The sequence below is a fragment of the Agromyces sp. NPDC029043 genome, assembly GCF_055564615.1.
In genome coordinates this window covers 226,660-279,895 of sequence record NZ_JBVHVX010000001.1, presented here as the reverse complement: position 1 = coordinate 279,895, position 53,236 = coordinate 226,660, and the positions used below count along the sequence as shown (strand labels likewise).

General features: G+C 72.5%; 56 protein-coding genes (1 of these 56 cut by a window edge). 26 read left to right on the top strand and 30 right to left on the bottom strand.

Going from position 1 to position 53,236, the window contains the following annotated elements; all coding sequences use genetic code 11:
* Positions 1 to 80: 80 nt before the first annotated feature.
* Positions 81 to 617 (top strand): YbhB/YbcL family Raf kinase inhibitor-like protein, encoded by a 537-nt coding sequence (locus tag ACZ4TW_RS01315; protein WP_465539399.1) that lies wholly within the window; start codon positions 81 to 83, stop codon positions 615 to 617.
* A 7-nt stretch (positions 618 to 624) separates the two neighbouring features.
* Here ACZ4TW_RS01315 and ACZ4TW_RS01310 read toward each other — a convergent pair whose 3' ends face one another.
* The 3 genes from ACZ4TW_RS01310 to ACZ4TW_RS01300 are packed head-to-tail and all read right to left on the bottom strand — an operon-like array spanning position 625 to position 1,910.
* Positions 625 to 852 (bottom strand): PLD nuclease N-terminal domain-containing protein, encoded by a 228-nt coding sequence (locus ACZ4TW_RS01310; RefSeq protein ID WP_465539397.1) that lies wholly within the window; start codon positions 850 to 852, stop codon positions 625 to 627.
* A gap of 15 nt (positions 853 to 867) precedes the next feature.
* On the bottom strand, positions 868 to 1,506 hold the full coding sequence (locus ACZ4TW_RS01305) for a LysE family translocator (RefSeq protein WP_465539395.1): 639 nt from the start codon (positions 1,504 to 1,506) through the stop codon (positions 868 to 870).
* A 20-nt stretch (positions 1,507 to 1,526) separates the two neighbouring features.
* Positions 1,527 to 1,910 (bottom strand): VOC family protein, encoded by a 384-nt coding sequence (locus tag ACZ4TW_RS01300; RefSeq protein ID WP_465539393.1) that lies wholly within the window; start codon positions 1,908 to 1,910, stop codon positions 1,527 to 1,529.
* A 56-nt stretch (positions 1,911 to 1,966) separates the two neighbouring features.
* Between ACZ4TW_RS01300 and ACZ4TW_RS01295 the strand changes: the two genes are divergently transcribed.
* On the top strand, positions 1,967 to 3,091 hold the full coding sequence (locus ACZ4TW_RS01295) for an enoyl-CoA hydratase/isomerase family protein (RefSeq protein WP_465539391.1): 1,125 nt from the start codon (positions 1,967 to 1,969) through the stop codon (positions 3,089 to 3,091).
* Here the strand turns inward: ACZ4TW_RS01295 and sufU are convergent.
* Together sufU and ACZ4TW_RS01285 are read right to left on the bottom strand one after the other, a co-directional pair.
* The gene (gene sufU / locus ACZ4TW_RS01290; RefSeq protein ID WP_465539389.1) at positions 3,075 to 3,515 is read right to left on the bottom strand and encodes a Fe-S cluster assembly sulfur transfer protein SufU; all 441 of its coding nucleotides are present in this window, start codon (positions 3,513 to 3,515) and stop codon (positions 3,075 to 3,077) included. The genes ACZ4TW_RS01295 and sufU overlap by 17 nt on opposite strands.
* Positions 3,515 to 4,819 carry an aminotransferase class V-fold PLP-dependent enzyme gene (locus tag ACZ4TW_RS01285; protein WP_465539387.1) on the bottom strand — a complete coding sequence of 435 codons (1,305 nt, stop codon included), beginning with the start codon at positions 4,817 to 4,819 and terminating at the stop codon, positions 3,515 to 3,517. The genes sufU and ACZ4TW_RS01285 overlap by 1 nt, the downstream gene beginning before the upstream one ends.
* A gap of 95 nt (positions 4,820 to 4,914) precedes the next feature.
* On the opposite strand from ACZ4TW_RS01285, the gene ACZ4TW_RS01280 reads away from it, so the two are divergent.
* The gene (locus ACZ4TW_RS01280) at positions 4,915 to 6,453 is read left to right on the top strand and encodes an MmgE/PrpD family protein (RefSeq protein ID WP_465539386.1); all 1,539 of its coding nucleotides are present in this window, start codon (positions 4,915 to 4,917) and stop codon (positions 6,451 to 6,453) included.
* 107 nt (positions 6,454 to 6,560) lie between these two features.
* On the opposite strand, the gene ACZ4TW_RS01275 is transcribed toward ACZ4TW_RS01280, so the two are convergent.
* Positions 6,561 to 7,466, bottom strand: coding sequence for a hypothetical protein (locus ACZ4TW_RS01275; protein ID WP_465539384.1), 906 nt, complete (start codon positions 7,464 to 7,466; stop codon positions 6,561 to 6,563).
* A 277-nt stretch (positions 7,467 to 7,743) separates the two neighbouring features.
* Here ACZ4TW_RS01275 and ACZ4TW_RS01270 point away from each other — a divergent pair, with 277 nt between their 5' ends.
* The 3 genes from ACZ4TW_RS01270 to ACZ4TW_RS01260 all read left to right on the top strand — a co-directional run bounded on the left by ACZ4TW_RS01270 (position 7,744) and on the right by ACZ4TW_RS01260 (position 10,068).
* The gene (locus ACZ4TW_RS01270; protein WP_465539382.1) at positions 7,744 to 8,943 is read left to right on the top strand and encodes a bifunctional 2-methylcitrate synthase/citrate synthase; all 1,200 of its coding nucleotides are present in this window, start codon (positions 7,744 to 7,746) and stop codon (positions 8,941 to 8,943) included.
* A 119-nt stretch (positions 8,944 to 9,062) separates the two neighbouring features.
* On the top strand, positions 9,063 to 9,629 hold the full coding sequence (locus ACZ4TW_RS01265; protein ID WP_465539380.1) for an acyl-CoA thioesterase: 567 nt from the start codon (positions 9,063 to 9,065) through the stop codon (positions 9,627 to 9,629).
* A 94-nt stretch (positions 9,630 to 9,723) separates the two neighbouring features.
* Positions 9,724 to 10,068: a hypothetical protein gene (locus tag ACZ4TW_RS01260; RefSeq protein WP_465539378.1), complete on the top strand. Its 345-nt coding sequence runs from the start codon at positions 9,724 to 9,726 to the stop codon at positions 10,066 to 10,068.
* Between the two features lie 12 nt (positions 10,069 to 10,080).
* On the opposite strand, the gene ACZ4TW_RS01255 is transcribed toward ACZ4TW_RS01260, so the two are convergent.
* On the bottom strand, positions 10,081 to 10,524 hold the full coding sequence (locus tag ACZ4TW_RS01255) for a MarR family transcriptional regulator (RefSeq protein ID WP_465539376.1): 444 nt from the start codon (positions 10,522 to 10,524) through the stop codon (positions 10,081 to 10,083).
* A gap of 182 nt (positions 10,525 to 10,706) precedes the next feature.
* Here ACZ4TW_RS01255 and ACZ4TW_RS01250 point away from each other — a divergent pair, with 182 nt between their 5' ends.
* Positions 10,707 to 11,063: a DUF7882 family protein gene (locus tag ACZ4TW_RS01250; RefSeq protein ID WP_465539374.1), complete on the top strand. Its 357-nt coding sequence runs from the start codon at positions 10,707 to 10,709 to the stop codon at positions 11,061 to 11,063.
* Here ACZ4TW_RS01250 and ACZ4TW_RS01245 read toward each other — a convergent pair.
* Both ACZ4TW_RS01245 and ACZ4TW_RS01240 read right to left on the bottom strand, forming a co-directional pair.
* A complete protein-coding gene (locus tag ACZ4TW_RS01245) occupies positions 11,060 to 12,169 on the bottom strand; it encodes an AI-2E family transporter (RefSeq protein WP_465539372.1) in 1,110 nt (369 codons plus the stop codon). The genes ACZ4TW_RS01250 and ACZ4TW_RS01245 overlap by 4 nt on opposite strands.
* Before the next feature lie 59 nt (positions 12,170 to 12,228).
* Positions 12,229 to 12,747, bottom strand: a complete 519-nt coding sequence (locus ACZ4TW_RS01240) for an SRPBCC domain-containing protein (RefSeq protein WP_465539370.1) — start codon at positions 12,745 to 12,747, stop codon at positions 12,229 to 12,231.
* A 69-nt stretch (positions 12,748 to 12,816) separates the two neighbouring features.
* On the opposite strand from ACZ4TW_RS01240, the gene ACZ4TW_RS01235 reads away from it, so the two are divergent.
* Positions 12,817 to 13,215: a hypothetical protein gene (locus ACZ4TW_RS01235; protein ID WP_465539368.1), complete on the top strand. Its 399-nt coding sequence runs from the start codon at positions 12,817 to 12,819 to the stop codon at positions 13,213 to 13,215.
* 17 nt (positions 13,216 to 13,232) lie between these two features.
* Complete coding sequence (locus ACZ4TW_RS01230; protein ID WP_465539366.1) at positions 13,233 to 13,601, top strand: TfoX/Sxy family protein; 369 nt, start codon at positions 13,233 to 13,235, stop codon at positions 13,599 to 13,601.
* 22 nt (positions 13,602 to 13,623) lie between these two features.
* On the opposite strand, the gene ACZ4TW_RS01225 is transcribed toward ACZ4TW_RS01230, so the two are convergent.
* The 3 genes from ACZ4TW_RS01225 to ACZ4TW_RS01215 all read right to left on the bottom strand — a co-directional run bounded on the left by ACZ4TW_RS01225 (position 13,624) and on the right by ACZ4TW_RS01215 (position 17,350).
* Positions 13,624 to 15,369: a phytoene desaturase family protein gene (locus ACZ4TW_RS01225; protein ID WP_465539364.1), complete on the bottom strand. Its 1,746-nt coding sequence runs from the start codon at positions 15,367 to 15,369 to the stop codon at positions 13,624 to 13,626.
* A gap of 69 nt (positions 15,370 to 15,438) precedes the next feature.
* On the bottom strand, positions 15,439 to 16,236 hold the full coding sequence (locus tag ACZ4TW_RS01220; RefSeq protein ID WP_465540238.1) for an ABC transporter permease: 798 nt from the start codon (positions 16,234 to 16,236) through the stop codon (positions 15,439 to 15,441).
* 133 nt (positions 16,237 to 16,369) lie between these two features.
* Positions 16,370 to 17,350, bottom strand: a complete 981-nt coding sequence (locus ACZ4TW_RS01215) for an ATP-binding cassette domain-containing protein (protein WP_465539362.1) — start codon at positions 17,348 to 17,350, stop codon at positions 16,370 to 16,372.
* 60 nt (positions 17,351 to 17,410) lie between these two features.
* On the opposite strand from ACZ4TW_RS01215, the gene ACZ4TW_RS01210 reads away from it, so the two are divergent.
* Together ACZ4TW_RS01210 and ACZ4TW_RS01205 are read left to right on the top strand one after the other, a co-directional pair.
* Entirely contained in the window at positions 17,411 to 18,424 is a 1,014-nt protein-coding gene (locus ACZ4TW_RS01210) for a helix-turn-helix transcriptional regulator (RefSeq protein WP_465539361.1), read from the top strand.
* Positions 18,425 to 18,660: 236 nt separating this feature from the next.
* Positions 18,661 to 19,080, top strand: coding sequence for a VOC family protein (locus tag ACZ4TW_RS01205; protein WP_465539359.1), 420 nt, complete (start codon positions 18,661 to 18,663; stop codon positions 19,078 to 19,080).
* A 25-nt stretch (positions 19,081 to 19,105) separates the two neighbouring features.
* Here ACZ4TW_RS01205 and ACZ4TW_RS01200 read toward each other — a convergent pair whose 3' ends face one another.
* Complete coding sequence (locus ACZ4TW_RS01200; protein WP_465539358.1) at positions 19,106 to 19,492, bottom strand: META domain-containing protein; 387 nt, start codon at positions 19,490 to 19,492, stop codon at positions 19,106 to 19,108.
* A gap of 31 nt (positions 19,493 to 19,523) precedes the next feature.
* The gene (locus tag ACZ4TW_RS01195; RefSeq protein WP_465539356.1) at positions 19,524 to 20,516 is read right to left on the bottom strand and encodes a LysR family transcriptional regulator; all 993 of its coding nucleotides are present in this window, start codon (positions 20,514 to 20,516) and stop codon (positions 19,524 to 19,526) included.
* 155 nt (positions 20,517 to 20,671) lie between these two features.
* Here ACZ4TW_RS01195 and ACZ4TW_RS01190 point away from each other — a divergent pair, with 155 nt between their 5' ends.
* Positions 20,672 to 24,292: a proline dehydrogenase family protein gene (locus tag ACZ4TW_RS01190; protein WP_465539354.1), complete on the top strand. Its 3,621-nt coding sequence runs from the start codon at positions 20,672 to 20,674 to the stop codon at positions 24,290 to 24,292.
* A 100-nt stretch (positions 24,293 to 24,392) separates the two neighbouring features.
* Positions 24,393 to 25,337 (top strand): 1-phosphofructokinase family hexose kinase, encoded by a 945-nt coding sequence (locus ACZ4TW_RS01185; RefSeq protein WP_465539352.1) that lies wholly within the window; start codon positions 24,393 to 24,395, stop codon positions 25,335 to 25,337.
* A 49-nt stretch (positions 25,338 to 25,386) separates the two neighbouring features.
* On the opposite strand, the gene ACZ4TW_RS01180 is transcribed toward ACZ4TW_RS01185, so the two are convergent.
* Positions 25,387 to 25,866, bottom strand: coding sequence for an ATP-dependent zinc protease family protein (locus tag ACZ4TW_RS01180; RefSeq protein WP_465539348.1), 480 nt, complete (start codon positions 25,864 to 25,866; stop codon positions 25,387 to 25,389).
* 27 nt (positions 25,867 to 25,893) lie between these two features.
* On the opposite strand from ACZ4TW_RS01180, the gene rimK reads away from it, so the two are divergent.
* On the top strand, positions 25,894 to 27,105 hold the full coding sequence (rimK, locus tag ACZ4TW_RS01175) for a 30S ribosomal protein S6--L-glutamate ligase (RefSeq protein WP_465539347.1): 1,212 nt from the start codon (positions 25,894 to 25,896) through the stop codon (positions 27,103 to 27,105).
* Between the two features lie 21 nt (positions 27,106 to 27,126).
* Here rimK and ACZ4TW_RS01170 read toward each other — a convergent pair whose 3' ends face one another.
* The 3 genes from ACZ4TW_RS01170 to ACZ4TW_RS01160 form a co-directional block, all read right to left on the bottom strand.
* A complete protein-coding gene (locus ACZ4TW_RS01170) occupies positions 27,127 to 27,489 on the bottom strand; it encodes a GntR family transcriptional regulator (protein ID WP_465539345.1) in 363 nt (120 codons plus the stop codon).
* Positions 27,490 to 27,504: 15 nt separating this feature from the next.
* Positions 27,505 to 27,942, bottom strand: coding sequence for an Lrp/AsnC family transcriptional regulator (locus ACZ4TW_RS01165; RefSeq protein WP_465539343.1), 438 nt, complete (start codon positions 27,940 to 27,942; stop codon positions 27,505 to 27,507).
* Positions 27,943 to 28,138: 196 nt separating this feature from the next.
* The gene (locus ACZ4TW_RS01160; RefSeq protein WP_465539341.1) at positions 28,139 to 28,756 is read right to left on the bottom strand and encodes a TetR/AcrR family transcriptional regulator C-terminal domain-containing protein; all 618 of its coding nucleotides are present in this window, start codon (positions 28,754 to 28,756) and stop codon (positions 28,139 to 28,141) included.
* A gap of 132 nt (positions 28,757 to 28,888) precedes the next feature.
* Here ACZ4TW_RS01160 and ACZ4TW_RS01155 point away from each other — a divergent pair, with 132 nt between their 5' ends.
* The 3 genes from ACZ4TW_RS01155 to ACZ4TW_RS01145 all read left to right on the top strand — a co-directional run bounded on the left by ACZ4TW_RS01155 (position 28,889) and on the right by ACZ4TW_RS01145 (position 33,010).
* A complete protein-coding gene (locus tag ACZ4TW_RS01155; RefSeq protein WP_465539339.1) occupies positions 28,889 to 30,607 on the top strand; it encodes an amidohydrolase in 1,719 nt (572 codons plus the stop codon).
* 15 nt (positions 30,608 to 30,622) lie between these two features.
* A complete protein-coding gene (locus ACZ4TW_RS01150; protein WP_465539337.1) occupies positions 30,623 to 32,074 on the top strand; it encodes an APC family permease in 1,452 nt (483 codons plus the stop codon).
* 102 nt (positions 32,075 to 32,176) lie between these two features.
* The gene (locus tag ACZ4TW_RS01145) at positions 32,177 to 33,010 is read left to right on the top strand and encodes an LLM class F420-dependent oxidoreductase (RefSeq protein ID WP_465539335.1); all 834 of its coding nucleotides are present in this window, start codon (positions 32,177 to 32,179) and stop codon (positions 33,008 to 33,010) included.
* Between the two features lie 28 nt (positions 33,011 to 33,038).
* On the opposite strand, the gene ACZ4TW_RS01140 is transcribed toward ACZ4TW_RS01145, so the two are convergent.
* Entirely contained in the window at positions 33,039 to 33,806 is a 768-nt protein-coding gene (locus tag ACZ4TW_RS01140) for a hypothetical protein (protein WP_465539333.1), read from the bottom strand.
* A 423-nt stretch (positions 33,807 to 34,229) separates the two neighbouring features.
* Between ACZ4TW_RS01140 and ddaH the strand changes: the two genes are divergently transcribed.
* Positions 34,230 to 35,075 carry a dimethylargininase gene (gene ddaH / locus ACZ4TW_RS01135; protein WP_465540237.1) on the top strand — a complete coding sequence of 282 codons (846 nt, stop codon included), beginning with the start codon at positions 34,230 to 34,232 and terminating at the stop codon, positions 35,073 to 35,075.
* Between the two features lie 66 nt (positions 35,076 to 35,141).
* Here ddaH and ACZ4TW_RS01130 read toward each other — a convergent pair whose 3' ends face one another.
* Positions 35,142 to 35,972 carry an alpha/beta fold hydrolase gene (locus tag ACZ4TW_RS01130; protein WP_465539331.1) on the bottom strand — a complete coding sequence of 277 codons (831 nt, stop codon included), beginning with the start codon at positions 35,970 to 35,972 and terminating at the stop codon, positions 35,142 to 35,144.
* A gap of 172 nt (positions 35,973 to 36,144) precedes the next feature.
* On the opposite strand from ACZ4TW_RS01130, the gene ACZ4TW_RS01125 reads away from it, so the two are divergent.
* Positions 36,145 to 36,933, top strand: coding sequence for a polyprenol monophosphomannose synthase (locus ACZ4TW_RS01125; protein ID WP_465539329.1), 789 nt, complete (start codon positions 36,145 to 36,147; stop codon positions 36,931 to 36,933).
* Here ACZ4TW_RS01125 and ACZ4TW_RS01120 read toward each other — a convergent pair.
* The gene (locus ACZ4TW_RS01120) at positions 36,885 to 38,159 is read right to left on the bottom strand and encodes an ROK family transcriptional regulator (protein ID WP_465539327.1); all 1,275 of its coding nucleotides are present in this window, start codon (positions 38,157 to 38,159) and stop codon (positions 36,885 to 36,887) included. The two genes, ACZ4TW_RS01125 and ACZ4TW_RS01120, sit on opposite strands and share 49 nt — an antisense overlap.
* A gap of 140 nt (positions 38,160 to 38,299) precedes the next feature.
* Here ACZ4TW_RS01120 and ACZ4TW_RS01115 point away from each other — a divergent pair, with 140 nt between their 5' ends.
* The gene (locus ACZ4TW_RS01115) at positions 38,300 to 38,758 is read left to right on the top strand and encodes an MSMEG_6728 family protein (RefSeq protein WP_465539326.1); all 459 of its coding nucleotides are present in this window, start codon (positions 38,300 to 38,302) and stop codon (positions 38,756 to 38,758) included.
* A 16-nt stretch (positions 38,759 to 38,774) separates the two neighbouring features.
* On the opposite strand, the gene ACZ4TW_RS01110 is transcribed toward ACZ4TW_RS01115, so the two are convergent.
* From ACZ4TW_RS01110 to ACZ4TW_RS01100, 3 genes are all read right to left on the bottom strand, one after another.
* On the bottom strand, positions 38,775 to 39,560 hold the full coding sequence (locus ACZ4TW_RS01110; RefSeq protein WP_465539324.1) for an SDR family NAD(P)-dependent oxidoreductase: 786 nt from the start codon (positions 39,558 to 39,560) through the stop codon (positions 38,775 to 38,777).
* Between the two features lie 255 nt (positions 39,561 to 39,815).
* Positions 39,816 to 41,390 (bottom strand): carboxylesterase/lipase family protein, encoded by a 1,575-nt coding sequence (locus tag ACZ4TW_RS01105; RefSeq protein ID WP_465539323.1) that lies wholly within the window; start codon positions 41,388 to 41,390, stop codon positions 39,816 to 39,818.
* Positions 41,387 to 42,004 carry a TetR/AcrR family transcriptional regulator gene (locus ACZ4TW_RS01100; protein ID WP_465539321.1) on the bottom strand — a complete coding sequence of 206 codons (618 nt, stop codon included), beginning with the start codon at positions 42,002 to 42,004 and terminating at the stop codon, positions 41,387 to 41,389. The genes ACZ4TW_RS01105 and ACZ4TW_RS01100 overlap by 4 nt, the downstream gene beginning before the upstream one ends.
* 114 nt (positions 42,005 to 42,118) lie before the next feature.
* Between ACZ4TW_RS01100 and ACZ4TW_RS01095 the strand changes: the two genes are divergently transcribed.
* The 4 genes from ACZ4TW_RS01095 to ACZ4TW_RS01080 all read left to right on the top strand — a co-directional run bounded on the left by ACZ4TW_RS01095 (position 42,119) and on the right by ACZ4TW_RS01080 (position 45,635).
* On the top strand, positions 42,119 to 44,461 hold the full coding sequence (locus ACZ4TW_RS01095) for a glycoside hydrolase family 3 C-terminal domain-containing protein (RefSeq protein ID WP_465539319.1): 2,343 nt from the start codon (positions 42,119 to 42,121) through the stop codon (positions 44,459 to 44,461).
* A gap of 126 nt (positions 44,462 to 44,587) precedes the next feature.
* Complete coding sequence (locus ACZ4TW_RS01090) at positions 44,588 to 44,794, top strand: hypervirulence associated TUDOR domain-containing protein (protein WP_465539318.1); 207 nt, start codon at positions 44,588 to 44,590, stop codon at positions 44,792 to 44,794.
* Between the two features lie 12 nt (positions 44,795 to 44,806).
* Positions 44,807 to 45,286 carry a hypothetical protein gene (locus ACZ4TW_RS01085; RefSeq protein ID WP_465539316.1) on the top strand — a complete coding sequence of 160 codons (480 nt, stop codon included), beginning with the start codon at positions 44,807 to 44,809 and terminating at the stop codon, positions 45,284 to 45,286.
* Between the two features lies 1 nt (position 45,287).
* On the top strand, positions 45,288 to 45,635 hold the full coding sequence (locus tag ACZ4TW_RS01080) for a hypothetical protein (RefSeq protein ID WP_465539315.1): 348 nt from the start codon (positions 45,288 to 45,290) through the stop codon (positions 45,633 to 45,635).
* An 18-nt stretch (positions 45,636 to 45,653) separates the two neighbouring features.
* On the opposite strand, the gene ACZ4TW_RS01075 is transcribed toward ACZ4TW_RS01080, so the two are convergent.
* Complete coding sequence (locus tag ACZ4TW_RS01075) at positions 45,654 to 46,940, bottom strand: alpha-hydroxy acid oxidase (protein ID WP_465539313.1); 1,287 nt, start codon at positions 46,938 to 46,940, stop codon at positions 45,654 to 45,656.
* A gap of 14 nt (positions 46,941 to 46,954) precedes the next feature.
* A complete protein-coding gene (locus ACZ4TW_RS01070; RefSeq protein WP_465539311.1) occupies positions 46,955 to 47,716 on the bottom strand; it encodes a FadR/GntR family transcriptional regulator in 762 nt (253 codons plus the stop codon).
* A gap of 175 nt (positions 47,717 to 47,891) precedes the next feature.
* On the opposite strand from ACZ4TW_RS01070, the gene ACZ4TW_RS01065 reads away from it, so the two are divergent.
* A complete protein-coding gene (locus tag ACZ4TW_RS01065) occupies positions 47,892 to 48,164 on the top strand; it encodes a hypothetical protein (protein WP_465539310.1) in 273 nt (90 codons plus the stop codon).
* 67 nt (positions 48,165 to 48,231) lie between these two features.
* Complete coding sequence (locus tag ACZ4TW_RS01060) at positions 48,232 to 48,756, top strand: DUF1707 SHOCT-like domain-containing protein (protein WP_465539308.1); 525 nt, start codon at positions 48,232 to 48,234, stop codon at positions 48,754 to 48,756.
* A gap of 5 nt (positions 48,757 to 48,761) precedes the next feature.
* On the opposite strand, the gene ACZ4TW_RS01055 is transcribed toward ACZ4TW_RS01060, so the two are convergent.
* From ACZ4TW_RS01055 to ACZ4TW_RS01040, 4 genes are all read right to left on the bottom strand, one after another.
* Complete coding sequence (locus ACZ4TW_RS01055) at positions 48,762 to 49,109, bottom strand: CU044_2847 family protein (RefSeq protein ID WP_465539306.1); 348 nt, start codon at positions 49,107 to 49,109, stop codon at positions 48,762 to 48,764.
* Positions 49,110 to 49,122: 13 nt separating this feature from the next.
* Positions 49,123 to 50,901: a CHAT domain-containing protein gene (locus ACZ4TW_RS01050; RefSeq protein ID WP_465539304.1), complete on the bottom strand. Its 1,779-nt coding sequence runs from the start codon at positions 50,899 to 50,901 to the stop codon at positions 49,123 to 49,125.
* Positions 50,902 to 51,029: 128 nt separating this feature from the next.
* Positions 51,030 to 52,064 carry an NAD(P)-dependent alcohol dehydrogenase gene (locus ACZ4TW_RS01045; RefSeq protein WP_465539302.1) on the bottom strand — a complete coding sequence of 345 codons (1,035 nt, stop codon included), beginning with the start codon at positions 52,062 to 52,064 and terminating at the stop codon, positions 51,030 to 51,032.
* A 102-nt stretch (positions 52,065 to 52,166) separates the two neighbouring features.
* Positions 52,167 to 53,236 carry the 3' portion of an NYN domain-containing protein gene (locus tag ACZ4TW_RS01040; RefSeq protein WP_465539300.1) on the bottom strand. The gene runs 16 nt beyond the window's last position, so the window shows 1,070 of its 1,086 coding nt (coding positions 17–1,086); its start codon lies beyond the right edge, outside the window — the gene reads right to left on this strand; it ends in the stop codon at positions 52,167 to 52,169.

Here is a 53,236-nt window from a genome sequence, read left to right as displayed (position 1 = left end):
CTGGAGCGGCGCGAGCCCACGACGTACCCTGACCGCGACGGCGACGACCCTGATGCGCGACCCGATGAGGAGGATCGACGATGCTCGACGTGGACCCCTACGCTGCGTTGCAGAAGCTCCGGCCGGTGGGTTCGTTCACCGTGACGAGCGCGGACTTCGCGGATGGCGGTCCGCTCGCCCGCCCGCAGTGGAGCGCCGCGGCGGGCGGCGTGGACCGCTCGCCCCAGCTCTCCTGGTCGGGGTTCCCCGACCGCACGCGCAGCTTCGCGGTGACGTGCCTCGACCCCGACGCGCCATCCGGTTCGGGATGGTGGCACTGGGCGGTCGCGAACCTGCCGCTGTCGACGACGAGCCTCGAGGCCGGCGCCGGCGCGCCCGGCGGACCGCCGCTTCCCGCCGGCGCGGTCGTCCTGCGCAACGAGGACGGCGATCGCGGTTTCGGCGGCGCCGCACCGCCTCGCGGCACCGGAGCGCACCGGTACGTGTTCGTCGTGCACGCCCTCGACGTGCCGAGCCTCGACCTCGATCCCGCGTCCGCGCCGGCGATCCTCGGCTCCCGCTGCTTCTTCCACGGGCTCGCGCGCGGCATCATCACCGGCATCGCCAACCGCGACTGATCGGCGGTCAGGGGGCGTCGACGCGGCGGCCGAAGAGGAAGTACGAGATCGGCCCGACGAAGTTCACGGCGATCACCACCGCCCAGATCGCCTTGCGGCCGTTCACCTCGTCGGCGGGGCGTTTCGCGAGGTCCCTCCACGCCGCCGCGGCGAGCGCGAACTGGATGAGGGCGGAGACGATCCCCCCGACCTTGCGCCCCGTGCTGAGGTCGCTCCACTGCTTCGACGTGGCCATTCGTTCCTCCGATCCCTAGTGCTTGTTCCCCGAGAGCGCGAGCACGCCGCCGAGGCCGATCATCATGACGCCGCCCGTCGCGGCGAGGTGCGAGGCCCGGCGCGGCGAGCGGCCGAACCAGTCGCGCGCCCACCCCGCCGCGAGCGCCCAGACCGAGTCGCAGGCGAGCGCGAGCACCACGAACGCGGTGCCGAGGGTCGCCATCTGCAGGGGGATGGCGCCGGCGCCGAAGTCGACGAACTGCGGCAGCACGGCGACGAAGAACGCGATCGTCTTGGGGTTGGTGACGCCGACGACGAACCCCTCGCCGAGGAGCCGCCACGGGGAGCGCGGCGCGACCTCGCCGGTGACGGCGGCCGCGGCATCCGCTCGATGACGGATCGCCTGCACGCCCAGGTAGACGAGGTAGAGCGCCCCGGCGATCTTGATGCCCGTGAACAGCAGCACGGACTGCGCGACGACCGTGCCGACGCCGAGCGCGACCGCGGCCACGAGGGGGAGCATCCCGGCCGCGTTGCCGACCACGCTGAGCAGCCCGCCGACTCGCCCGAGCGCGAGGGACCGGCCGATGACGAACAGCACGCTCGGCCCCGGGATCACGATCAGCACCACCGAGGCGAGCACGAACGCCCAGAGGTTCGATGCGGGGATCATCCGTGGATCGTACCTCCGCCCTACTCCTCCTCGGGCTGCGGTGCGATCGGCTGCCCGAGCCGCACGCGCGTGCCGAACGGGTCGGAGACCAGCGAGACGCGCTCGCCCCACGGCGTGTCATCCGGCGGCTCGATCACCAGGTACCCCGCCGACTCGAGCGACGACGTGGTCGCATCGACGTCGTCGACGTAGAACCACAGGAGCATCCCCGCGCCCTCGCCGGCCGTGCCGTTCTCGGCGAGCCCGAGGCCGACCTGCGACGCGCCCGCCTGCAGCGTGACGAACAGCGGATCGCCCTCGGCGGGGTAGCGGTACACCACGGCCGTGCCCAGCGCGTCGTGGTAGAAGCGCATCGCGGCGTCCATGTCGGGTACCTCGACGATGGGGAACGCGGATTCGATCATGGTCCCTCCCTCGGCCGACGCTACGCCGCACCGACCGATGCCGCTACCGTTGCAGCGTGAGCGAGCACATCTCCGCGAGCGTCGAGGATGCCGTCGGGCGCATCACGCTCGAGCGTCCGCAGGCGCTGAACGCCCTGAGCCACGAGATGATCCGCACGCTCGCGGCGGTGTTCGAGGCGTGGCGCCACGACCCCGAGGTGTCGATGGTCGTGATGGATGGTGCGGGTGAACGCGGGTTCTGCGCGGGCGGCGACGTGCGCGAGCTCTACGGGTACACGACCGCGGGGCACGTCGCCGAGGCGCTGCGCTTCTTCCGCGACGAGTACCGCCTCAACTCGGCGATCGCGCACTATCCGAAGCCGGTCGTAGCGATCATGGACGGCATCACCATGGGCGGCGGCATCGGCCTGGCCGGGCACGCCTCGATCCGCATCGTCACCGAGCGCTCGCGCGTCGCGATGCCCGAGACGCGCATCGGTTTCACGCCCGACGTCGGCGGCACCTGGCTGCTCGGGCGCGCGCCCGGCGAACTGGGCACGCACCTCGCGCTGAACTCCCGCACGATGGACGCCGCCGACGCCATGCACGCCGGCTTCGCCGACGCCTTCGTGCCGTCCGAGCGCATCCCGCACCTGCTGCAGGCCCTCGCCGAGCGTGCCGACCCGGGCACGCCGTGGGAGATCGTGATGCTCTTCGACGAGACGCCGGGGCCGTCGGCGCTCGCCGCGGCCCGCCCGTGGGTCGACGCCTGCTACTCGGCGCCGACCGTGTCGGGCGTCATCGAACGCCTGCGCGCGTTCGCCGAGGGCCGGGCCGAGGGGCGGGCGGATGGCTCGGAGCGAGCCGATGCCGCCGCCGCGGCCTACGCGGCGGCCGCCGCCGACGAGCTCGAGACGCTGTCGCCCACCGCGCTCGCCGTCACGCTCGAGGCCGTGCGCAGGGCGCGCACGCTGCCCAGCCTCGAGGATGCACTCGAGCAGGAGTTCCGCGCGGTGTCGTGGTTCATCGGCCAGCACGACCTCCACGAGGGCATCCGGGCGCAGGTCATCGACAAGGACCGCAACCCGACGTGGGATCCGCCGACGCTCGACGGCATCCCGTCGACCCTGCCCGCGCGGGTGCTGAGCGAGCAGCTGCACGACCCGGTCTGGCCCGACCGCACCGCTACCGCGCGGTCTTGACCGCCGCCTCGAGTGCGACCCACGACAGCATCGCGCACTTGATTCGCATGACGTACTTCGCGACGCCCTGGAAGGCGATGGCGTCGCCGAGCACGTCCTCGTCGGGCTCGCCCTCGCCCTTCGAGCGGAGCATCGTGCGGAACGCGTCGGCCGTCGCGAGCGCCTCGTCGATCGAGTGCCCCTGCACGAGGTCGGTGAGCACCGACGCCGACGCCATCGAGATGCTGCATCCGTCGCCCTGCCAGGCGACCTCGTCGATCCGCTCGTGCGCCGCATCGAGCTTCACGCGCACGGTGATCTCGTCGCCGCACGTCGGGTTGTACTCGTGGTGCTCGCCGTCGGCGCCCTCGAGCGGGTGGTCGCCGTGCCGCTCCTTCGAGTGGTCGAGGATGATCTGCTGGTAGAGGCCCTCGAGTCCCGCCATCACGACGCCTCCCTCGCGAGCCCGAAGAACCCGCGGACCTCGCCGAGCGCCGCGACGAACCGATCGGCCTCCTCGGCGGTCGTGTAGACGTGCGCGCTCGCGCGCGTGGTCGCGGTGACGCCGAGCGCGCGGTGCAGCGGCTGCGCGCAGTGGTGGCCGACGCGCACGACGATGCCGGCCTCGTCGAGGAACTGACCCACGTCGTGCGCGTGCACGCCGTCGACCGAGACGCTCACGAGGCCCGCGCGACGCTCGCCGGGCTGCGGGCCGACGATCCGGACGCCGGGGATGGCCGCCACGCCCTCGACGACGCGCTCGGCGAACGACGCCTCGTGGGCGGCGACCGCGTCCATCCCGATGCCCTCGAGGTACCGGACGGCGGCGGCGAGCCCGATCGCCTGCGACACCGCCTGCGTGCCCGCCTCGAAACGGTGCGGCGCCGGGAGGAAGTGCGCCTCCTCGAGCGTGACCTTCGTGATGGTCGAGCCGCCGGTGCGCGCCGGCGGCAGTGCGTCGAGCAGCTCCTCGCGGCCGTAGAGCACGCCGATGCCGTTCGGGCCGAGCATCTTGTGCCCCGAGAACGCCGCGAAGTCGACGCCGTACTCGGCGAGGTCGACCGGACGGTGCGGCACCGACTGGCACGCGTCGAGCACGACGAGCGCGCCGTGCCGATGCGCGAGCTCGGCGATCTCGGCGACCGGCGCGATCTGCCCGGTCACGTTGGAGACCTCGGCGAACGCGACGACCCGCGTGCGCTCGGAGAGCACGGCCGCGAGGTCGTCGATCGACCAGCGGCCGTGCTCGTCGACGCGCACCGGCACGATCCGGGCGCCCGTGCGCTGCGCGACGCGCTGCCACGGGAGCAGGTTGGCGTGGTGCTCGGCTTCGGTCAGCACGATCTCGTCACCGGGCTGCAGCGCGAACCGTGCGGCAGGCGCCCCGCCGATGCCGACGCTGGCGTCGGCGATGCCGAGCGCGACCATGTTCAGCGCGTCGGTCGCGTTCTGCGCCCAGACGATCTCGCGGTCGCCGGCGCCGACGAACCGGGCGACATCGGCGCGGCCGTCCTCGAAGAGCGTCGTCGACTCCCCGGTCGCGGCGCTCGCGCCGCGGTGCACCGCGGCGAGGTGGTGCTCGAGGTAGTCGCGCTCGGCGTCGAGCACGGCGGTCGGGCGCTGCGAGGTCGCCGCGGAGTCGAGGTACGCGGTCGGCCGGCTGTCGCCGGACGAGGCGAAGGCGGGGAAGTCGAGGCGGATGTCGCGCACGGCGCGGCCGCCGACCGAGTCGGCGTCGGTGTGAGTCATCCCCCCCATCGTCTCATGCGCGATCGCCGAGCAGGCTGGGAGTGCGGCGTCGCCGGCTCCGCGACATCCGACACCCCATTCGATAGCGTGGCCACGTGAAGAGCCACCACCTGCGTACCCACCGGAGCGACGAGAACCTCGCGCGAGAGGGCCAGCTGGCCTGGCAGCTCGCGGGCGTCGCCGTCGACCCCGTCGAGGTCGACGACGACGTCGTCGAGATGGTCGTGAACCGGGTCATCGACAACGCCGCCGTCGCCGCCGCGTCGCTCGCGCGCACGCCGGTGGTGGCCGCCCGCAGCCAGGCGCTCTCGCACCCCGTCTCCATCAGCGGCGACGGCGCGACCGTGTTCGGCGCGGATGCCGCGCGGCGGACCTCGCCCGAGTGGGCCGCGTGGGCGAACGGGGTCGCGGTGCGCGAGCTCGACTTCCACGACACGTTCCTCGCCGCCGACTACTCGCACCCCGGCGACAACATCCCGCCGATCGTCGCGGTCGCGCAGCACCTCGCGACCGTACGCGGCCTCGGCGGGCGCGAGCTGGTGCGCGGCATCGCGACCGGATACGAGATCCAGATCGACCTGGTGAAGGCCATCACGCTGCACGCCCACAAGATCGACCACGTCGCCCACCTGGGCCCGTCGGCCGCGGCCGGCATCGGCACGCTGCTCGGCCTCGACCGCGAGACGATCTTCCAGGCGATCGGGCAGGCGCTGCACACGACCACGGCGACGCGGCAGTCGCGCAAGGGCGAGATCTCGACCTGGAAGGCGTACGCGCCCGCGTTCGCGGGCAAGATGGCCGTCGAGTCCGTCGACCGCGCGATGCGCGGCGAGACGAGCCCGGTCCCCATCTACGAGGGCGAGGACGGCGTGATCGCGTGGCTCCTCGGCGGCCCCGAGGCGAACTACGAGGTGCCGCTGCCCGAGGAGGGCGAGGCGAAGCGCGCCATCCTCGACTCGTACACCAAGGAGCACTCGGCCGAGTACCAGGCGCAGGCGCTCATCGACCTCGCCCGCCGCATCCACGAGGCGTACCCGCTGATCCTCGACGACCCCGACCGCGTCGAGTCGATCACGATCCACACCTCGCACCACACCCACAACGTGATCGGCTCGGGCGCGAACGACCCGCAGAAGTACGATCCCGACGCCTCGCGCGAGACGCTCGACCACTCGATCCCGTACATCTTCACGGTCGCGCTGCAGGACGGCACGTGGCACCACGTCGACTCCTACCTGCCCGAGCGAGCGCACCGCGCCGACACCGTCGCGCTGTGGCGCAAGGTCGCGACCGTCGAGGATCCGGAGTGGACGCGCCGCTACCACTCCCTCGATATCGGCGAGAAGGCGTTCGGCGGCCGGGTCGTCATCCGGCTCGCCGACGGCAGTGAGATCGTCGAGGAGATCGCCGTCGCCGACGCGCACCCGCTCGGCGCCCGGCCGTTCGGCCGCGAGCAGTACGTGCAGAAGTTCCGCACGCTCGCCGAGTGGGTGCTCGAGCCCGCCGAGATCGAGCGGTTCCTGGATGTCGCGCAGCGCCTGCCCGAACTCGGCCCCGACGAGCTCGGCCAGCTCACGTTCACCGCCGCGCCCGGCGCGCTCAGCCACGTGGAACCGCCGACCGGCCTCTTCTGACCCGTCCGCCACCCGCCACCCGCCACCCGCCCACCCACCCACGCACGGCATTCCGTGCACAAACGGACGCTTCACCGGCGGATGGAGGCCCCGTTTCTGCCCGAATGCTAGGCGGCGTCGGTCCAGCCTCGGCGGGAGAGGTTGCGCCGGATCCGCTCCACCAGCTCACGCGCACGGCGCAGGTCGTACTCCGTCACCTCCATGACGTGGTACCCGAGCGACTCGAGCTCGGCCTCGCGTGTGCGATCGCGGCGCCACTGCCGCAGGTCGGTCCGGTGGTGGTCGCCCTGGTACTCGAGCACCTCGCCGTAGTCGCGGAACAGCAGGTCAACCCGCGCCACCGCCCGCCCGTCGTGATCACGGATCACGACGTTCGCCTCGGGGCGCGGCAGCCCAGCCAGGGCCACGATCGCCCTCAGTTCCGATTCCTTGGGCGATTCGGATGCCGCGTCGACGAGCTCGACCGCCGTTCGGAGCATCGGTCGCCGGCGGAAGTCGGGATATGCCTCGACGGCCGCGCTGAGGGCCGTGACCTCGGTGATCCCGGATCGGAGCGCGGAATCGCCCGCAGCGACCAGCTCGGGAATCGTGAGGTGCGAGGCGAGGTCGCACCAGGTCCGTTCGAGCCGTGTCAGGACGATCTCGCGGACGATCGTGATATCCGATGCGACGATGCTCAGACGACGCCCGACGACGCCATCGCGGCGCACCGCCGACGCGTGCGGAGGCACTGCGACGTGGAGGGCGGTCGCCGCCGCGAACCGCATCGGCACCGGAAGTCCGTGCAGGAGCGCCGCCGTCGGACCGCAGACCACGGCGTCGGTCCGGCAGACCAGGAGCAGCGCCCGGCACCGGGCATCGAGGTCCGGATCCCGCGGCATCCGCGCGCCGTGGATCGCGCGGTCGAGGTCGCGAGCCCGCAGGCGGTCGGGGGAGATGCCGAGCTCGAGTGCTTCGGCGACCGGGAACGGACCTTCGGCGAGCGTCTCCGGCAGCGGATGAGGTGTGCGCATCACTCGAGCTTGGCCGGGCGGTATCCGTCGCCCTCCGGCCCGCTGACCGTCGTGGACGCTCGGACGATGTACGAGAAGGGGAGGACGGGTCGCGCCATCCGAAACCGTGCGAGAACCGTGCGTATGCCGGTCGGCGAAGGCACCGTTCTTGCACGAGATGGAGCGGGCGGGCCCCGTGGCCGCCGGGGGAGACCACGCGCGGGAGACCGGCGCCGCGCCGTAGGCTGGTGAGGCGGCCGCGCAGGGGCGGGCGCCTTCCGATCCCATGAGGAGCACGATGAGCGAGCAGACGTCGCAGGGCACCGCCACCCCGGAGGCGGCATTCCAGCCGCAGATCTTCAAGGGCCTGGCCGGCGTGCCCGTCGACTACACCGCGATCTCGAAGGTGAACCCCGAGACGAACTCGCTGCTGTACCGCGGTTACCCGGTGCAGGAGCTCGCGGCATCCGTCACCTTCGAGGAGGTCGCCTACCTGCTGTGGAACGGCGAACTGCCCGATGACGCGCAGCTGGCCGAGTTCGAGGAGCTCGAGCGCAGCCACCGCGGGCTCGATCACGAGGTCAAGCGCATCGTCGACGAGCTGCCGCTCACCGCGCACCCCATGGACGTCGTGAGGACGGCGGTCAGCGTGATCGGCGCGAGCGATCCCGCGACGCCCGACGACTCCCGGGAGTCGAACCTCGAGAAGTCGATCCGGCTCTTCGCGAAGCTCCCGTCGATCGTCTCGTACGACCAGCGCCGCCGGCACGAGCTCGAGTTCGTCGAGCCGCGGCTCGACCTCGGCTACTCGGCCAACTTCCTGTGGCAGACGTTCGGCGAGGCGCCCGAGCTCGAGGTCGTCAACGCGTTCGACACGTCGATGATTCTGTACGCCGAGCACTCGTTCAACGCGTCGACGTTCACGGCGCGCGTGATCGCCTCGACGCTCTCCGACCTGTACTCGGCCGTGACCGGTGCCATCGGCGCGCTCAAGGGCCCGCTGCACGGCGGCGCGAACGAGGCGGTCATGCACGCGTTCGACGAGATCGGCGCCGGCGACGGGTCGGCCGAGCGCGCGATCGCCTGGCTCGACGCCGCGCTCGCGGAGAAGCGCAAGATCATGGGCTTCGGCCACCGCGTCTACAAGCACGGCGACTCGCGCGTGCCGACCATGCGGGACGCGCTCGAGCGGATGGTCGAGCACTACGACCGACCCGACCTGCTCGACCTGTACACCGCGCTCGAGCAGGGCATGGCCGAGCGGAAGAACATCCTGCCGAACCTCGACTACCCGGCCGGCCCGACCTATCACCTCATGGGCTTCGACACCGAGACGTTCACGCCGCTGTTCGTGGCCAGCCGGGTGACCGGATGGACCGCCCACGTCATGGAGCAGCTCGCGTCCAACGCGCTCATCCGGCCGCTGTCGGTCTACAACGGGCCCGATGAGCGGCACGTCCCGCCGAGGGGCAACGCCTCGGGCGAGCCGGCCGCCTGAGCGTCGGCCCGGGCGGTTCGGTCCTGCGCACAACGCCGCGCCGCGACATCCGCCACCGCACTGTGCGCGACCACCAATGTGGAGACATCCACGACGGATCAGGCATAGTGTCGTGGACCATGCACATGTTGTTCCGCACGCTGCTCCACGTGCTGTTCCTGTCCCGGACCAAGCCCTCGCTCGGGCACTACGAGGTCGCACGCACCCGGTTCATCACGCTGCCGACCGACCTCGACGTCAACCGGCACATGAACAACGGCGTGTACTTCTCGATCATGGATGTCGCGCGGTTCGACATGCTCGTGCGCAACGGCGTCTTCGGCATCATGCGCGCGAAGGACTGGTACCCCGTCGTCGCGAGCGAGACCATCACGTTCCGGAAGTCGCTGAGCCTGTGGCAGCGGTTCACGATCGAGTCGCGCCTCGTGGGGTACGACGAGAAGGCGGTGTACGTCGAGCAGCGGTTCGTGCGGCCTGGGCCCGACGGGCGGCCCGAGATCTACGCGCAGGGGTTCATCCGCGCGCGGTTCCTCCGCAAGGGCGGCGGCACGGTCCCCGTGTCCGAGCTCGTCGCGGCGTTCGGCACGCCGCCCGCCGAGGACGAGCTTCCCGCTTGGATCGAGCGGTGGGGCGCGGATGTCGCGCTGCCCGCGACGCGCGCCGACGCGCCGTCCGTCTGGGCCTGACCCCGCCGGCGCTCGGGCCGGCGGTGCTGTGACGAAACGGGAAGTCGCGAGATACTGGGCCTTGCGCAAGGGCGGTTCTGGCAGGGAGGTCGTCATGCCGTTTCGCAGTCTGAGGACGCTCGAGTCGTGGCTGGACGAGTTCCGGGATCTCGGCTACCGATTCGGTGGCGAGATGAAGGTGATCCAGCAGGACGGCGCCGACGGGGCCGACACGGGCCTGGTGTCGGTCCGCCTCGTGGACGCGGTGACGGTCATCACCATCCAGCCCGAGATCCGGGGTGCGATCCGCTGGGTCGTGACCATGGAGCCCAGGGAGGCGACGGTGACGCTCGATGCGCCGGCCCTGCTCAACCTCGCGGCCGAACTGTCGGTCGCGTCGGCGCTCTGCGCCTTCCTGCAGGCGAAGTCCATCGCCTTCGTGGGGATGGACACCGCCTGAGCGCGGTGGGCGCTAGGCCGATGCCCCGGTGACGGTGTCGGTCAAGGCGTCGAGCGCCATCGCGAGTCGACGGTTCGTCTCCTGGTCGCCGGCGTCGATGGCGTCGTTGAACGCGCCGTCGAACTTGGTGAGCTCGGACCACGGCGCCTCGGTGAGGTCGATCGTGAGCGTGATGCGGTTCACCCGCCGGTCGTCGACGTCGACGTCGCGGCGCACGACGCCGCGGTCGACCAGGCGGTCGATCAGCGTGGTGACCCCCGCGGAGGTGATGCCCAGGAAGTCGGACAGCGTGCCCGGCCGGGTGCCGGGATTCGCGGCGATGAACAGCAGCGCACGGGCGTCGAGCTCGTTGATCTTCAGCACCCGGCGCGCCTCGATGAGGGCCGCCGACCGGGCGTCGACGTACCGGAGCAGCGCCCTCGCGAGGGACGAGTAATCCGAGCGTCGCAACACCATGGCTCCTCCCGCCTTGTTCGACAGGCGGTCGATCCTTACATTAGCAGGAATCTCGGGAAGTTGATTTCTAGAATATTTATCTAACGTTCTGAGATTTTCTGCTAGTCTGGGATCTCGAACCCGTCCCCTCCGAAGCCTCGAACGGACTTCTCGCCGGGCCGACCAGATGGGAAGGAATGGCGATGGGCGCCTTGTACTACGGCAGCGGCAGCGAGCCGCTCGAGATACCCGACCGGCTGCTGGCTCACCTCAAGGTCGTGCTCACCGCGAAGCTGCGGCGACGCGAACGCTTCACGCTCTCGTGGGTGTCGCCAGCAGGCTCCGGGGGCGGCCACGGCACCCTCTGGCTCGACCCGACGATCCCGTTGCGCTTCACCTTCGATGCCGCCGAGACCGAGCCCCTCGACCCCGAGCTCCTGCATCGGCTCGCCCACGCGGCGAACACGGTGCGCGGGGTGGTCGTCGCACTCGAGCCCGCCGGCGCACTCGAACCCGCCGGCGCACTCGAACCCGCCGGCGCGGCGGCCGCCAGCGGCTAGCTCCGGGCCTTCCAGGGCACGACGACCTCCTTGACGAGCAGCAGGATGCCCGCCGCCACCGGGATCGCCACCAGCGCGCCCGGCAGGCCGGCGAGCGTGCCGCCCGCGAGCGCGGCGATGAGCACGATCGAGCCGGGCACCTGCACGGCCTTGCTCATGACGCGCGGGGTGAGGATGTACGCCTCGACCTGCATGTAGACGAGCATCGCGATGAGCACGATCAACGCCGCCGTCGGCGAGACGAACAGCGTGAGGGCCGTCATCACGATGGTCGTCAGCACCGTTCCGATGAGCGGGATGAGCGTGATGAAGAACGCCGCCACCGAGATGACGAGCGCGAACGGCTGCCCGACCAGCGAGAGCAGGATGAAGCTGTACACGGCGTTGAAGAAGGCGAGCACGACCATGCCGCTGAGGTACCGGCCGACGTTCTGCATGATGCGCTCGGCGTAGTCGACCACGCGCTCGCGATGCGACGCCGAGACGAGCGAGTACACCGCGGCCTTCGACGCGTCGAGCGTCGCGGTGAAGTAGATGGTCAGGACGAAGACGAAGAAGCCGGTGGAGATGCCGCCGATGATCGCGACGCCGATGTTGAGTGCGCCGCCGCCGATCGTCGCCCACGTGTTCGGGTCGCTGACGACGCCGACGAACCACGCGTAGACGCTGCTGAGCACGCCGCCCGAACCCGATGACGCCGACTGGAACCACTCCTGGTCCTGCAGGTTGGCGTACAGCTCGGGCAGCGACTGGACGAACGCGACCGACTGGGCGACCACGAGCGGCAGCACGAGCCAGAGCAGGCCCACGATCACCAGGACGAACAGGATGATCACGGTCAGGATGGCGACGCCGCGCTTCATGCCGCGTCGCTGGAACCAGCGGACCAGCGGGTCGAGGCCGAGCGTGATGAAGATCGCTGCGAACACCGAGAAGACCACGCCCGACAGGCTCAGCAGCGCGGCGGCGATCCCGAGCGCCACGAGCACTCCGGCCGTGGCGATGAACGCCCACACGAACGGGCGGTTCGCCATCATCCCGCCGGCTTCCGCCGCCTGCTCACGGCTCTCCTGCAGGTCGCGGGCGCGCCGCTCGATGCGCTTCACGGCGCCATCCTATGGGCGGCCTCTCGCGGAGGGCGTCCCTCCCGTCCGAGGGTCGCGGCTCAGCGACCCACCTCGGTGACGGGCGCGGGCACGTGCAGGCGGCGGTAGGTGTCGACCAGCCCCGGGTCGTAGTCGCTCCACTCGGGCATCGCACGGCCCCCGCGCGCGGCGGCGAACCGGTCGAGGTAGTAGTCCCAGCCCGGGCCGACCGAGGCCGCGTCGGTGCCGGACTGCAGGCGCTGGCCGAGCGTCAGCGTCGTCATGCCACCGGCCTCGCGCAGGTGGCAGAACACGCGCACCGCGGCATCCCCCTCGCCCACGTCGGCGTGGAAGCGGTGCGGGGCGTCGCACTCGAGGATCGAGGCGTTCTGCCACTCGGCGTCCTCGCCCGCCATCCGGAACCGGACCCCGCCCGTCGAGGGCAGGCCGGTGTACGTGCCGATCCACGACTGCATCGCCGTCGGATTGGTCAGGGAGTACCAGACGTCCTCGATGGGAGCGTGGAACAGCCGGTCGAACTGGAGGTAGAGCCCGTCGTCCTTGCGAACGTAGTGGCCGGTCGCCCGAGTGATGGTCATCGTCGCCCCCTGCGTGTCGTCCTGACCTCAGGCTAACCGGGGCGGCATCGCAGGGCTAGAGTGACGCGCATGGGGAGCTCCGGTTCGAAGTCGAGGGTCACGCGTTCGGGTGCGCGGAATGCGCCGCACGAGGAGGAGCCGCTGCGGTTCTCCCCCGGACACCAGACGATGTGGGGATGGTTCGCGGGCATCATCGTGCTCGCGCTGATCGCGGTGCCGCTCAGCGCCGCGTTCTCGTTCGCCACGAACCCGCGCACGCAGCAGCTGTTCGCCGGCCGCCTCTCCGAGGCGACGACCGGCGGCTACCAGGCGTTCTGGTGGATCGTCACGCTGCTGCTCATCGCCCTGCCGGTGCTGGTCGGCTACGGCGTGGCCAAGCTGTCGGCGCGGGCCCTCGCGATCGTCGGTGCGGTCGTCGCGCTGTTCGTCATCGCCATCCTCGTGCTGGGGCAGATGTTCGTCTTCTAGGTCGCCCGGGAGGGGTCGTGCAGGTTCCGAAGGCGTCGGATGACGCGAAGGCGCTGTTCTCCTCGGTCGTGCCCGACGACCCGCGGGTCGTCGTCAAGCCGATGTTCGGCAACCTCGGCGCGTTCGTGAACGGCAACATGTTCGCCGGGCTGTTCGGCGATCGCATCGGCGTGCGCGTGCTCGACGAGGCGCGCCGGGCCGAGCTCGCGGCGACGGAGGGCGCGGGCCCGTTCGGTCCCGACGAGCGGCCGATGGGCGGCTACGTGTCGGCTCCCGAGGCGTGGACCGACGAGCCCGGCCGCATCGCCGAGTGGGTCGCCGGGGCGTTCGACGAGGTGGCGGCGCTGCCGCCGAAGGCGCCCAAGCCGCGGACGGCGCGGCGGTAGCGCGCGGGCCGCGCCGGCCGGTTCAGGGCAGCTCGGCCTCGAGCACCGCCATCGCCGCGTTGTGCCCGCCGATGCCGCTCACCGCGCCGCCGCGCACCGCGCCCGAGCCGCAGAGGAGCACGCGCGCGTGCGCGGTCGCGACGCCCCAGCGCTCGGCCGGCGTCGCGAGCGGCGCGCCGGGCTCGGCCCACGGCCATGACAGCGGACCGTGGAAGATGTTCCCGCCGGGCATCGCCAGCGCCTCCTCGAGGTCGCGCGTGGTCTTGACCTCGATGCACGGGCGGCCCGCGGCATCCGCCGCGATCACGTCGGCGATCGGCTCGGCGAGCACCGAGTCGAGCGAGGCGAGCACGGCCTCGCGGAGGCGGTCGCGAAGCTCGTCGTTGCCGAACCGGTCGACGAGCCGGTCGGGCACGTGCAGGCCGAAGACGGTGAGGGTCTGCGCGTAGGAATCCGCGAGTTCGGGGCCGAGGATCGACCGGTCGCTGAGCGTGTGGCAGTAGATCTCGCAGGGGAGCGGGTCGGGCAGCTCGCCGCTCGCGGCCTGTTGGAACGCGGCGGCGAGCTGCGTGGCGAGCTCGTTGATGTGGAACGTGCCGGCGAACGCCTGCTCGGGGGCAACGGACTCGTCGAGGAGCCGCGGCAGCCGCGTGAGCAGCAGGTTCACCTTGACCTGGGCGCCCTCGGGCACGTCGAGGCGATCCACGCGGCGGCGGGCGTACTCGGTGAGCGGCACCTCGTCGTCGGCGGAGAACGGGGGCTGGTCGCGCGGGGCGATGCCCGCGAGCGCGTCGTCGGCATCCGCGACGGCCGGGGCCGCGTCGGCGGGGGCCGAATCGGCGTGCTCGGATGTCGCGACGAGCCGCTCGAGCACGTGCGGCGCGACGTTCGCGAGCACGACCCGGGCGCGCGCCATCCGCTCGTCGCCGGCCTCGCGCCAGCGCACCTCGCCCGACTCGGGGTCGACGGCCACGACCTCGGCCTCGGTGCGCAGGCTCGCGCCGGCCTCGCGAGCCGCGCGGGCGAGCTCTCCCGTGACCGCGCCCATCCCGCCGACGGGGACGTCCCAGTCGCCCGTGCCGCCGCCGATCACGTGGTACAGGAAGCAGCGGTTCGCGTCGAGCGATGGGTCGGCGAGGTCGGCGAACGTGCCGATCAGGCCGTCGGTCGCGACCACGCCGCGCACCAGGTCGTCGGCGAAGCGCGCGTCGATCGCGTCGCCGAGCGGGCGCTCGACGAATTCCTCCCACACGCGGTCGTCGCCGACGAGGGCGCGCGCCTCGTCGCGGGTCGGCAGCGGCTCGGTGAGCGTCGGGAAGAGCGCCTCGCCGAGGCGCGCGGTATCGGCGGAGAAGCTCTGCCACGCGTCGAGGTCGTCGGCCGCACCGACCCGGGCGAATGCGTCGCGGGCGGCTTCGGCATCCGCCTCGACGTCGACGAGCAGGCCGCGCGACGGGTCGCGCGGATCGGGCGTGTACGACGAGAAGCGGCGACGCACGAGGCGCACGTCGAGGCCGAGGTCGTCGACGATGCGCTGCGGCAGCAGGCTCACGAGGTACGAGTAGCGGCTGAGGCGCGCGTCGACGCCCTCGAACGCCTGCGCCGAGACGGCCGCGCCGCCGAGGCGGTCGGCGCGCTCGAGCAGCAGCACGCGCTTGCCCGCGCGGGCCAGGTACGCGGCGGCGGTGAGCCCGTTGTGGCCGCCGCCGACGATGACGACGTCGTGGTCGGGGGCGGGCTCGTCGGCGGGGTGCGCATCGGTGGGCATCCCACGAGCGTAGACGAGCGGATGCCGCGTCCGAGCCGTCGGCCGCCGCCTGCGTCCGGCGTGGTGCCGTCAGCGCGCGCGACGCATCGCTCGCACGCCGAGCACGAGCCCGAACGCGCACGTGACGACCGCGGCGACGACCCCGCCGACGATCGAGGGGTCGCCGAACCCGCCCGCGAGCAGCGCCCGCTCGGCGTCGACGAGGTAGCTCAGCGGGTTCACCGCGGCGGCGACCTGCATCCACGCGGGCCCCTCCTCGAGCGGCAGGAGCATGCCCGAGAGGATCATGAGCGGGAACAACAGGGTCTGGTGCACCATCCAGAACATCCAGTCCCGATTCCGGCACGCGAGCGCGAGCGTGTAGCTGAGGGCGCCGAGCCCGACGCCGAACACGGCCAGCACGACGAGCCCCGCGACGAGGCCGGGCACGTCGAGCCGGAACCCGAACGGCACGGCCACGAGCACCACGAGCGTGCCCTGGATGACGAGCGGCACGACGTCCTTCAGTGCGCGACCGACCAGCAGCGCGCCGCGGGACAGCGGCGCGACGAGCGTGCGCTCATGCGACCCCGTCTGCATCTCGAAGAGGAGGTTCGCGCCCGTCGCGCCCGTGCCGAACAGCGCGACCATCACGAGGATGCCGGGGACGAACCACTGCAGGGTGCCCGCGACGTCGCCGCCGGAGGCGCCGACGAGCAGCGGCCCGAACAGCCCGAGGAAGACGAGCGGCTGCACGAGCGAGAACACCACGCTGAACGGGTCGCGTACGAGCGGTCGCGACTCGCGCACGAAGACGGCGGCGGTGTCGTGCACGAACCCCGTGGGGCGACCGGATGGTGCGGACCGCGCGTCGACGACGCCGGCCATGTGCGGGGCGGTGGGGCGGGTGAGGGTGTTCATCGTGAGGTCTCCTGGGTCGTTCTCATCGACTCGCGCGGAAGTTCCCCTGAGCGAGCCGATTCGCGTGGGTCGAGCGGATGGGTGGGGATGCGCGGGTCGGTCAGGCCGCGGATGCGTCGGCCTCGGCGGCCGGCGCGGCGCCCTCCTCGCGGAGGCTGCGGCCTGTGAGGGCGAGGAACACGTCGTCGAGGGTCGGCGCCCGGTGCGTCGCGGCGACGACCAGCAGGCCGGCGTCCGCGAGGTCGCGGATCCAGTGGGGGAGCGCCCGGTCGCCGTCGGGCGCCGTGACGGTCACGACGGCCCCGTGCACCTCGCCGTCGACGCGTGACGCCGCGGCCGCGGCATCCGTCGCCGACCCGAACGCGAGCGTCACGCGGTCGCCGCCGAGCTGCTGCTTGAGCGCCGGCACGGTGTCGTCGGCGATGACGCGGCCGTGGTCCATGACCATCACGCGCTCAGCGAGCTCGTCGGCCTCGTCGAGGTAGTGCGTCGTCAGGAAGATCGTCGTGCCCGTCTCGCGGCGCAGGTCGACGATGTGCTGCCAGAGGTTGGCCCGGCTGTGCGGGTCGAGCCCCGTCGACGGCTCGTCGAGGAACAGCAGCTCGGGCCGGTGGATGAGCCCGAGCGCGATGTCGACGCGCCGCTTCTGGCCGCCCGAGAGCGACTGCACCTGCCGGTTCGCGACCTGCCCGAGCTCGAGCGACTCGATGAGCTCGGCGGCGCGCGCCCGGGTTTCACGGCGCCCCATGCCGTAGAACGCGCCCTGCGCGTGCAGCTCGTCGCGCACCCGCTGCGTGTGCCCGCCCGAATCGCCCTGGCCCACGTAGCCGATGCGCCGACGCACCCCGGCCGGGTCGCGGCGGATGTCGCAGCCCGCGACCGTCGCCTCACCGGCGGTGGGCGGCAGCAGCGTCGTGAGCATCCGCAGCGTGGTCGACTTGCCCGCGCCGTTCGGTCCGAGGAAGGCCACGAGCTCGCCCTCGTCGACGGAGAGGTCGACGTCGCGCACGGCCTCCACGGGGTTCCCCTTCGCGCGGAACGTCTTCGTGAGTCCCCGCGCGGTGATCATCTGGTTCGTCATGCCGCCAGCCTCTCGAGGCATCCGGTCATCTTCTGGCCGCAATGGGAGGAGAATTCGAGCATGGCCGCGACCACCACCCGCACGCTCGAACTGCTCTCGCTGCTCCAGAGCCATCGGCACTGGACCGCGCGCGAGCTCGTCGACCGGCTCGACGTCTCCGAGCGCACCCTGCGCCGCGACGTGGAGCGCCTGCGGGAACTCGGCTACTCGATCGAGTCGACGCGCGGGGTCGCGGGCGGATACCGCCTCGAGGCCGGCACGGGCCTGCCGCCGCTGCTGCTCACCGACGACGAGGGCGTCGCGATCGCGGTCGGGCTGCGCTCGCAGGCCGCCGCCGGGCTCCGCGGTGCCGAGCACACGACGCTGAGCGCACTCGCGAAGATCGAGCAGGTGCTGCCGCCCGCGCTGCGCCGGCGCATCGAGGCGCTGCAGGCGGTCGCGACGCCCCCGGCCGGCTCGGCGTGGCCCGGATCATCCGGAGCGGGCCCGGGCGCCGCGCCATCCGTCGACAGCGACCTGCTCGGGCTCCTGGCGCTGTGCTGCCGCGACAGCGAGCGGATGCGCATGCGGTACACGGATGCCGCGGGCGCGCCATCCGCCCGCTCGATCGAGCCGCACCGCCTCGTGCCCCTCGGCCGGCGCTGGTACCTGCTCGCGTGGGACCGCGACCGCGACGACTGGCGCACCTTCCGGCTCGACCGCATCGCCGACGTGTTGCCGACCCGCGTGCGGTTCACGCCCCGGCCGCTCACCGACGAGGACGCGCTCGAGCGCGTGCAGCGCGCCGTGCGCTGGCGAGGACAGGACGTGACGGCGCGCATCGTGGTCGACCTGCCCGTCGAGGAGTTCCGCGCGCGGCTCGGGTGGTGGGCGCGCGACGCCGTCTCCGGCGCGGACGGGGCCACGACCGAGTGGCCGATCGAGGGCGAGTCGGTGCAGGCGGTCGCGGCGGCACTCCTCTGGGTGCCCGAGGGCGTCGGATGTCGCGTCGAGGGCGCGCCCGAACTGCTCGCGTTCCTCCAGGCGCAGGCCGTCCGCTTCGCCGCCGCCGCGCCGCACGCCCGCCCCTCCTGACACCCGCGGTCCGCTTCCTCGCCACCGCTCCCCACCCCTTCCGCCTCCCACCCCTTCCGCCGAGTCCCGTGTTTCTGCGGGCGCACCCGCACGAACCCGGGATTCGCGCCCCGGCGTATCCCACCCCTCCCCACTCCTTTCGCCGAGTCCCGTGTTTCTGCGGGCGCACCCGCACGAACTCGGGATTCGCGAGGGTGGCAGTGGACGGCGTCGGCGGGGCGCGGTCGAATGGGGGCATGGACATCGCCTTCATCGCCGGGTTCGGCCCGATCGGCACCGTCGACTCGGCCTCGCACGACTTCTGGGCGGGCGCGCTCGGCATCCCGTTCCATGAGAACGCACCGCGGTACTTCCACACCGAGGAGGTCGCGGGCGCGAGGGCGTTCGCGATCTGGCCGCTCGACCAGGCCGCCGAGGCGACGTTCGGCACGCCGCAGTGGCCCGCCGACCGGCCGGTGCCGCAGGCCTGGATCGAGTTCGACGTCGTGTCACCCGACGCGGTGGCGCCCGCCGTCGAGGAGCTGCGCGCGAAGGGCCTCGAGGTCCTCGTCGAGGCGCACGAGGAGCCGTGGGGGCAGACCACGTCGCGGCTCCAGAGCCCCGAGGGCCTGCTCGTGGGCGTGAGCTACACGCCCTGGATGCACGACCCGGCGTAGCCGCCGTTCGCTGGCGCGGCCCCGCTCAGCTCTCGCGTTCGAGCTGGCCGATCTCGGCCCCGTCGGAACCGAGCACCGTCATCGTGTCGCCCGACACCTCGGCGACGCTGAGCTGCGACAGCCAGTCGTCGACGCCGTCGCACGCCATCTTGGTGGAGGCGACGTTCTCGAACTCGACCTGGTCGGCCTCGTCGACCGACCAGGTGCCGTTCAGGTTGTTGCAACCGTCGCTGCCGGTGAGCGTGCCGTCCTCCTCGAGCGTGAGGTAGGGCGTACCGGTTCCCGACGAGTCGCCCCACGTGCCGGTCGGGTCGATGTCGCCCCCGGCGTCCTCGCCCTCCTCGCCCGCGCATCCGGCGAGCAGGAGCGCGGCGATGCCTCCGACGACGGCGAGCGTGCGCAGCCTGGTCATGGTCGCAGGGTAGACCCGGCCCGGCGTCGCGTCACGCCCCCATTGGGGTCGGGCCGTCGGATGGCTCGCCCCGCGCGCCGGCGTCGGGCCGGCCGTTCGCCGCAGCCGCCCGTGCCAGCGCGTCGCGTGCGGCGACGACCGCCGGGCGTCGCGCCGCGGCGCGCCGGGTCGACGAGAACACCTCGCGCTCAGGATCACCGGGCAGTGCGACCAGCCGCACGGTCGCCGCCTCGCCCGCCCACACGAGGTCGGGGAGCAGCCCTACGGCATTGCCCGACCGGATGAGGCGGATGTGCGCCATGAGGTCGGCGGTCTCGAACCGCACGTCGGGCTCGAAGCCCGCCTGGCGGCACAGCTGCTCGGCCCACTCGCGCGACGCGGTGCCTTCGGGCTCGAGCACCCAGGGGCGGTCGGATGCCGCGGCGAGCTGCTGCTCGGCGCGCGTGGTCTCGAGACGGTGCTTCGCGCCTGCTCGACCCGCCGCCGCGGTCGGCGGGGGCAGCGCGAGGCTGATGGCGTCGCGCGCGAGGGGCACGCGATCGAGCTCGGGATGCAGCGGCCGCGTGTAGCCGGGGTACTGCTCGGCGATCACGAGGTCGAAGTCGCGCGCGGCGACGTCGAACAGGGCGAGTTCGGGCTCGCGCTCGGTGACCTCGACGCGAAGCGAGGGGTGCTCGGCGGCGAGCAGGCTCAGCGCCTGCGGCACGACGGCGTGCGCCGCGGACTGGAACACGGCGATGCGCACCGTGCCGCCGACCGTGGTGAGGGAGCGCGCGACATCCGCTTCGGCCTCTTCGAGCCGTTCGAGCACGGCCTGTGCATGCCCGACGAGCACCTGCGCCTGGGGCGTGAGCTGCACGCGCCGGCCGGCCTGCACGAGTAGCGGGACCCCGGCCTCCTTCTCGAGCTGGCTGAGCTGCTGCGACACCGACGACGGGCTGTAGGAGAGGGCCTCGGCGACCGCGGCGAGCGTGCCCCGTTGGCTCAGCTCGACCAGCAGGCGCAAGCGGCGCACGTCGAGCATCGGCGGGTCTCCGGCATCCGTTCAGAACATTCGGGAAACATGAACAGTATGCATCGGATTCATTCGCTGTACTGAACGGATGGCTCGGCGCACACTGGAGTTGCCGGGCGTGAACCACCCCCGCGCGCCCAACGAGACCGAAGGACATCGCCGTCGTGACCACATCGAAGCTCCTCGCGGACGCCGTACCCGACACCGACCACGTCGTCGCGCTCGTCGAGCGTTGGCTCGCCGAGAGCGCGAACCATCCGGTCGACCCGGCCGCCCAGCGCCTCGCGGGCGTGCTGAAGGACCCGAACGGGCTCGCCTTCACCGTCGGCTTCGTCGATGGCGTCATGCGCCCGGAAGACCTCGGGGTCGCCGGCCGCAACCTCGCCGAGGTGGCGAAGCTCACGCCGAAGTTCCTCCCGGCGTACCTGAAGGCCGCCATCCGCCTCGGCGGCGCCATGGCGCCCGCCTTCCCGTGGGTCGTCATCCCGATCGCCCGCCGCGTGCTCCGCGCGATGGTCGGCCACCTCGTGCTCGACGCGACGCCCGCCAAGCTCGGTCCGGCGATCGCGAAGCTGCGCGAGTCGGGCAACCGCCTGAACCTGAACCTCCTCGGCGAGGCCGTGCTCGGCGAGCACGAGGCCGACCGCCGCCTGAAGGGCACGTACGACTTCCTCGCCCGCGACGACGTCGACTACGTCTCGATCAAGGTGTCGAGCGTCGTCAGCCAGCTCTCGATGTGGTCGTTCGACGAGGCCGTCGAGAAGGTCGTCGCGAAGCTCACGCCGCTCTACGAGCTCGCGGCGAAGTCGGCCTCGGCCGGCAAGGCCAAGTTCATCAACCTCGACATGGAGGAGTACCGCGACCTCGACCTCACGATCGCGGTCTTCAAGCGCCTGCTCGAGCAGCCGCAGCTGCACCATCTCGAGGCCGGCATCGTGCTCCAGACCTACCTGCCCGACGCGCTCGGCGCCATGCAGGACCTCACGGAGTGGGCGCAGCGCCGGCGCGCCGTGGGCGGCGCCCCGATCAAGGTGCGCATCGTCAAGGGCGCGAACCTCGCGATGGAGCACGTCGACGCCGCGATCCACGACTGGCCGCTCGCCACGTACGACCGCAAGCAGGACTCCGACACCAACTACAAGCGCGTGCTGCACTGGTCGATGACGCCCGAGCGCATCGACGCGGTGAAGCTCGGCGTCGCGGGCCACAACCTGTTCGACGTGGCGCACGCGTACCTCACCGCGAAGGAACGCGGCGTCGAGGAGGGCGTCGAGTTCGAGATGCTGCTGGGCATGGCGACGGGCCAGGCCGCGGCCGTCCGCGGCGATGTCGGCCGCCTGCTGCTCTACACGCCCGTCGTGAACCCGTCGGAGTTCGACGTCGCGATCGCGTACCTCATCCGCCGCCTGGAGGAGAACGCGAGCCAGGACAACTTCATGTCGGCCGTGTTCGAGCTGTCGGACGACCGTGCCCTGTTCGAGCGGGAACGCGACCGCTACCTGCGGTCGCTCGCCGCGCTCCAGGACGATGGGGCGGATGTCGCGGCGCCGCGCCCGAACCGCACGCAGAACCGCCGCACCGAGCGGGACGAACAGGGCGCGACCGAGCTCGGCGCCGTCGCGGCGCCCGCGCCCGGTGAGCAGCACGAGGGCTCGCTCACGAGCGTCGTGCTCGGCATCACGCGCGGCTCGGCCGGCGAGGCCGAGCTCGAGTACGCCGACGAGGTCGCGGCCCTCACGGGCCCCGGCGTCACGCCCGGATTCCGCAACGAGCCCGACACCGATCCGGCGCTCGCCGCGAACCGAGACTGGGGCCGCCGCATCCTCGAGCGCGTGCCGTCCTCGACCCTGGGCATCGACACCCTGAAGGCCAACCGAATCGAGACCGTCGACGAGCTCGAGCAGCTGATGACGACCGTCGTCGCGAGCGGCACCGAATGGGGCCGCATGTCGGGCGACGAGCGGGCCGCCGTGCTGCACCGCGCGGGCCTCGCGCTCGCCGCGAACCGCGACCGCCTCATCGAGGTCATGGCCGCCGAGACCGGCAAGACCATCGCCGAGGCCGACCCCGAGATCAGCGAGGCCATCGACTTCGCGCACTACTACGCCGAGCGCGCCCGCGAGCTCGACCGCGTCCAGGGCGCCCGGTTCGTGCCGTCGAAGCTCACCGTGGTCACCCCGCCGTGGAACTTCCCCGTCGCCATCCCCGCGGGCGGCGTGCTCGCCGCGCTCGCCGCGGGTTCGGGCGTGATCATCAAGCCCGCGAAGCTCTCGCAGCGCTCGGGCGCGGTGATGGTCGAGGCGCTGTGGGAGGCCGGCATCCCGAAGGACCTGCTCGCACTCGTCGACCTGGGCTCGCGCGAGCTCGGCACCAAGCTCGTCTCCGACGAGAAGGTCGACCGGGTCATCCTCACCGGCGCGTACGAGACGGCCGAGCTGTTCCGCTCGTTCCGCAAGGACCTGCCCCTGCTCGCCGAGACCAGCGGCAAGAACGCGATCATCGTGACGCCGTCGGCCGACCTCGACCTCGCGGCATCCGACGTCGTCAAGAGCGCGTTCGGCCACGCCGGACAGAAGTGCTCGGCCGCCTCCCTCGTGATCCTCGTCGGCTCGGTCGCGAAGTCCGAGCGGTTCCGCCGCCAGCTCGTGGATGCCGCGACGAGCCTGCGCGTCGGCTGGCCCGAGAACCCGGCGAGCCAGATGGGCCCGATCGTCGAGCCCGCGAACGGCAAGCTGCTGCACGCGCTCACGACGCTCGGGGCCGACGAGGAGTGGCTCGTCGAGCCGCGGCAGCTCGACCGAACGGGCCGGCTGTGGTCGCCCGGCATCCGCGCGAACGTGAAGCCCGGCTCGTACTTCCACCTCACCGAGTTCTTCGGGCCCGTGCTCGGCGTCATGCACGCCAAGGACCTCGACGAGGCGATCCGATTCCAGAACGCGGTCGACTTCGGCCTGACCGCGGGCCTGCACTCGCTCGACTCCGACGAGCTCGCGACCTGGCTCGCGCACGTCGAGGCCGGCAACCTCTACGTCAACCGCGGCATCACCGGCGCGATCGTGCAGCGCCAGCCGTTCGGCGGCTGGAAGCGCTCGTCGGTCGGCGCCGGCGCCAAGGCCGGCGGCCCGAACTACCTGTTCGGCCTCGGCGACTGGGAGCCGGTGCACGACGAGCCCAGCCGCTCGCTGCACCTGCGCGGCCTCGAGCAGCGCGTCTCCGAGCTCATCGAGGCGTCGCAGTCCTCGCTCGAGTACGAGGCGTTCGAGGTGCTCCGCCGCTCGGCGCTCTCCGACGAGGTCGCGTGGGCCGAGGAGTACGGCACCGTGAAGGATGTCTCGGGCCTCGGCGTCGAGCGCAACCTGTTCCGGTACCTGCCGCTGCCCGTCACGATCCGCGTGAGCGAGGACGCCTCGCTCGCCGACGGCCTCCGCGTGCTCGCGGCCGGCCTGCTCGCGAAGTCGAAGCTCACGGTGTCGACCGCGCACGAGCTGCCCAAGGGCGTCCGCGCGATCCTCGCGACGCGCGACATCCGGGTCGTGCGCGAGGGTGACGCCGGATGGCTCGACCGCGCGCGCCGCGGCGAGATCACCGGGCGCGTGCGCCTCGTGGGCGGCTCGGCCGCGGCGCTCGCCGAGGCGACGGATGGCACGCCCGACCTCGCGGTCTGGTCGCACCCGGTCACCCCGTCGGGTCGCGTCGAGCTGCTGCCGTTCCTGCACGAGCAGGCCGTCTCGATCACCAACCACCGCTTCGGCAACCCGACGACGATCTCCGACGGCGTCATCTAGGCGCCTCCGAGTCTCGTCCCTGCGCGAGTCCCGGGTTCCTGCGGCTGCACCCGCACGAACCCGGGATTCGCGTTTTCGGCGCGCGCCCTAGGCTCATGCCATGTCCGCGCACGCGCCGATCGTCACGCTGACCATGAACCCCGCGCTCGACGTGTCGAGCACGGTCGAGCGGGTGGTGCCCGAGCACAAGCTGCGATGCGGGCCGAGCCGGTTCGACCCGGGCGGGGGCGGCGTGAACGTGAGTCGCGCCATCCGGAACCTCGGCGGCACCTCGGTCGCGGTGTACCCGCTCGGCGGCCCGACGGGCCAGGCGTACCGCGGGTTCCTCGAGGAGGCCGGCATCATCGGGCGCGTGATCACGATCGCCGGGAGCACGCGCGAGAGTTTCACGGTCGATGAGACGTCGACCGGCGAGCAGTACCGGTTCGTGCTGCAGGGGCCGACGTTCCGCGAGCCCGAGTGGCGGGCCTGCCTGTCGGTCGTCGGCGACCACCTGCCGGTCGGCGGCTTCCTCGTCGCGAGCGGCAGCCTCCCGCCCGGCGTGCCGGTCGACTTCTACGCGCTGCTCGCCCGGATCGCGCACGAGCACGACATCAGGGTGGTCGTGGATGCCTCGGGGCCGGCGCTCGCCGCGGCGCTCGAAAAGGGCGTGTTCCTGATCAAGCCGAGCCGCGACGAGCTCGCCGGGCTCGTGGGCGCCGATGCCGACCTCGGACTCGAGGAGCAGGTCGACGCGGCGCGGGCGATCGTCGCCGGCGGCCGGTCGGAAGTGGTCGCGCTGACGCTCGGCGGTGCCGGAGCGGTGCTGGTCACGGCCGACGGCGTGCTCAGGATGCCGACGCCGCGCGTCGAGGTCGCGAGCGCGGTCGGCGCGGGCGACGCGTTCCTCGCGGGCCTGGTACTGCGGCTGGCCGAGGGGCGGCCGATCGAAGACGCGTTCCGCACGGCGGTCGCCGCGGGGAGTGCGACGGCGATGCTGCCGGCGACCGAGCTGTGCCGGGCCGAGGACGTCGCGCGGTTGGAGGCCGAGCTGGCCGTGGTGTGACGGTCTCGATGCGCGCGCTTCGCGTGCTCCTCGACCAACGGTCGTGAAGTCAGGCGCGCCCGCGATTGCGGCGGCGGATGGCGCGGGGCGCCCGCCCGCCGACGAACGAGCGGCCCGCGTCGACGAGGAACCCGTTGCGAAGGGCCTCGCGGCCCACGAGCATGCGGAAGCCCATCTCGTCGCGGTTGGTGAGCGTGACCTCGGCGCTCACCTCGCGGCCGAGCAGCACGAGGTCCATGAGCACGACGAGCCGCTCCTGCGTGTGCCCGGTCGAGCTGCGGATGACCCGCCGATCGTGCACCGCGAGCTCCACGGTCGCCGCGTCGGCGTCGGTGTCCTGCCAGGGGTGGATGCCGAAGCGCACCCAGCCGCGGCCGTCGCGCGAGAACTCCTCGACGTCGAACGCGTGCAGCGCCGAGGACCGGGCGCCGGTGTCGAGCTTGGCCTTGATCCACTCGACCTCGGCCTGGGGCAGGCGCACCCATTCGCGCCATCCGGCGATGGTGCTTGAATGGGTGGGCTCTGTCATCCGAACCATCTTCGCAGGGACCTCCCCATGAAACTCGCGATCCTGTCGCGCGCCCCCCAGGCCTACTCGACCCAGCGTCTCCGTGCTGCAGCGCAGCAGCGCGGACACGACGTCAAGGTCCTCAACACCCTCCGATTCGGCATCGACCTCTCCGGCGCCGAACCCGACCTGCAGTACCGCGGCCGGCAGCTGTCGGACTACGACGCGATCCTGCCCCGCATCGGCAACTCGATCACCTACTTCGGCACCGCGGTGGTGCGGCAGTTCGAGCAGATGGACGTGTACACGCCGAACACCGCGAACGGCATCACGAACGCGCGCGACAAGCTGCGCGCGACGCAGATTCTCTCGCGCCACAACATCGGCATGCCGGCGACCACGTTCGTGCGCAACCGCGCCGACCTGCGGCCCGCGATCGAACGCGTGGGCGGGGCGCCCGTCGTGATCAAGCTGCTCGAGGGCACGCAGGGCATCGGCGTCATCCTCGCGCCCGAGGTGAAGGTCGCCGAGGCCATCATCGAGACGCTGCACTCGACCAAGCAGAACGTGCTGATCCAGCGGTTCGTCAAGGAGAGCCGCGGACGCGACATCCGTGCCCTCGTCGTCGGCGACCGCGTGGTCGCGGCGATGCGACGCAGCGCGAGCGGTGACGAGTTCCGCTCGAACGTGCACCGCGGCGGCACCGTCGAACGCGTCGAGCTCACCCCCGAGTACGAGCAGGCCGCCGTGCGGTCGGCGCAGATCATGGGCCTCAAGGTCGCGGGCGTCGACATGCTCGAGGGCAACGACGGGCCCCTCGTGATGGAGGTCAACTCGTCGCCGGGCCTGCAGGGCATCGAGACGGCCACGAACCTGGATGTCGCGGGCGCGATCATCGACTACATCGCCAACCAGGTCGCGTTCCCCGAGATCGACGTGCGCCAGCGCCTCACGGTCTCGACGGGCTACGGGGTCGCCGAGCTGCTCGTGCACCGCGACGCCGACCTCGTCGGCAAGACGCTCGGCGAGTCCGGCCTGTGGGACCGCGACATCACCGTGCTCACGCTGCACCGCGGCACCACGGTGATCCCGAACCCCCGCAAGGGCGTCGTGCTCGAGAGCGAGGACCGCCTGCTCTGCTTCGGCAAGCTCGAGGAGATGCGCTCGATGATCCCCGAGCGTCGTCGCCGCCGCCAGAAGGTCCGCAAGCTGCCGAAGGAGCCGATCCCGGTCGCGGTACCGGTCGACGCCGCGAGCTGACCCGGGCGGGGGTCGACGAGGTCAGCCGCGGGAGCGGAGGGCGCGCGCGGCCGCGTCGAGCGCGACGTCGGTCGGCACCGACAGCCTCGTGACGGTGTCGGCGAAGGCGGATGCCGCGGTCTGCAGCGCCTGGTCGACCGGGTCGCCGGTGGCGCGCACGAAGGTGCCGTTGCGGCCGCGCCCCTCGACGACCCCGTCGGCCTCGAGCTCCCGGTAGGCCTTCGCGATCGTGTTCACGGCGAGCCCGAGCTCGTCGGCGAGCGCACGAACGGTCGGCAGCCGGGCGCCCGCTGCGAGCCGGCCGTCGCGCACGGCGTCGACCACCTGCATCCGCAGCTGCTCGGAGGGCGGTGTGGCGGAGCCGGCCTCGACGGTGAAGCGCATCGCGGGATCGCCGGCTCAGTCGCGGTTGCGGTTGACGAGCCGCGAGAGCACGATCGCGCTGCGCGTGTGGTCGACGTTGGGGGCGATCCGCACGCGCTCGAGCGCGTCTTCGAGCGAGGTGATGTCGCGGGCCCGCATGTGCACGATCGCGTCGGCGCTGCCGGTCACGGTGCCGGCGTAGACGATCTCGGGCACGCCCTGGAGGATGCGCTGCAGCTCGTCGGGCGCCACCGTGCCGCGGCAGAACAGCTCGACGTACGCCTCGGTGCTCATGCCGTCGACGGCCGGGTCGACCTGGATGGTGAACGCCTTGATGACGCCCTCGGCGACGAGCTTGTCGACCCGGCGCTTGACCGCCGAGGCGGACAGGCCGATCTGCGATCCGATGTCGCCGTACCCGGCGCGCGAGTTCTGCCGGAGCAGATCGAGGATGGCGCGGTCGAGGTTGTCCATGGGCCGAGTGTACGACCGTTCGTTGCGCCCCGATACGGGCGGACGCCGCTTTCCTGCGCGGTGTTGCGGTTTCGTGATCGAGGCGCGCGCCCCCGCCATCGGCCCCGCGGCTCGAGACGCGAGTTCCGAGTTCCGGCGGGTTCACCCGCAGGAAGGCGGGACTCGGTGAGGGGGCGCACGGCTCCGAGTGCGGCGGTCAGGCGCGGGGCAGTGCCGAGTGCCGTTCCCGCAGCCCGAGCATGAGCGCCTCGAGGCCGAGCCGGAAGGCGCGCTCGGCACCCGAGGCGTCGGCGTGCTCCGGGTCGAGCGCCGAGCGGAGCGCCGCGAGCTCGTCGGGCACCGACGCGTGCGCGAGCAGGTCGCCGGGGGCGACGATGTCGAGCGCCGAGCCGAGCACGTGCGCCTCCACGGTGCGCATGACCGCGACGGCGTCGCGCGTGGGCCAGCCGCCCGCCAGCAGCGATCCGACGACGGTCTCGTACATCTCGAGCGTCGACCGGTCGCGGATCGGGGTGGTCGCGAGCAGGGGGATCACGTTCGGGTGCGCGGCGAACGCGGTGAGGTACGACCGCGCCCACGCGTCGAGCGCGACATCCCATGGATGCACCCCGAACGCGGAGACGTCGATGCCCTCGACGATGCGGGCGCGCACGGCCTCGATGAGCTCGGCTCGACTGCCCACGTGGTTGTAGAGCGACGAGACCTGGCGGTCGACGCGCGCGGCGAGGGAGCGCATCGTGAGCGCCGCGCCGCCCTCCTCGTCGACGAGGTCGAGTGCGGCGCTGATGAGCTGCTCGCGCTTCAGTCGTGTCACGAATGTCCCCCGGGGTCTTCCGTCGCCGTGATCGGGAGTGTAACGTGACCGCACGCAAACACGAACAATGTTCGTATACGGATGCCGCGGCGCAGCATCCCCTGAACCCCCGACGAGACGAGACGAGACGCGGTGACCACGACCTACTTCCACGGCGGCACGGTGTGGACCGGTGCGGGCGGCGCCGACCAGCACGCCCTGCTCGTGCGCGACGGGCGCGTTGCGGCCCTCGGTGCCGAGGCGGAGGCGGCGGCATCCGGCCCCGACGCGATGATCGACGCCGTCGTGGACCTGGAGGGCGGCTTCCTCATGCCCTCGTTCGGAGACGGGCACGCGCACCCGGTGTTCGGCGGCCTGGAGAGCGAAGGCCCCGACGTGCGCTCGTGCGGCTCGGTCGAGGAGATCGTCGACGAGGTGCGCCGCTTCGCCGAGGCGCACCCCGAGCTCGAGTGGATCACCGGCGCCTCGTACGACGGCAGCCTGGCCGAGCACGGCCTGTTCGACGCCCGCTGGCTCGACGAGGCGGTCGCCGACCGGCCCGTGATGCTGCGCGCCTGGGACTACCACACGGTGTGGGTCAACTCCAGGGCGCTCGAGCTCGCGGGGATCGACGCGTCGACCCCCGATCCCGAACTCGGCGAGATCCCGCGCCGCCCCGATGGCGCGCCGCTCGGCACGCTCCGCGAGTGGGGCGCGATCGACCTCGTCGCCGCGCGCGTTCCGCCGCGCTCCGTCGAGACCGGCGTGCGCGCGCTCGAACGCGCCGGGCGCTACTACCTCGAGCGAGGGGTGACGTGGGTGCAGGACGCGTGGGTCGAGCCCGCCGACGTCGACGTGTACCTCGCGGCAGCGGCATCCGGTGCCCTGCCGCTGCGGTTCAACCTCGCGCTGTACGCCGACCCGCGCCGGTTCGCGCGCGACCTGCCCGGCATGGTCGCCGCGCGCGACCGCGTCGCGGCATGCGGTTCGCCCCTGCTGACCGCGAACACCGTGAAGTTCTTCGCCGACGGCGTGGTCGAGAACGAGACGGGCGCGCTGCTCGAGCCGTACTGCTCGGGCGTGCACTCGCACGGCATGTCGGTGTGGGGCCCGGAGCGCCTCGCCGAGGCGGTGCGCGCAGCGGATGCCGCGGGGTTCCAGGTGCACGTCCACGCGATCGGCGACGCCGCTGTCCGTCAGGCGCTCGACGCGATCGCGGGCGCGATCGAGGCGAACGGCCCGCGCGACCGGCGCCCCGTGATCGCGCACGCGCAACTCGTCGACGACGCCGACCTCGCCCGGTTCGCCGAGCTCGGGGTCATCGCGAACATGCAGCCGCTGTGGGCGCAGCTCGACGCCCTGATGAACGTGCTCACGGTCCCGCGCCTCGGCCGGGAGCGCGCCGACCGCCAGTACCGCATGCACTCGCTCGCCGAGACCGGCGCGACGCTCGCGTTCGGTTCCGACTGGCCCGTCTCGTCGGGCGACCCGCGCGACGGGCTTGCGATCGCAGCCTCGCGCCGGACGGTCGACGGCGAGCCCGTCGGCGGCTGGACGCCGCACGAGATCGTGCCGATCGAGGCCGCGCTCGGCGCCTACACCGCCGCCGTCGCGCACCAGGCGTTCGCCGACACGACCGGCGCGCCGTGGGGACGGATCGTCCCCGGGGCGAGCGCCGACCTCGTCCGCCTTGCGCGCGACCCGCGCGAGGTCGACCCGCACGAGCTGCCCGGCATCACGGTGCGCGAGACGTACCTCGCGGGCGAGCCCCGGCTCGCGGCATCCGGCACCCCGGCTCGAATCGTCGAACGCCCGAACATCCCCGCCGATCCCGATCCCGATCCCGAGCGCAGCGTCGCGCTCCACCCCTGAAAGGACCCCACCCCGATGTCCCAGACCACCGTCGCCGGCGAGCCCGGCCACGCAGCGCCGGGAGCCGAGCGCACCCACCTGCGGCGCGTGCTCGGCGTGCCCTCGCTCGTGCTGTTCGGGCTCGTCTACATGGTGCCGCTCACCGTCTTCACGACCTACGGCATCGTCACCGAGCTCACGGGCGGCCGCGTGCCGCTCGCCTACGCGATCACGCTCGTCGCGATGTTCTTCACGGCGCGGTCGTACGCACGGATGTCGGTGGCCTACCCGTACGCCGGCTCCGCGTACGTCTACGCGCAGCGCAGCTTCGGCCCCGGCGTGGGCTTCCTCGCCGGCTGGTCGCTCATGCTCGACTACCTGTTCCTGCCGATGATCAACTACCTCGTGATCGGCATCTACCTGAACGCGGCGTTCCCCGCCGTGCCGCAGTGGGTGTTCATCGTCGCCTCGATCGTGCTCGTCACGGTGCTGAACATCGTCGGCATCGTCTCGGTCGCCCGGGCGAACTTCGTGATCATCGCCGTGCAGACGCTGTTCATCGTGGCGTTCGTCGCGCTCAGCCTGGTCGCGATCGGCGGTACCGGCCAGGTCGACCTGCTCGCGCCGTTCACCGGTGACGGCTCGGTGGAGGGGCCGGGCGTGCTGTTCGCGGGCGCCGCGGTGCTGTGCCTGTCGTTCCTCGGGTTCGACGCGGTCTCGACGCTCTCCGAGGAGGCGAAGGATCCGACCCGTTCGGTGCCGCGCGCGATCATGATCACCACCGTGGCAGCGGGCGTCATCTTCATCCTCCTGTCGTGGCTGTCGCAGGTCGTGTACCCGTCGAACGCCTTCGCGTCGGTCGACTCCGCCGCGCTCGACGTCATGGGCGCCGCCGGCGGCGAGTTCCTCGCGGTGTTCTTCACGGCCGCCTACATCGCCGGCGCCACGGGCTCGGCGCTGACCTCGCAGGCATCCGTCGCGCGCATCCTGTACGCGATGGGCCGTGATCGCGTGCTGCCGCGCGCCGTGTTCGGGCGGCTCTCCGCTCGGTTCCGCACCCCCGTGATCGCGATCCTCATCGTCTCGGCGATTTCGCTGCTGGCGGTCGTCATCGACCTCGGACTGCTCGTCGAGATGATCAGCTTCGGCGCGTTGATCGCCTTCTCGGTCGTCAACCTCACCGTCATCAAGCACTACTTCGTCGACCGGCGCGAGCGTTCGGGCCGCGCGGTCGTGAACAACCTCGTGCTGCCGCTCGTGGGCTTCGCGCTGACGCTGTGGCTCTGGACGAGCCTGTCGCCGCGCACGTTCGTGGTCGGGCTCGCCTGGCTCGTCCTCGGCGTCGTGCTCCTGGCCGTGGTCACGCGCGGCTTCCGGCGTCCGGTGCCGATGCTCGACCTCCGAGAGGAGGCTCCGGTCGACGGGTCGTCCTCGGATGCGGCGCCCGCGCCCACCGAGGCACGCACCGGCGAGCGCGCGCAGGGGTAGCCGCGCTCCGGTGTCGCCCGCCGTGCATCACGCGGCGGGCGACATCCGTTCGCCCTCGGCGGAACCCCGGAAACCGCTCGCCGATCGGCCTAGGGTCGGAGCATGACCCGGAACGCATCGAACGCGCCCGCACGACTCGGCGTGCAGCTGCAGCCCCAGCACGCCGCCTACACCCAGGTCCGCGACGCCGTGCTCCGCATGGAGGACCTCGGCGTCGACGTGGTCTTCAACTGGGATCACTTCTTCCCGCTCTCGGGCGACCGCGACGGCCTCCACTTCGAGGCGTGGACCATGCTCGGCGCGTGGGCGGAGCAGACCGAACGCGTCGAGTTCGGCACGCTCGTGAACTGCAACTCGTACCGCAACGCCGACCTGCAGGCCGACATGGCGCGCACGCTCGACCACATCAGCGCGAAGCGCGGCGGCAGCGGCCGGTTCATCTTCGGCACCGGCTCGGGATGGTTCCGCCGCGACTACGAGGAGTACGGCTACGAGTTCGGCACGGTCGGCTCGCGCCTCGACGACCTGGCCGAGGCGCTTCCGCGCGTCAAGGCGCGATGGGGCAGGCTCAACCCGGCTCCGACGCGCGAGATCCCGATCATGATCGGCGGCCAGGGCGAGCAGAAGACGCTCCGGCTCGTCGCCGAGCACGCCGACATCTGGCACTCGTTCGTCGCACCCGACCAGATCGCGCACAAGCTCGACGTGCTCGCTCGTTGGGGCGAGAAGGTCGGGCGGGATGTCTCGGATGTCACGATCTCGAACGAGCTCTCGCGCGGCGCGCTCGACGACGAGCACGCCGACGCCCTCTACGACGCCGGCGTGCGCCTCTTCACCCTCGGCATCTCGGGTCCCGACTACGACGACAGGGCCGTGCGGCACTGGCTCGCGTGGCGCGATCGGAAGAACGAGGGGCGGCGCGCCGACGCAGCCTGACTCGGCAGTCGTCGGCAGCCGCGCACCCTCACCACGCCAGGCGGCCGAGCGTGAGCACCCCCGCGGAGTCGAGGACCGCGACGACGGAACCGCGCTTGGTCGAGGCGTGGCGGACGTGGAGTCCCGCGACCGGCATCAGCCCGCCTGACGTGCACCGGCTCGTCGCCCAGCCGTTCGGCTCCACCAGGAGGACGAGGCACAGGTCGACCCCGTCGATGGTGCGCGCGACGTAGGCGGCGGGTCCGTCGGCCCGCGTGGCGAGCAGGCGCACCGAGGCCGGATCGATGCCTTCGAGGGCCCCCTCCAGCCGGCCGATGTCGCCTGCGGACGGCAGCCGATCGAACACGGTCGCCAGGCCGGTCTCCTCGAGCGGGATGCCCCGCTCACCCGTCCCGAACGCGGGCGCGTCGGGTGCGACACGGGTCGAGGCGAGATCGGACTCCGACGGCATGCCGCGGCTGATCGCGGCTCCGGCGGTCATCCCAATGACGAGGCCGGCGAGTCCGGTGACCGCGGCCCGCCGCCGGCCTCGCGAGCGGGCTGGGGAGCGCGCCCGGTCTCCTGAGGGCTCAGCGTCGGCGCTGCGACCCGGCGGCACGCGGGTGACGCGGTCTGCGTCTCGGCCCTCGACCCGCGCGTCCGCTCCCCGCCCGGGCGCGTCGAACGGCCCGCTTCCACGCCGATCCGCGGAGGCAGCGAGCTCCGCGAGCTCGGCGCACGCGCGCGCCCGCTCCGCGGACGACGCGCCGGCGCCGTAGGCAAGCCGCTGCAACTCCGCGAGATGCTCGTCGTGCATCACGGTGAACCCCCGAAGCGGCCCGGCCCCGTGGCGACCGGGCCATCTCTCAGCATCCTCCGCGGTGAGGCCACGGGCAACCGGATCGAGCCGAACGTGCACCCGGACGCGTGGGGGCGCTGACGACGACGAGAACGTGCGGATGAGCCATCCGCCGCCGGTCATCGGTTGCGTTTCATGGCCGAACGCGCACGTATCGTGTGCGTGAAGCCGAGAAGGCGCGCGACTTCACGGGCACACTGGGAGTGGCGTCTCGACGGCGGCGCGATCCGAACGCCGTCGCCGAGGCTCGAGAGAGCGACCTGGTCCGCCGACACCGCACCTGCCGGGCCCGGCGGCTCGCCGCCGCGCTCGGCTCACGAGAACCTCATGAGGAGTGAGATGTCGATTGTGACCGAGACCCAGACCCAGACCCAGACCGAGATGGCCGAGCAGACCGAGACTCGGACGCCCGGCCGCACGCCGTCGAAGAAGAGCGTGCTGATGTGCCGTCCGGAGCACTTCACGGTGGTCTACCAGATCAACCCGTGGATGGATCCCGCGAAGCCGACCGACACCGCCCTCGCCCTCCGCCAGTGGCAGGTGCTGCACGACACCTATGTCGGCCTCGGCTTCGACGTCCACCTGATCGATCCCGTCGAGGGCCTGCCCGACATGGTCTACGCGGCCAACGGCGGCACCGTCATCGACGGCATCGCCTACGGCGCGCGGTTCACGCACCCGCAGCGCGCCGCCGAGGGCCCCGCCTACATGGACTGGTTCCGCGACGCCGGCTTCGACGTGCGCGAGCCCGCCGAGGTGAATGAGGGGGAGGGCGACTTCCTGCTCGTCGGCGACGTCATCCTGGCGGGCACCGGATTCCGCAGCGACACCTCGAGCCACGAGGAGCTCGCCCGCATCACGGGCCGCGAGGTCGTCACGCTGACCCTCGTCGACCCACGCTTCTACCACCTCGACACCGCGATCGCAGTCCTCGACTCGCGCACCGGGCAGGAGCACATCGCGTACCTGCCGAGCGCGTTCGACGAGCCGTCGCGCGCCATCCTTCGCGAGCGGTACCCCGACGCGATCCTGGTCTCCGACGAGGACGCGGCGGTCCTCGGCCTCAACTCGTACAGCGACGGGCTCAACGTCGTCATCGCGGCCCGAGCCACCGGCTTCGAGCGTCAGTTGCGCGAGGCGGGCTACCGTCCGATCGGCGTCGACCTGTCCGAGCTCCTGCTCGGCGGCGGCGGAGTGAAGTGCTGCACGCTGGAGCTGCGTCGCTGATCGCTGATCCGGCCGGGGCGCGGCCGGGGAAGACCGGCCCGCGCCCCCGCCGGCCCGTCGACCCCGTCAGCTCGCGAGGAACGTCAGCAGCGCCGCGTTGACCTCCTCGGCGTGCGTCCAGAGCAGGCCGTGGGGTGCGCCCTCGATCTCGACGTACTCCGCGGAGGGCAGGCGCGTGCGGAACTCGCGCGCGGTGGCGTCGATCGGGAGGATCCGGTCGGCCGTGCCGTGCAGGATCAGCGAGGGCACGTCGATCTTCTCGACGTCGCTGCGGAAGTCGGTGAGCCAGGTGTCGACGCACGCCGATGCGGCGTACCACGACGCCTGCGCCGCGGTCGCCCAGCTGCCGCGCACGGCCGCCTCGGAGATCCGCGAGCCGAGGTTCTCGTCGAGGTTGTAGAAATTCTCGAAGAACCCGTCGAACCACGCGAATCGGTCGTCGACCGCCTGCGCCTTCAGCCCATCGAAGTCGGGTGCCGCGCCGGCCGGGTTGTCGTCGGTCTGCCGCAGGTACGGCTGGAGCGACCCGAGGAACGCGGCCCTGGCGACGCGGTCGCTGCCGTAGGTGCCGAGGTAGCGGGCGACCTCGCCGGTGCCCATCGAGAAGCCGACGAGCGAGACCTCGGTCAGGTCGAGTGCGTCGAGCAGTGCATTCAGGTCGGCGGCGAAGGTGTCGTAGTCGTACCCGGTCGTCGGCTTGCCCGAGCGGCCGAAGCCGCGCCGGTCGTACGCGATCACGCGGAAGCCGGCGGCGAGCAGGGCGCGCTGCTGCTTCTCCCACGACTGCGCGTCGAGCGGGTAGCCGTGGATGAGCACCACCGGGCGACCGGCGCCGTGGTCCTCATAGTAGAGCTCGATGGGTGCCGAGTTCTCGGTCCCGATCGTGATGGTCGGCATGCGGTTCCCCCTGGTCTGGTCGTGGCGTGCCCGGTCAGTCCAGCACCCCCGGCGGGCGTCGGACAAGGCCCCCGGGAGGATGCCCCGATTCCGGGCCGCTCCGCAGGGTGTGGGTGTATCGGGCCCGCGCCGGTACGATGCCTGCAGTGCCGGCCGAGGTGAGGAGCAGCGGATGAGCGGGCCGCTGGTGGTCATTCCCACCTACAACGAGCGGGAGAACATCGCCGACATCGTCGGGCGGGTGCGCGGCGCGCTGCCCGAGGCGGCCGTGCTCGTGGTCGACGACCATTCGCCCGACGGCACGGGCGAGCTCGCCGATGGGCTCGCACGGGTCGATGCGGCGGTGCAGGTGCTGCATCGCCGCGGCAAGGAGGGGTTGGGCGCGGCGTACCTCGCGGCCTTCGACTGGGCGCTCGAGCGCGACTACGACCCGATCATCCAGCTCGACGCCGACGGCTCGCATCTGCCCGAGCAGCTGCCCGCGATGGTCGCCGGACTGCAGGCGACGGATGCCGCGGGCCGGGCCGCCGACGTCGTGATCGGGTCGCGCTGGGTGCCGGGTGGATCGGTGGTGAACTGGCCCCGACGCCGCATCTGGCTCTCCAAGGCGGGCAGCACGTACTCGCGGTGGATGCTCGCGCTGCCCGTGCGGGATGCGACCGCCGGGTATCGGGTCTACCGCGCCGATGCGCTGCGCGCCCTGCACCTCGAGGAGGTGCACACCCGCGGCTACGGCTTCCAGGTCGACATGCTGTGGCACGCCGTGCTCAACGGCCTGGCCGTCGTCGAGGTGCCCGTCACGTTCGTCGAGCGCGAGCGGGGGCGGTCGAAGATGAGCTCGGCGATCGTGATCGAGGCGATCGTGCAGGTCACCGGCTGGGGGCTGGCCTGGCGGTTCGCCCACCGACCGCGTCAGGAGGAGCTCGCCACCAACGTCGAGCGCAAGCGCTCGCGGGCCTGACGGGCCGCGGCGCCGAAGCCGGTGGCCGGGTCGGCTGCTGCGGGCGCGATCCGCGCGATCGACGCGAGCGCGCCGCCACCGAGGTCGGGACGGTTGTCGCGGAACGCGGCGTCGATGTCGGCCGTGAACGGAGCCCACCATCCGCCGACCGTGATCACGTCGGCGTCGATCGTGGGCACGACCAGCTGGAGGGCGCGACCGATCCACCTGGCGGCATCGAGCCAGGCCCACCGTGCCCGGTCGTCGGCGTCGGCGATGCGTGCCGCGAGCTCCTCCAGCGCGTCGCGCCGGCCGTAGCTTCGCTCGACGTCGCCGAGCTCGGCGCGCTCCAGCACGATCGAGGGCGAGGCGACGGTCGCCAGGCATCCGCGACGTCCGCACGCGCATCTGATCCCGTCGGGGACGACGGGCAGGTGCCCGAAGGTGCCCGCAAGCCCGTGGGCCCCGTGGAACGGGCGGCCCCCGATGGCGATGCCCGCGGTCACCTGCGTGTCGCCGGTCACGTGGAACAGCACGGCGGCGCCGTGCAGCGCGGCCTGGGTGACGGCGTCAGCGCTCGGTCCGGAGACCAGCCCAGGCGCGAGCACGAGTGACGCCTCGAGCTCGCGGAGCCGCTCGGACCGGGTTCGCAGCGCGGCGATCGCGTCGATCGGCTCGAGCCCCAGCGCGTCGTCGAGCACGGCGAGCTCGGGCGAGCCGGCGACGGCACCCTGCACGACCACGGTGGCGGCCGCGATGCGCCGGTCATCGCGTGCCGAGTGGGCGATCGCCCGGTCGACGACGAGCGCGAGCGCGTCGAGCGCGGCGGCGGGACCGGGGCGGGGATCGCCGTCGACGAGCGCGACGGGCTCCTCGTAGCGCGCGACCTCGGTGCCGTCGAGCTCGGCCAGGGTGGCGACCGCGTCGTCGCCCGCGACGCCCGCGACGAGTAGGAGCCGGTCGGCCACGGCGAGCGCGAGCCGTCCGCCCCGCGCGCCGATCGGGGCATGCGGGTCGTCCTGAGGCGCTCGATGGGCGTCGACCGCGACGCCGCGCTCGACGAGGCGATGCAGCAGTGCGGATGCGGCGGTGCGCCCCAGGCCCGACGCCGCGGCAAGCTCGGACCGGGTCGCGCTGCCGTGCGCCAGCAGGTGGTCGATCACCGCGCCGGCCTGCTCGGGGTGCTGGGCGGAGGGCGTCGCGCTCGGGTCGGGGAGGAAATCGGCGTGCGAGCCGGGCTGCGTCATGGCGCAAGCATGCTGGCGACGGACGGCGCGCAGAAAGCACCCCGTTCGGGGGGAGGGGCGTCACGACCGTCAACCCGTAGCCGCCTCCCAGCCATTCGCCCTACCGTGTTCTCACGCGTTCGGGGAGGGGGCGACATCCGATGCAGACGTTCCTGCCGTTCCCCGACTTCGACCGCAGCGCGGCCGTGCTCGACACCGTGCGGTTGGGCAAGCAGCGCGTCGAGACGCTCCAGGTGATGCGCGCGCTCACGATTCCCGACTACGGATGGCGCCACCACCCGGTCACCCGCATGTGGCGGGGGTTCCGCCCGGCGCTCATGGCCTACCAGGATGCCGTCTGCGACGAGTGGGAGCGTCGCGGTCACGCCGACACCTGCCGCGTGAAGACGCTCGTCGAGCTCGACGTCGACCGGCACGACGGCGCGGCGTTCCGCGCCCGCGACTTCGAGCTGCCGCCCTGGTTCGGCGACGAGGCGTTCCACCGCTCCCACCGCTCGAACCTGCTGCGCAAGGACCCGGAGTTCTACGCGGGCATCGCAGCCGACGTGCCGTCCGACCTGCCGTACGTGTGGCCGCCGGGGCACGAGACGATCGTCTGAGCTGCGCGCGACCCGCTCAGCGTCGCTCCTCGGCGATCGCGTTGCCGCCGTCGACCGGGATCAGCTGGCCCGTCACGTACGACGCGCCGGGGCTCGCGAGCCACGCGATCGCCGAGGCCACCTCGTCGGGCCTGCCGCTGCGGCCGACAGGCACGAGCAGGCCCTCCTCGGCTTCGCTCGGCTGCTGGCTGGCCGTGGCGATCCAACCCGGGGCGACCGCGTTGGCCGTGATGCCGAAGATCGCCTCATCGACCGCGAGCGCGCGCACGTAGCCGAGCATGCCCGCCTTGGCGGTGGCGTAGCCGACGTCGCCGCGTGAGGCCATGAGCGGTCCTGACACGCTCGACACGCAGACGACCCGGCCCCAGCCCGTTTCGCGCATGCCGGGGAGCATCGCGCGAGTCAGGAGGAACGCGGTGGTGAGGTTCATCGCGAGGTGCGCGTTCCAGTCGGCGAGGGTCATCGTGCCGTCGCCGTGCAGCATCTCGGGATCGCCGGACGCGATCATGCCGGCGTTGTTGACGACGATGGTCGGGCGGATGCCGGTGGCCGCGAGCTCCGCGGCGAGGTCGTCGACCTGCTCCTCGACATCGAGACGGGCGACCAGCGCGGTCGCGGTGATGCCAGCGCGGCGCAGCTCCTCGGCGCGCTCATGGACTCGCTCGCTCGTCGCCGTGAGCACGAGGCCGGCGCCGAGCTCGCCGAGGGCCCGCGCGGTCGCGAATCCGATGCCCTCGGGACTGCCGGCGCCGCTCACGATCGCGACGCGCCCTTCCAGATTCCACATCGACGGGGTCTCCATGTCGACATCGTACGGATGGCGCGTGCCCCTCGCCCCCGCCGCGATCGTCGGATCGGCTTCTGCACTGACCTCTTCCTGCGCGGACCCCGCCCTGCGCGGACCCCGCACACACCGTTCGGCTGGGTCTCGATATGCGGCGGGCCTGCGCGCGGCGCTGCTCGACCGACGGATGTCGCGCCTCACGCGGCGGTACTCGACCGACCGAAGTCGCGTATCGCGCCGCTGGTCGCTCGCCGAGGTGCCGCGCCCCGACGGTCAGCTCGCCTCGGCCAGCGGCCGGGCCGACGCGTAGGCGTCGTCGACCGTCGCGACCGGCACGTCGAAGAGGCGCGCCGTGATCCGGGGGCCGGTCGCGCGGGACCACGACGGATCCTCGCCCCGAACGAACGCGACCGCGGCCGCGTGCACCTCGTCGGCGAGCGGCTGCGGCGGGGTGGGGCCGGCGATCCGCTCCACGTGCTCGTCGGCGAGGCAGTCGAAGAGGAAGGGGACGTCGAGGCAGTGCACCGCCGCCGCATAGGACGGAGAACGCCAGGCGAAGCGGTACGCCCAGGTGCCCGCGGCGGCGGCCGCGCCATCCGTCGCCTCTCCCCCGGCCCCCGCCCCGGCCCCGCCCCCGACCCCGGCCCCGGCCGCGCGCGCCGCCACCGCCGTGACCAGCGGCGCGCGGAAGATGCGATCGCTCACGTAGCGTCCGAGCACGGCCGCGGTGCCGCGCCGCGCCGTCTCGCGATTCGCGCGAAGCCACTTGCGCCGTGCCGGCCCCGCGAATCCCATGCGCCCGAGCGCCAGCCACGCCGGCACCCAGCGCAGCCTCGCGGCAGCGTCGCGGAAGGCCATCGCGAACTCGTCGTCGGTCGCACCGAGCACGAGCGGCACGTCGGCGCCGACGCCGGCGCGGTACGACGCGCGGGTCGGCCGCGGGACGATCGAGCCGTCGACGACGGGACCCCACGGCAGCCCGTCCGCGACCATCGAGCGGAGCCCGTCGGCCGCGCTCGCGCCGTCGGCCCGCGGGGCAAGCTCCTGCAGCTCGAGCACGCGCGACTCGGTCAGCGTCGACAGTCCGGCCCGCGTCGGCTGCACGCCGCCGAGCGCGGCCAGCCGCCGCCCGACCTCCTCGGCGCGGGCAGCCGGCACGTCGGCCGTCGCCGGCGAGACCGCCCATGCGCGGTGGAACAGGCCCTGCGCCTGCGGCAGCCCGAGCAGCGTGAGGACCGCGCCGCCGCCGGCCGACTGGCCGGCGATCGTGACGCGCGCCGGGTCGCCGCCGAACGCGGCGATGTGGCCCTGCACCCATTCGAGCGCGAGCAGCCAGTCGAGCACGCCCCGGTTGGCGGGCGCATCGGCGATCCACCCGAAGCCGTCGAAGCCGAGCCGGTACGAGACGGTGACGGTGACGACGCCGTCGCGGTTGAACGCGCGCCCGTCGTACCACGGGCTCGCCGGCGAGCCGCCCACGAACCCGCCGCCGTGGATCCACACGAGCACGGGCAGGCCCGAACCCGGCGCTGCGGGCTCGGGCGCGGGCGTGAAGACGTTGACGTTGAGCGTCGATTCGCCCGGCACGGATGGCTCCGGGATCAGCGTCACCCCGGGATCGCCGCGCTGCGCCGTCGGGCCGAACTCGAGCGCGTCGCGCACGCCCTCCCACGGCGCGACGGGCACGGGCGCGGCGTATCGCAGCGCGCCGACGGGCGCCTCCGCGAACGGGATCCCGAGGAACGCCGCCGACGCACCCGGCGATCCGGGCCTCCCGCGCCAGGCGCCGCGCACGCGGCCTGACGGGGTCTCGACCTCGACGTGGGTGACCGGCTCGGTGAGCGTCATCGCGCCTCCTCGCGCGCGGCGTCCGCCGACGACGCGGGCGCGAGCAGCCGCACGAACACCTCGACGTGCTCGGCCATGTCGATGGCCGGGTCCATGAGCCATTGGGTCTGCAGCCCGTCGGCGACCGCGAGCAGCAGCGCCGCCGCCTGGTCGGCATCGACGTCGCCCCGGATGGCGCCGGCCGCCTGCCCGTCGCGGATCGACTCGGACGTCGTGCGGCGCAGGCTCCGGTAGCGCTCCTCGAAGTAGGGCCGCGCCGGATGCCCGGGATCGGTCGCCTCGCTCGCGAGCCTCGAGTAGAGCTGCACGAGCCCGGGCACCTCGGCGTTGTGGCGGATGGTGCGGACGAAGCCGTCGGTCGTCGCTCGGTCGTCGGCCGCGCCCGTGTCGAGGGCGGCGCGGTCGACCTCGTCGCGCTTGCGGAGCACCTCGGCGAAGAGCTCCTCCTTGGACGAGAAGTAGTGCAGCAGCCCGGCCTGGCTGAGGCCGACGGCGTCGGCGAGTTCCTTCACCGACGCTCGACCGTATCCCTCGCGGGCGATGACGTCGAGCGCCGCGGTGAGGATCTCCTCGCGCTTCGCGACGCCCTTCGCGTACGACCCTCGCTGTGCCATGCCACCGATCCTAGGCCGCCCGCGTCCCAAAAGCCGAATGACACTTGCATTTGAAACCCGAGCTACATATGGTTTTCGCAGTCTCGCCGACGAGCGCCGAGAGGACCCACCGACATGACCGACACCCTGAACCAGGCCGTGGCCCACGCAGGCGGCTCCCTCGCGGCATCCGCCCGCGACCTCGTCGCCGGCCTCGGCCTCGAGCAGAAGGCCGCCCTTACGAGCGGCGCGACGTTCTGGACGACCGAGCGCGTCGGCGACATCCCCTCGATCATGCTCACCGACGGCCCGCACGGCGTCCGCATGCAGGACGAGACCGGCGACCACCTCGGCCTCGCCGAGAGCCGCCCGGCGACCTGCTTCCCGCCCGCGGTCACGCTCGCCCAGTCGTTCGACCCCGACCTCCTCGAGCGCGTCGGGGCGGCGCTCGGCGACGAGGCCCGCAGCCAGGGCGTCTCGGTCCTCCTCGGCCCGGGCATCAACATCAAGCGCTCGCCGCTGTGCGGGCGCAACTTCGAGTACCTCTCGGAGGATCCGCTCGTCTCCGGCGTGCTCGGGTCGGCGCTCGTGCGCGGCCTGCAGTCGCGCGGTGTCGGCGCCTCGCTCAAGCACTTCGCCGCGAACAACCAGGAGGACGACCGCATGCGCGTCTCGTCCGACGTCGACCCCCGCCCCCTGCGCGAGATCTACCTCCGGGCCTTCCAGCGCGTCGTCGAGGACGAGCAGCCGTGGACCGTCATGTGCTCGTACAACCGCATCAACGGCATCCCGGCGTCGGAGCACCACTGGCTGCTCACCGAGGTGCTGCGTGGCGAGTGGGGCTTCGAAGGCCTCGTCGTCTCCGACTGGGGTGCGGTCACCGACCGAGTGAAGGCCCTCGCGGCCGGTCTCGACCTCGAGATGCCCTCGAACGGCGGGCGCAGCGACGCCGCGCTGGTCGCGGCGGTCGAGGCGGGCGAACTCGACGAGGCGGTGCTCGACACCGGCGCCGCGCGCGTCGTCTCGCTCGTGCGGCGCGCACTCGCCGGGGCCGCCGGCGATGGGGTGACGGATGGCGCGGCCCGCGCCGACGTCATCGTCGACGTCGATGCCCACCACGCCCTGGCGCGCGAGGCGGCCGCCGCCGGCATCGTGCTGCTGCGCAACGAGGGCGCGCTGCTGCCCCTCGCGCCCGAGGCATCCGTCGCCGTCATCGGCGAGTTCGCCCGAACGCCGCGCTACCAGGGCGGCGGCAGCTCGCACGTCAACCCGACGCGCGTCGACACCGCGCTCGATGCGATCCGCGAGGTCGTCGGCGACGCCGCGGTCGCGTTCGCGCCCGGCTTCACGCTCGACGGCACGGATGCCGCGGGGCTGGCCGACGACGCGGTCGCCGCCGCCGCAGCGGCCGACGTGGCCGTGCTCTTCCTCGGCCTGCCCGCGCGCCTCGAGTCCGAGGGCTACGACCGCACCGACCTCGAGTTGCCCGCCGAGCAGCTCGCCCTGGTCGACCGAGTACTCGCGGCGAACCCGCACACGGTCGTCGTGCTCTCGCACGGCGGCATCGTGCGCCTCGCCCCGTTCGCCGACCGGGTTCCGGCCATCCTCGGCACGGGCCTGCTCGGCCAGGCCGGCGGCGGTGCGGTCGCCGACGTGATCTTCGGCGCGGTCAACCCGGCCGGCCGTCTCGCCGAGACCGTGCCCGTGCGCCTGCAGGACACCCCCGCGTTCGGCAACTTCCCCGGCGAGCACGGCCACGTGCGCTACGGCGAGGGCATCCTCGTCGGCTACCGGTGGTACGACGCGCGCGAGCTCGACGTGACCTTCCCGTTCGGTCACGGCCTGTCCTACACGACGTTCGCCTACGGCGAGGCAGCCGTGAGCAGCGACGAGGACGGGCTCGTCGTCCGCGTGCCCGTCGCGAACACTGGCGACCGCGACGGGGCCGAGGTCGTACAGGTGTACACGTCCGTGCCCGGTTCGTCCGTGCATCGCGCCCCGCGCGATCTGAAGGGCTTCGCCAAGGTGCGGCTGGCGGCGAGCGAGTCCGCCGAGGTCGAGGTCCGCGTGCGCCGCGGCGACCTCGCCCACTGGGACACCCGCGTCGACCGCTGGGTGGTCGAGGGCGGCCGCTACACGGTCGAGGTCGGCGCGTCGAGCCGCGACATCCGCTCGATCACGACCGTCGAGGTCGACGGCGACCCGGTCCGGCTCCCGCTCTCGCTCGAATCGACGGTCGCCGAGATCCTGGCCCACCCGGTCGCCGGACCGCTCCTCGCGGCGGCGCTCTCGGGCGGCGAGGGCCTGTTCGGCGCCGGCGCGACCGACGGCGACGGCGGGCTCGGCCTCGACCGCGAAAGCCTGGACAAGATGATGGGCTCGATGCCCATCGGGCGCGTCGCGACGTTCCCGGGCTCGCCCGTCCCGGTGGAGCAGGTCGAGCGGCTCCTGGCCACGGCGAACGCGTCGCGGGTGTAGCGCGCCACACCGCGCGTTGCGGTTCCGCCGGATGTGGTCAAGGGGGTTGGGGGCGTGTGCCGCGCGGCGTAGCCTCGCCAACGAGCGGCCGGCACCGGCCGCCGTCCGAGATCCGAGGTGGAGCGAATGGTCGCCGTGCACGACCGCGTCAGCTGGGCGACCTCCCAGGGGCGCACCCGGGGACGTGTGATCGACCGCAGGACCCGCGACTTCACGTTCGACGGCCAGCACTTCACCGCGAGCGATGACGAACCCGCCTTCATCGTCGAGAGCGAGAAGACCGGAGCACGAGCTGCGCACAAGGGAACTGCGCTCCGAGTGCTGAAGAAGTAGGAAGGACCGCGCATGCCGAAGACCGAGACCGAGCGTCAGGCCCGCCGCGCCGCGAAGCGCGCCGTGAAGGAGGCGGAGCGTGCGAACAAGCAGACGCGCAAGCTCGCCTCGTCGCTGCCGGAACCGGCGAAGAGCCGCGTGACGGCCGCGGCGACCGCCGAGCAGCGGCGGCTCGAGCGCGTGAAGAAGGATGCCGCGCGCCGGCCGCGCGCCACCGCCGCGTCGGCGAAGCGCACATCGGCCCGCCTCGAACGGGTCTCTCTCCGCTACGGCACCGCGGGCGGGCGGGCCTCGTCGACGGGATCGCCCAAGAAGGGCAGCCGTTCCAAGACGATCAAGCAGCAGCGGGCCCAGGTCAAGCAGCCGTCCAGGATGGCGGTGCTCAGCGGGTTCCGGACCGCGCTCGCCGCCATCCTCACGCCGACCGACCAGGAGCGCGCGCGCAAGACCGCGAAGCAGCGCGTGCGCCGCATGAAGGCGAAGCAGGCCTGAGATGGCGATCCGCCTCAACGAGACGGCGCTCCGCCACGCGCGCTCGCTCGTGCGCGACGGGAAGGTCGTGCGCGACGAACGCGACGACTGGAGCGAGCATGCGCCGAGCGCCGACGACGAGAACGCCGTCATCGAGAAGGACGGCTGGACCGAGTTCCGGCACTGGCACCTGGGCATCGACGACGACGAGAACGGCGAGACGAAGGGCGCCTATTCGTTCCCGTACGGCGACTACCGGAAGGTGCACCGCTGCGCGGTGATCTCCCTCGAGAGTCGCGCGGGCCAGTACGACCACATCGAGATCCGCGACGCCGCGAAGAAGCTGCTCGAGCTCATCGACGAGGGCTGAGGGCGCGAACCGGCGCGGTCACAGCCGCACCGGCAGACGCGACGCGGCGGCGTCGGCCGCATCGGCCACCGGGCGGGCGATCGGCTGCAGGCGCGCGAGCTGCGTCACGTGCTGCGGGCCGAGCTCGTCGAGGCTCCCGACCTCGAGCAGCTTCATGGTGCGCTCGATCTCGCCGCGGAGGATGGCGATCGTGCGGTCGACGCCGCGGCGCCCACCGGCCATCAGCCCGTACAGGTACGCGCGGCCGATGAGGGTGAACCGGGCACCGAGGGCGATGGATGCGACGATGTCGGCGCCGTTCATGATGCCCGTGTCGATGTGCACCTCCATGTCGTTCCCGACCTCGCGGACGACGTGCGGCAGCAGGTGGAACGGGATCGGCGCGCGGTCGAGCTGGCGGCCTCCGTGGTTGGAGAGCACGACGCCGTCGACGCCGGTGTCGGCGAGGAGCCTCGCATCCTCGACGGTCTGCACGCCCTTCACGACGATCTTGCCCGGCCAGATCTCGCGGATCACGTCGAGGTCGGCGAACGAGATGGTCGGGTCCATGGCCGAGTCGAGCAGCTCGCCGACCGTGCCGCCCGTCGACGACAGCGACGCGAACTCGAGTTTCGGCGTCGTGAGGAAGTTGATCCACCACGCCGGACGCGGGATCGCGTTGAGGACCGTGCCCGGCGTGAGCTGTGGCGGGATCGAGAAGCCGTTGCGCTTGTCGCGCAGGCGCGCGCCGGCGACGGGGGTGTCGACCGTGAAGAACAGCGTGTCGAAGCCTGCGGCGGCCGCCCGGCGCGCGAGCTCGTACGAGATGTCGCGGTCCTTCATCACGTAGAGCTGGAACCAGTTGCGGCCGTCGGGGTTGGCGGCCTTCACGCCCTCGATCGACGTGGTGCCGAGCGTCGAGAGCGTGAACGGGATGCCCGCGGCGCCCGCCGCGCCCGCGCCGGCCTCCTCGCCCTCGGTCTGCATGAGGCGGGTGAATCCGGTCGGCGCGATGCCGAAGGGCAGGGCGCTCGGACCGCCGAGCACCTCGCGGCTCGTGTCGACCACCGGCACGTTGCGCAGGATCGACGGGTGGAACTCGACGTCCTGGAAGGCCTGGCGGGCGCGCGTGAGCGAGAGCTCGCCCTCGGCGGCGCCCTCGGTGTAGTCGAACGGCGCCTTCGGCGTGCGTCGCTTGGCGATGTCGCGCAGGTCGGCGATCGTGAGCGCCTTCTCGAGGCGGCGGTCGGTGGGGTTCAGGGTCGGCTTCTTGAACCGCATGAGCTCGGCGAGCTCGCGCGGGTTCGGGAACTGGCGCTGGACCATGGTGGGCTCTCTTCCTAGGGGGTGCCGTTCGCGGCGGTGGCGCCGCGCTCGTGCGGGCGGGCGGGGGAGATCTCGGCGTAGTACCCCGAGATGTGGTCGTGGATGCGGGCGCGGGCGGCCGTGCCATCCGCCGCCCTGATCGCGGCGACGACGCCGCGGTGCTCGCTGCGCAGGCGCGCCGCCGTCGCGGGCCAGTCGGCGATGCGGTCGTGACCGGCGAGGGCGTAGCCCTCGATGCCGCTGCGCAGCCCGGCCATGGTCGCGGTGACGACTTGGTTTCCGGATGCCTCGGCGAGGGCGAGGTGGAAAGCGGCGTCGAGCGCGAGGAACTCGGCCGGGGTGAGGCCGGGTTCGTCCATCGCGTCGAGCAGGCGCTCGGCAGCGCCGAGGTCGGGGGCGGATGCCGCGGCGAGATCGCCCGCGACGTGCGCCTCGAGCACGAGGCGGGTCGCCACGATGTCGTCGACGGGGAAGCCGCTCGCCGCCACCTGCAGCCGCATGAGGGCGCTCATGCCGCCGCCCGGGGTCGCGATGATGATCGCACCCGCGGTGGGACCCGACCCGGTGTGAGTGCGGATGAGCCCCAGCACCTCGAGCACGCGGAGCGCCTCGCGCACGCTCGAGCGGCCGACGCCGAGTTCGGCCGCGAGCTGGCGTTCGCCCGGCAGCCGGTCGCCGGGCGCGAGCTCGCCGTCGAGGAGCCGGCGCTCGATGTGCTCGAGCACGGCCTGCCACGCGCGCGGCTCGATCGAGCGAGCGGATGCCTCGTCGCCCATGCTGTCCCCTTCGTCGCGCCGCTGTGGTCAGACCACAGTAGCAGATGTGGTCAGACCACAGCGAGCGGAGAGTTCTTACCGGGCACGGCCGACCTCGGCAAGCCCCTGCCCTCGACCGCCGGGGCGGCGGAGACTGGCCGGGACGGCGCGGCCGCGCCGGAAGGAGCGCACGACGATGAGCGACATCAACACGCCCCGCGGCGACGAGCACCCGCAGGATCCGGCCGAAGGCGCGAGCTCGGCGGAGGCACCCGAGGAGCGGCGCCACCCCGACGAGCCGGCCGAAGGCGGCGACGACAGCGAACCGCCCGCCGACATGTCGTCGTACGACATCCAGCCGCCGCCCACCGAGGACGGGGAGGTGCCCGGCGTGCCCGACGCCAGCGGCGCCCTCGACGAGGGAACGGAGCACGAGCCGGGCGCCAACGCCACCGGCGTCGGAGCCTGAGGCGCGGGGCCGCCGTCCGGGGCTTTCGTCACTTCCCCGAGCCATCCGGGATGGGCACGCTGGAACCATGAGCGGCTACGCCAACCCGGACCGACCCGACGAACGACTGAGCAACGCGGAACGCGAGGATGCGGTCGCGCGCCTCTCCGACGCGCAGATCGCCGGGCGCCTGACCCCCGCCGAGTACGAGCAGCGTGCCGCGTCGGCGCGCGGAGCGGTGACGCGCGGCGACCTCATGCCGCTGTTCGCCGACCTGCCCGACACGGCACCGCGCACGGGCACCGCCGCGCCGACCCTGCTCGACGGGCCCGGCACGCTCGCGCCGCCCTCGGCCGACGCGTACGCCTACTCGCCGCCTCCGCCGCCGGCCGTCCCCGGCCCCGCGCCCGCTCCTGGGCGCACCTCGCGGGCGCTCGGCGGCCGCATCGGCGACACGATCATGGCGCTCACGCCGTTCATCGCCCTCGGCCTCTTCTTCTGGACCGGGTTCGCCGGGGGATTCGCCTGGTCGTGGCTGTGGTTCCTGATCATCCCGGTCACGGCCATCATCATCTACGGCCCCGGCGGCAAGGCCGACGAGCGGGGGAGCTGACCGGGTCAGTCGTCGCGATCGCGGTCCCGCTCCCGCGACCATCGCATCGTCACGCGGAAGTTCGCCGCGGAATCCGCCGTCGCGATGAACGCGCCGACCTCGAGGCTCACCTGGATGCCGAACTCGACCTCGAGCTCGTCGGGCGAGTCCTCCACGTCGCGCAGCTGGCGCAGCAGCGACACGACGGCCGGCCGGGCACGGGCGAGCACCTCATCGAGGTTCTGCTGCGTGCGCTCGATGAGCGGACCGGCGCCGCCGCCCCCGCGGAACGTGACTCCGTCGGTGACGCCGTCGGGAACCTGGATGGCGACCTCGCTCCCGTCGGCGGTCGTCAACACGGCGATGCGCTGCATGTCGGATCCCTTCTCACTGCGGTGGAACGTAGGTCGCGACGACCCAGAACTCGCCCTCGTTGTCGCCGGCCGAGGTGTCGTTGACGTCGAGGAACAGCGAGCCCGCCACCCTGCAGTCGTAGCTCGTCCCCTCGCCGATCTCGAACGCCGGTTCGTCCGTGTCCTCGAGTTTGCCGATGAGCGCGGCGGTGTTGACGTCCGCCAGGATCCGCAGCTCGGGCGACTCGCCGTTCGTCATTCCGGCTGGCCCGACCGGCTCGCCGTCACGCCCGGTCGGCCAGATCTCGCCGGTCGCGGTGATGTTGAGCTTGCCTCCCTCATCGCACCACAGCCCGGTCTCGACGTCATCCGGCGAGTCCGCCTCCACCGGGCCCTCCTTCTGCTCGGCTCCGGCGATGCCGTACCTGGACTCGCCCCAGCCCGTGGAACCGGAGTCGCTGGAGTCCGACCCGTCCGCGTCCGACCCGCCGCCATCCGACCACGGCTGGCCGAGCAGGAGCCCGCCGCCGATGCCGAGGATCGCGACGAGCGCGGCCAGGCCGGCCCACAGCACCCAGCGACGAGGGAGGCGCTCCGGGCGCGGCGCCTCGCGGGGAGGGCCTGAAACCGATCGGGCGCGCGAGCCCGCCGCGCGACGCGCGCGGGCCTCGGCTGCGGGATTCCCTTCGCCGCGGCTGCTGGCCGCCGCCGGAGCGATCCGGAACACCTGCGCGTCATCGCCGCGCAGGTACAGCACGGGCGTGACCCACTCGAGCGTGCCGCGCCCGGTGCCGAGGATCCCGATGCGGCCGCTGCGGACCGCCTCGTCGACGTCGCGTCCGTGCGCGAGCGCGGTGTAGAAGCCGCGCGCGAAGGCGATGGCGGCGCCGTCGCTGATCGAGAACTGCATCGCGGCGACCGCGTGGATGCCGCTGTGCGCGAGGGCGGCGGCCGTGCCCGAGAAGAGGTCGGATCCGCCGGTCGCACCGGACTGGCAGGAGTTCAGCACCACGAGGCGGGGCGTCGGCTCCGCCTCGTCGAGCAGGTCGGCGAGCGCGTTCGCCGGCACGAGGTCGGGCCGGCCGTCGGGGGCCACGAACGCCAGCATGCCCTCGTCGGTCGCGATGTCGTAGGTGCCGTGCCCGATGAAGTGGAGCACGTGCCATTCGCGTTCGAGGAGCTTGGCGTGGATGCCCGCCCACGACGCCTCGTCGAGCCATTCGAGTTCGATGAGCCCCTGCTGCACGTGCGGCCGCAGGGCCTCCTCGAGCCGCTCCCGTTCGGCGACCACGTCGAGCAGGGGCAGCCCGCGCGGCGATGCGGCCATCGCGAGGATGCGCAGCGGCGGTTCCACCTCGAGGGCGGGCGGCGAGTACGGCGCGGAGACGTGCCGGACGAGCGGTTCCTTCCGGCACAGGTACACGTCGGCGTGGGGGTCGAACAGCGACTCCCAGGGCAGTGTCGCGAGCTCGGGCGCGGTCAGCCGGAGCGCGAGCTGCAGGCCCGTGCCGCGTTCCGAGGCGATCGCCCGGCTCGTGCGGTAGGCCGCCCCGACCTCGCCGTCGAAGGTCGCCTCGAACAGGCGCTCGCCGACGTCGCGCAACGCGGCCTCGGTGGCGGGCAGCACTCGGCGGGCCGGCACGGCCGAGGCGAGCACGCTGGCCTCGAGCAGCGGACGACGTGCGGCGAGCTCGTCGACGTCGAGCCTGATGACCGCGGTGGGCTCGCCGCCGCCTGTCGAGCGGAGCACGCGCACCAAGAACGAGCCGGGCTCGGGGCCGGGCCCGATCTCCAGTTCCAGCACCGCATCCATGTGCGAACCGTGGCGCGTCAGCGTCCTCGCCGCCACCGTGGCGACACTGAGATCATCTCAGGTTCTCACGGTTTCCGGCAGGGCCGCCGGACTCCGGCGCGACCGCCGTCTCATGCTCCGCGCGCGACTCACGGCACGATGACCGCCCGGCCGCGCAGCGTGCCGTCGTGCAGGCGACGGTACGCCTCCGGGGCCTCATCGAGCGAGAACACCTCGGTCTCCACGTGCACGAGTCCCGCGTGCGCGAGGGCGAACACCTCGAAGAGCTCGGAGCGCGACCCCCAGTACGGCGCTCGCACCGCCGAGTCGTATGGACCCGCGAGCACGCCGCTCGGCAGCGTGCCGGCAGCGACGCCCACGAGCACCTGGTCGCCCTCGACGGCGATCATCGCGTGGCCCGAGTCGAGCGTCGGCTGGATCCCCACGAAGTCGAACACCGCGGTGGCGCCCCTGCCCCGGGTGAGCTCCTTCACGCGATCGGCGGCGCCGGCATCGGACGGGAACGCGTGATGCGCACCGACCTCGCGCGCGAGCTCCAGCTTGTCGGCGCTCACGTCGAGGGCGACGACGGTGGCGGGAGTCAAGGCGCGCAGGAGCTGGACGGCGACGTGCCCGAGTCCGCCCGCGCCGATGACGACGGCGGTCGAGCCCGGGACGAGCTTCGGCAGTGACCCCTTGATCGCGTGGTAGGGCGTGAGGCCGGCATCCGTGAGGGCGACGTTCGCGACGGGATCGAGGTCGCCGATGGGCAGGAGGTGCCGCGCATCGGGCACCAGCATGTACTCCGCCATCGACCCGGGAGCGCCGAGTCCGGGCGGCGCGATGCCGAGCTCGGCCGCGTGCTCGCAGTAGTTCTCCTTGCCCTGGGCGCATTGGTAGCAGCGACCGCAGCCCTGCGGGCCGTACACCGCGACCGATTCGCCGATTTCGAGTCCGGTGACGCCCTCGCCCAGCTCGTCGACGATCCCGACGCCCTCGTGCCCGAGCGTGAGGGGAAGCCCCCAGATGTACTGCTCTGCGGGCAGGCTCATGATGAAGCTGTCGGAGTGACACGCGCCCGCGGCCGTCACCTTGAGCCGTACCTGACCCGGGCCCGGCTCGGGCTTCTCGACCTCGACCACGACCGGCTCGGCGCCGATCTCGCGATACTGCAGGGCCTTCATCTCGTCCGCTCCGTTCCGTCGTGGCGCCTTCGCCGCGGCTCAGTCTCTCGCGACGGAGCGACGGATGGCACGACGGAAGTCCCGCGACGCGAGCTCTCCGGCTCAGGGCTTCTTGGGACGGATGCGCACGCGATTCTGCCCGGGGGTCTCGTCGAGCTCGACGACGCCCCCGCGCGACTTCAGGAAGTCGGTGAACGAGGCGAACCCGAGCCGTCGCTCCTGGAACGACGGATCCATCCGCAGCATCTGGTTCTTCACCGCGCTCGACGACTGCCACTCGTCGTCGGTCTTGGCGCGCATCAGCTCGAGCGCCTTCAAGAGGAGTCGGCCCGGGTTCCGGACGCTGCCGGCGGGTGCATCCGCAGCGGCGCCGGGCTCGGTCGGGGCGACGAACTTCACGGTCCGCGAGTCGGATGGCTCGGACGCGGTGTCGGCGGGCGGTGACGGCTCGCTCGGGGCGTCTGCGGGCTTCTTCGTGGACGCCCTGCGGCGGCGCGCCGGCGCCGTCACGGTCTCGGCATCGGCAGCCGCCGACGGGGGCTTCTCGGACGCGCGACCGGTCGACCCGCCGCGGCCGGAGGGCGCCGGCTCCGCGACATCCGTCGCCTCGTCGTCGCTCACCGCGGCGTCCGTCGCCAGCAGCGCGTCGTAGTCGGCGTACTCGTCGCACGCGGCGGTCAGCGCTCGGCTGGTGCCGCCCGCGACGCCGATGCCGACGACGTACCGGCCGAGCTTCTTCGTCTTCTGCGCGAGCGCGACGTAGTCGGAGTCGCCGGCCACGATCACGATGTGCGAGAGGTCCTGGATGAGGAAGAGATCCTCGATCGCGTCGACCGAGAGGCGGATGTCGGCGCCGTTCTTCGTCGCCGAGAGCGGGAACAGCTGCACCAGGTCGACCGCGCGGTCGATGAGCTGGTTGCGGTAGCTCGCGTTCACGGGCGTCGACCAGTCGGCGTAGGCGCGCGCGATCGCGATGGTGCCGAACGTCGCCGCGAAATCGAGCACGGCGTCGATGTCGACCGTGGCCTGCTGCAGCCGTTTCCAGGCCTGCGTGCCCGGCTGCACCGTCTTGGTGCGGCTCGTGTCCTTGCGGTACGAGCTCTCGCCGTGGAGCTGGTCGTACCGGGAGATGACGATGTTGTCGAAGTCGAAGTAGAGCGCGACCCGGGGTT

Bases quoted from the DNA above. Each gene is read 5' to 3' on its own strand.
- ACZ4TW_RS01170 (WP_465539345.1), bottom strand. From the start codon at position 27,489: ATGCGCTTCACCGTCGAGGCCGGCTCCGCCACACCGCCCTCCGAGCAG.
- ACZ4TW_RS01265 (WP_465539380.1), top strand. From the start codon at position 9,063: ATGCACATGTTGTTCCGCACGCTGCTCCACGTGCTGTTCCTGTCCCGG.
- ACZ4TW_RS01300 (WP_465539393.1), bottom strand. From the start codon at position 1,910: ATGATCGAATCCGCGTTCCCCATCGTCGAGGTACCCGACATGGACGCC.
- ACZ4TW_RS01045 (WP_465539302.1), bottom strand. From the start codon at position 52,064: ATGAAGGCCCTGCAGTATCGCGAGATCGGCGCCGAGCCGGTCGTGGTC.
- ACZ4TW_RS01120 (WP_465539327.1), bottom strand. From the start codon at position 38,159: ATGACGCAGCCCGGCTCGCACGCCGATTTCCTCCCCGACCCGAGCGCG.
- ACZ4TW_RS01065 (WP_465539310.1), top strand. From the start codon at position 47,892: ATGAGCGACATCAACACGCCCCGCGGCGACGAGCACCCGCAGGATCCG.
- ACZ4TW_RS01205 (WP_465539359.1), top strand. From the start codon at position 18,661: ATGGACATCGCCTTCATCGCCGGGTTCGGCCCGATCGGCACCGTCGAC.
- ACZ4TW_RS01275 (WP_465539384.1), bottom strand. From the start codon at position 7,466: ATGCGCACACCTCATCCGCTGCCGGAGACGCTCGCCGAAGGTCCGTTC.
- ACZ4TW_RS01100 (WP_465539321.1), bottom strand. From the start codon at position 42,004: ATGGCACAGCGAGGGTCGTACGCGAAGGGCGTCGCGAAGCGCGAGGAG.
- ACZ4TW_RS01195 (WP_465539356.1), bottom strand. From the start codon at position 20,516: ATGCTCGACGTGCGCCGCTTGCGCCTGCTGGTCGAGCTGAGCCAACGG.
- ACZ4TW_RS01270 (WP_465539382.1), top strand. From the start codon at position 7,744: ATGAGCGAGCAGACGTCGCAGGGCACCGCCACCCCGGAGGCGGCATTC.
- ACZ4TW_RS01285 (WP_465539387.1), bottom strand. From the start codon at position 4,819: ATGACTCACACCGACGCCGACTCGGTCGGCGGCCGCGCCGTGCGCGAC.
- ddaH (WP_465540237.1), top strand. From the start codon at position 34,230: ATGGCCGAGCAGACCGAGACTCGGACGCCCGGCCGCACGCCGTCGAAG.
- ACZ4TW_RS01105 (WP_465539323.1), bottom strand. From the start codon at position 41,390: ATGACGCTCACCGAGCCGGTCACCCACGTCGAGGTCGAGACCCCGTCA.
- ACZ4TW_RS01180 (WP_465539348.1), bottom strand. From the start codon at position 25,866: ATGACAGAGCCCACCCATTCAAGCACCATCGCCGGATGGCGCGAATGG.
- ACZ4TW_RS01145 (WP_465539335.1), top strand. From the start codon at position 32,177: ATGACCCGGAACGCATCGAACGCGCCCGCACGACTCGGCGTGCAGCTG.
- ACZ4TW_RS01055 (WP_465539306.1), bottom strand. From the start codon at position 49,109: ATGCAGCGCATCGCCGTGTTGACGACCGCCGACGGGAGCGAGGTCGCC.
- ACZ4TW_RS01110 (WP_465539324.1), bottom strand. From the start codon at position 39,560: ATGGAGACCCCGTCGATGTGGAATCTGGAAGGGCGCGTCGCGATCGTG.
- ACZ4TW_RS01210 (WP_465539361.1), top strand. From the start codon at position 17,411: ATGGCCGCGACCACCACCCGCACGCTCGAACTGCTCTCGCTGCTCCAG.
- sufU (WP_465539389.1), bottom strand. From the start codon at position 3,515: ATGGCGGGACTCGAGGGCCTCTACCAGCAGATCATCCTCGACCACTCG.
- ACZ4TW_RS01240 (WP_465539370.1), bottom strand. From the start codon at position 12,747: ATGACCATCACTCGGGCGACCGGCCACTACGTTCGCAAGGACGACGGG.
- ACZ4TW_RS01060 (WP_465539308.1), top strand. From the start codon at position 48,232: ATGAGCGGCTACGCCAACCCGGACCGACCCGACGAACGACTGAGCAAC.
- ACZ4TW_RS01125 (WP_465539329.1), top strand. From the start codon at position 36,145: ATGAGCGGGCCGCTGGTGGTCATTCCCACCTACAACGAGCGGGAGAAC.
- ACZ4TW_RS01185 (WP_465539352.1), top strand. From the start codon at position 24,393: ATGTCCGCGCACGCGCCGATCGTCACGCTGACCATGAACCCCGCGCTC.
- ACZ4TW_RS01115 (WP_465539326.1), top strand. From the start codon at position 38,300: ATGCAGACGTTCCTGCCGTTCCCCGACTTCGACCGCAGCGCGGCCGTG.
- ACZ4TW_RS01315 (WP_465539399.1), top strand. From the start codon at position 81: ATGCTCGACGTGGACCCCTACGCTGCGTTGCAGAAGCTCCGGCCGGTG.
- ACZ4TW_RS01165 (WP_465539343.1), bottom strand. From the start codon at position 27,942: ATGGACAACCTCGACCGCGCCATCCTCGATCTGCTCCGGCAGAACTCG.
- ACZ4TW_RS01225 (WP_465539364.1), bottom strand. From the start codon at position 15,369: ATGCCCACCGATGCGCACCCCGCCGACGAGCCCGCCCCCGACCACGAC.
- ACZ4TW_RS01235 (WP_465539368.1), top strand. From the start codon at position 12,817: ATGGGGAGCTCCGGTTCGAAGTCGAGGGTCACGCGTTCGGGTGCGCGG.
- ACZ4TW_RS01220 (WP_465540238.1), bottom strand. From the start codon at position 16,236: ATGGCCGGCGTCGTCGACGCGCGGTCCGCACCATCCGGTCGCCCCACG.
- ACZ4TW_RS01305 (WP_465539395.1), bottom strand. From the start codon at position 1,506: ATGATCCCCGCATCGAACCTCTGGGCGTTCGTGCTCGCCTCGGTGGTG.
- rimK (WP_465539347.1), top strand. From the start codon at position 25,894: ATGAAACTCGCGATCCTGTCGCGCGCCCCCCAGGCCTACTCGACCCAG.
- ACZ4TW_RS01310 (WP_465539397.1), bottom strand. From the start codon at position 852: ATGGCCACGTCGAAGCAGTGGAGCGACCTCAGCACGGGGCGCAAGGTC.
- ACZ4TW_RS01260 (WP_465539378.1), top strand. From the start codon at position 9,724: ATGCCGTTTCGCAGTCTGAGGACGCTCGAGTCGTGGCTGGACGAGTTC.
- ACZ4TW_RS01200 (WP_465539358.1), bottom strand. From the start codon at position 19,492: ATGACCAGGCTGCGCACGCTCGCCGTCGTCGGAGGCATCGCCGCGCTC.
- ACZ4TW_RS01255 (WP_465539376.1), bottom strand. From the start codon at position 10,524: ATGGTGTTGCGACGCTCGGATTACTCGTCCCTCGCGAGGGCGCTGCTC.
- ACZ4TW_RS01090 (WP_465539318.1), top strand. From the start codon at position 44,588: ATGGTCGCCGTGCACGACCGCGTCAGCTGGGCGACCTCCCAGGGGCGC.
- ACZ4TW_RS01075 (WP_465539313.1), bottom strand. From the start codon at position 46,940: ATGGTCCAGCGCCAGTTCCCGAACCCGCGCGAGCTCGCCGAGCTCATG.
- ACZ4TW_RS01140 (WP_465539333.1), bottom strand. From the start codon at position 33,806: ATGCACGACGAGCATCTCGCGGAGTTGCAGCGGCTTGCCTACGGCGCC.
- ACZ4TW_RS01095 (WP_465539319.1), top strand. From the start codon at position 42,119: ATGACCGACACCCTGAACCAGGCCGTGGCCCACGCAGGCGGCTCCCTC.
- ACZ4TW_RS01050 (WP_465539304.1), bottom strand. From the start codon at position 50,901: ATGGATGCGGTGCTGGAACTGGAGATCGGGCCCGGCCCCGAGCCCGGC.
- ACZ4TW_RS01080 (WP_465539315.1), top strand. From the start codon at position 45,288: ATGGCGATCCGCCTCAACGAGACGGCGCTCCGCCACGCGCGCTCGCTC.
- ACZ4TW_RS01250 (WP_465539374.1), top strand. From the start codon at position 10,707: ATGGGCGCCTTGTACTACGGCAGCGGCAGCGAGCCGCTCGAGATACCC.
- ACZ4TW_RS01130 (WP_465539331.1), bottom strand. From the start codon at position 35,972: ATGCCGACCATCACGATCGGGACCGAGAACTCGGCACCCATCGAGCTC.
- ACZ4TW_RS01215 (WP_465539362.1), bottom strand. From the start codon at position 17,350: ATGACGAACCAGATGATCACCGCGCGGGGACTCACGAAGACGTTCCGC.
- ACZ4TW_RS01085 (WP_465539316.1), top strand. From the start codon at position 44,807: ATGCCGAAGACCGAGACCGAGCGTCAGGCCCGCCGCGCCGCGAAGCGC.
- ACZ4TW_RS01070 (WP_465539311.1), bottom strand. From the start codon at position 47,716: ATGGGCGACGAGGCATCCGCTCGCTCGATCGAGCCGCGCGCGTGGCAG.
- ACZ4TW_RS01150 (WP_465539337.1), top strand. From the start codon at position 30,623: ATGTCCCAGACCACCGTCGCCGGCGAGCCCGGCCACGCAGCGCCGGGA.